Raw genomic sequence first — 56919 nt, forward strand, 5'->3', positions numbered from 1 at the left:
GGCTCATAAGTTCATTGTACTTCATCAAAGCGCATTCCTCCCGGCACTGACCCTACGGGTACAGTGCGGGGCTCCTGCGATTTCTAGCTGATCCCACTCCAAAGGGATCTGCAACAACGGGCTTATTGAGAATTATTCACAAGAGCCATTTTCTGCACTATGCTAGATTTGGGGATAAACACCCAAGGATCCCAGGCCCGTTGTGGCGGGCGCTCTAGGATTCACAGCTCCTTTTAACTTGTGCTGGAGAGTTTTATGTCCGAAACTTCAACCCTGCGCCAGTCTTTCAACAGCGTGCGCGACAATCCTGTCTTGCTTGGCACTGAGATAACCCAGCCGGTTTGCGAGGGGATGAACGCCCTGCTGGCCAGCTTCCAGGGGCTGTACTTGCAGTACCAGAAGCATCACTTCGTGGTAGAAGGCACTGAGTTCTATCCGCTGCACCAACTCTTCAAAGATCACTACGAGCAGGCGAGGGAGCATGTCCACGACCTGGGAGAACGCCTAGAAGGGCTGGGAGGTGTGCCGGTAGCCAGCTTTGCCACCTTGGCCCAGCTTTGCTGCTTTACCCCTGAGCCGGATGGAGCTTTTGGGGCGCGGCAAATGTTAATGAACGACCTGGCGGCAGAGCAGGCCATCATCGATCTGCTGCGGCGACAGGCAGCCCAGGCGGAGAGCCTTGGGGATCGGGCCACTCGCTACCTCTACGAGCAAATCCTGTTGAAAACAGAGGATCGCGCCTTCCATCTCCGTCACTTCCTGGCCAACGATAGCCTGGTGTTCGGCTTGATGAACGGCAGAGCCTAGCCAGAAGGTCCACAGGTGGGCTTGAGCCTGCCTGTTTTCCGACCTCTGGCTTTTTTTTGAAAGGCTATTGAGAATTTGTTTCATCTCTTCACTATTCTTTACTCTGAGGTGCTGATCCCGGCCATGAACCCCGTCTTTCTGGACTCTGAGCGCGGCTATCTCTTGAACATTCCTCTGGGCGAGCGCTGGCGCGTTGGTCGGCGGCTGATGGAATTGGGGATCCCGGCGATTTGTACAGGAGATGGTCGTCTGCGGGTGGAGGTGAGTACTCCATTGGCTGTTCTACAGGTGCGCAGTGTGATCCGTCAGCACACAGCGCGGCGACAGGAGTTATTGGATGGCCTAGAGGTTTGTTGGCAGCTCAACACAGAGGCTGGGGGTCAAGATGAGCAAGTTCCCTAAGCAAGGGATCCCGTTTGAGTCGGAAGGCCGGTTTTTGGGATTTCTTCCCGATAAAGACGGCAAGCTCAAGTACCTGCGTTGGCAAGCCGGAGCGGACGTTTTTTCCGGCAAGATTCCCAAGTCTCTGCGCTCTGCCCTCTACCGCACCCTCAAACCTGGAGACACCGTGCAGATCTGTGGGGAGCGGGAGGTGGATCCGCACAAAGGGCGAGAGAAGTGGGTGCTTTACCGGGTGGTTCCCCTCGGAGAGAGGGCGGGGGGTTTGTCTTCGGCTTCTGGGGCTGAGGCAGCTTCCGAACCGGTTGCTCCAAACATCACAGATATCAAAGGAGATATCAAAGGTACAGACATCAAAGGTAAGGTGCTGGTCTGCCAGAAATCCGACTGTTATCGGCGTGGGGCCGGAGCGGTGATGCAAGCCCTGAACGCCCACTTGGCCGCCTACTCTGGTTCGATTTGCGTGCAGGGGGTGGGCTGCATGAAAGATTGCAAACGGGGCCCCCATGTGGTGTTTATGCCCGACAAAGCCCGTTATAGCGGCGTTTCCCCCCAAGGGATCCCGGCTTTGTTGGAGCGGCATTTTGCCATTGCGTCGCGGGTACAGCAGGTTGAGACAGCGGCTTCTTCCCAATGCCCACGCTGACCCTCCATCGGCGAACGGCTCTGTGGGGCGGGCACGAGTGATTTTCCTTCTGCAGAGGAGCCGCTTTGGGTTGGTTTGAGACAGATTCCTTTCTTTTTCCCGGTGGTGGGCTGCAATTGACTGCCCTTGCCCCCCGGGAGAGGAGAGCCAACACAATCACACAGGTTGCTGCAATCGGAAATGAATGGTGCAAAGGGTGCAGCAGTAGACCTGGGGAGAGCGAGATCCCGATTGCCAGCTGGTGGAAGGGATCCCTCCTGTGTGATGCTACAGACAGAGGCAGGCTAGGGGAGGGAACAAACCTTGCGGGTGGGGATCATCGGCACCGGCTACGCAGCTCGCTCACGGGCCGAGGCCTTGCGCAAAGATGGGCAAGTGCAGATTGTCGCTGTTGCCGGTCGAGCTCCCGACCGGAGCGATGCTTTTGCCGCCGAGTTGGGGGCCGTCGCCTATTCGGACTGGTCTTCTCTGTTGGGCGAGCAGCGGCTGGATCTGGTTTTTGTCAGCACCATCAATCGGGATCATGCCGCCATTGCCCGTGCTGCTCTGGAGGCAGGGATCCACACCGTCGTGGAATATCCCCTCGCCCTCAGCGCTGCCGAAGCGCGTTCCTTGGTGCAATTGGCAGCCGAGCGGCAAGTGCTGCTGCACGTCGAACACATCGAGCTAATTAGCGGCGTTCACCGGTTGCTGAAACAAGAGCTGGAAGGGTTGGGCAAGCTCTTTGCCGTTCGCTACATCACTCTCACCGCCACCCACCCCGCCCCCGATCGCTGGACCTATCGGCCTGAGTTGTTTGGTTTCCCCCTCATGGGGGCTGTTTCTCGCATCCACCGCTTGGTGGACTTGTTGGGCAGGGTAGAACGGGTGAGCTGCCAACTGCGCTACGACGGGCCGGATCTGCCCCAGCGCTACAGCAGTTGCTACTGCACAGCCCAGCTGAGTTTTGCCAGTGGGTTGCTGGCGGTGTTGACCTATGGCAAGGGGGATTCCCTGTGGTGCTCGCAGCGGCTACTGGAGTTCCACGGTCAACGGGGGGGCCTATTGATCAACGGCGAAGAGGCAACGTTGCTGCGGCCCGGCAGCGCCCACCCTCTAGAGACGGGATCCCGCCACGGCCTGTTCGAGCAAGACACCCGCATGGTGCTGGATCACCTGCGCCACGGCAGACCCCTCTATATCCATACTGAAAACATGCTCCACGCCCTGGCGGTGGCCGAGGCAGCCGAGCGATCTGCCCAAACCCAGCAGGTGGTTTGCGTTCAGGATTGGCCCTAAGGGAAGTCCCTGATACATTTACGCTGAACACTGCTGAACATCACTGTTCAACTATGCAGCGATAGCATTCTGTTTGTTTCCATTCGCGTTAGCGGGACGGAGTCCAAACAGAATGGCGGTATCCCGCAAAGCTTTGAGTAGAATACCCAAAGCGCAGTTTCCGTGTCGTCTTACTACCAATTTTCTGCTTTGCTTTGGCTACCATGTTGGCAGACTCGAAAGTAAACAGAAAGATCAACTGGTAGTAATCCGTACTGAACATATTATACATTATTTTCAGTATAGTTGAGCTTATTATTGACTAGAGTCATGCTCTCCCCTTGAGAGAGGGGAGCTACGCAATGGGGAGTTTCACTGGGATGTTATGGTCATTTCAGGTTAAGGTGAGACGCCTGGGCTGCTGATCGCGCCAGCGGGACGGAGTCCTTGAAAAGCCCTATAGCCTGCTGCACTCAGAGTTTTAGGTGTGGGTGCAGTGCCCTAGTTTAATTGAAATGACCATACTGGCAATACAGGGATCCCTGAAAATAGACAGGATGGCGGGGAGGGCTAGTCATGATTGAGGCGGGGGCAAGCGTCTTGAGGCGGATGTTGGGCGTCTACGGCAGCTCTAAGATGGGCGTTCTGCTGCTGTTGGGGTTTTCTTCGGGTTTGCCGCTGCTGCTGATCAACACCACCTTGAATGCTTGGCTGACCCAAGCGGGCTTGACCACCATTGCCATCGGCTTGTTTAACCTGCTCAATTTGCCCTACTCCTTTAAGTTCTTGTGGTCGCCTGTTCTGGATCGATTTCTGTTGCCGGCACCGGGATCCCTGCGGGGCGGTCGGCGGCGGGGGTGGATGGCCCTGACCCAGGTGCTGTTGCTGCTCAGCATAGGGCTACTGGGTTTTCAGGATCCGACCCAAACCTGGCTGGAAGCCTTGGGATGGGAAGAGCTGGCCCAGACTTGGCCGGGCATCACAGTTTTCACCCGCCCGATCTTTCTGGTGGGGTTGCTGGTGGCTTTTTTGAGCGCCTCTCAGGACATCGCGGTGGATGCCTACCGTACCGATATCTTGGCAGAGCGGGAGATGGGGGCAGGGGTAGCGATTTTTGTATTCGGCTACCGCATCGCGCTGCTGGTCAGCAGTGGCGTGAGCTTGATCTTGGCGGACTATTTGCCCTGGTGGCAGGTGTACGGGATCATGGCGCTGCTGATGTTGATCGGGTTGATTACCTCGTTTTTGGCCCCTGAGCCGGAAAACAGCGCCCTCAAGCCTACCTCTTTGCGGTCGGCCATCATCGAGCCGTTTCAATCTTTTTGGCGGCACCGCTTGGCCTGGGCGATCCTGCTGTTTGTGGTCTGCTTCAAGTTGCCGGATAGCTTGGCAGGGCAAATGACCCCCACATTTTTGTTGCAGACGGGGTTTAGCACCAGCGATCTGGGCATTATCCGCAGTTGGATAGGCTTGTTGGCCACCTTGGCTGGGGCTTTTGTGGGGGGGGAGTGGGTCAGCCGCATCGGCACCTACCGCTGCCTGTTCATCTTCGCGGCATTGCAAGGGATCGGCAATTTGGGCCTGGGAGCGATTGGGTTGGTGGGGCAAAACTATCCGCTGCTGCTGGGGGCAACCATTTTCGACAACATGGCCGGGGGCATGGGCACGGCTGCTTTTCTGGCTTTTTTGATGAGCCTCTGCGACCGGCAATTTAGTGCCACTCAGTATGCTTTGCTCACCAGTGTGTTTGCCGTGGGGGGAACCTTGGCCGGGGCTGTGTCAGGCTATTTGGCGGCTGCGGTCAATTGGCCTTTGTTTTATCTGATCACGGCGATGACAGCCGCTCCGGCAATGGTGATCCTGCTGTGGCTCGGCCCCCCTTCATCGCCTGCAACCCCGGCCACAACCGCATCTGAACCGTAACTGCCCCACCGCAAATCCGGTTCTAATAGCCTTGCCTTGAACGCAACAAGGATGGCCGCCTACAGCGCAGCCCCGATTTTGGCCGCCAGATCCACCAGCCGCGCCGCATAGCCGTACTCGTTGTCATACCAGGAGAGCACCTTCACCGTGCGATCCCCTAAGGTCATGGTGGATCCCAAATCCACAATGGAAGAGTGGGGATCCCCGACGATATCCGCCGAGACGATCTCCGGTGGAGCAATGGCCAGGATGCCGCGCAGCGGGCCTTCTGCAGCCTCGATAAAGGCTTGGTTGACGGCTTCTTTGGTGATGGGCTGCTCGGTACGCACCACAAAGTCCACAATCGAGCCGGTCAAGGTGGGCACCCGCAGCGCCAGGCCATCCATCTTCCCTCTCAGGGCGGGCAAAACCTCGGCCACTGCCGTGGCGGCCCCGGTGGTGGAAGGCACGATCGACACTGCTGCTGAGCGGCCCCGCCGATAATCTTTGGGATCCGGGCGATCCACAATTGCCTGAGTGGCGGTATAGGCATGGCAAGTGGTGAGAAAGCCGGTCTCGATGCCGAAGCGATCCAACAAAACCTTGGCCAGCGGCGCCAAGCAGTTGGTGGTGCAGGAAGCATTGGAGATGATGTGATGCCGCTCCGGGTCGTATTGGTCATCGTTGACCCCCATCACCACCGTCAAGTCGGGGCCTTTGGCAGGAGCAGAGATGATCACCTTTTTGGCCCCGGCTTCCAGGTGTTTGGCGGCCCCGTCTCGTTTGGTGAACAAGCCGGTCGATTCCACCACCAGGTCAACCCCCAGATCTTTCCAGGGCAGTTGTGCCGGATCCCGCTCTGCCAAAACCCGGACTTTCAGGTGGCTGCCGATTTGCAGATGCCCGTCCACCGCGCTCACGGTTTGGGGCAGGCGCCCATAGGCCGAGTCGAACTGGAGCAGGTAGGCCAAGTTGTCGGGTTCGGTCAGGTCATTGACTGCCACCACCTCCAGCTCTGGAGCTGGTTGAGACAGCAGCACCCGCAGGAAGGCCCGCCCAATGCGACCAAATCCGTTAATGGCTACCCGTGTGGTCATCGCAATCCTCCGGTATCAGTTTATACGATGGATCAGGGGACGCGGCATGGGAGACGCTGCCCCCCTAGGGATAGGGTAAAAGAAGAACGGGATCCCCATCGCTTTTGCACCCAAGATCTCCAGATTTGCCACTGGGACTCACCCAAGAAGTTGCCGGCAGAAGGGAAAAGTAGGAATGAAGGTATTGCTGACCAACGATGACGGCATCGAGGCTGCCGGGCTGGCCAACCTCAAGTTGGCCCTCAACTCTCTCATCCCGGAAGAACACTGTTGGATTGTGGCCCCCCACCAGCAGATTTCCGGCTGCAGCCACCAGGTGACAACGGGGCGACCTTTTCGGGCCTTGGCCCGCGGCGAGCGCACCTTTGCCGTCGAGGGATCCCCTGCCGACTGTGTGCGGGTGGCCCTATTCAAGCTGGCCCCATCGGTGGATTGGGTGCTTTCCGGTATCAACGAGGGGGGAAATCTTGGATCGGATGTGTATCTGTCGGGAACGGTGGCGGCGGTACGGGAAGCAGCGATGCGCGGGATCCCGGGAATTGCCATTTCCCAATACCGAGCAGGGGGCCAACCCATCGACTGGGAGCAAGCCCAGCGGTGGACGCGGGAAATCTTGGCGGAGCTGATGGAACAACCCCTGCCCAGGGGGGCGTTTTGGAATGTGAACCTGCCCCACTTGCCCGCCGGATCCCCTCTGCCGGAGCGGGTCTATTGTCCCCTCTGCACCCAACCCCTGCCGCTCGATTATGCGGTGGAAGCCGAGGGAAATGGGGCAGAGTCGCTGTGGTTTCGCTATCAGGGCCGCTATGCGGAGCGCGCTCGGGATCCCCAAACCGATACCGACATCTGCTTCTCCGGTCGGGTGGCCATCACCCAAGTGCAACTGGCCAAGGACTCCGTCCCGCTAACGCGACCAGGCGTTTCCGCTGGGGGGGGTAGAAGCCAGGTTGCGGGCAATGGTTCTCAGCCGTTGCAGCCGTAGCGCCGTCAGGATGTCGGTGGGATCCAGCTTCAGAACCTGTTCTATGGCATCTGCCAGGTGTTGAGCGGCCTCCTGTCGGGTGTAGCCGCGAAACTGAGCACGGCGCAGGGCAAATTCATCAGCATCGAAATGGGCGCTCTCCCGGTTCAGGTTTTGCCAGATCTGCCGGACGGAGAGAGCTGTAATGCCACCTGCCAACAGAGCGGAAAAAGGGTGCTGCAAAGAGAGCTCCGCAACGGTGGTGATGCCCCCGAACAAGGCCAGCGATTGGTAAAACCCCGGCTGCAGCCAGTTGCGATTGTCCAGCCAGCCCACCTCCCGCAGAAACAACAGATCCCGCTGCGGCTGAGGGATCCCTTGCCAACGGCGAAAATCGATGGCGATGGTGCCCTGGGGCTGCCAAGGGGCTTTGCGGCGGGAGATGAGCAGGGCTTCACCCCCGAAGTGGGGAACGACGCTGATCAAGGGTCGGAAAGAAGCGGGGAGCAGATCCCGCAACCGTTCGGTTTCTTCTTTTTCAAAGGATTTGAAATCTGGGCGGCTGTTCATGGCCTCACCTGTTAGGGGCATTGAGGCGGGGAGCCCGCCTGAACACGGGCGCTGTTCCGGCCCCAGACACCCCAGCCTGTGCAGAACCGATGCGAGGTTAGTCTATCGCATCTCCAGGCTGGCCGTGGAACTCTGGCCGTGGAACTCTATAGGTGGAACCCTGTAGGTTTCAAAGATCCCAATCCTAGGTTGCGTAGACTGGGAAGGCGAGCCTACCCGTCTTACCTACTCGTCTTAAATCCGAGACCATGACCTTCCCAGCTCAGCCAGAACCCCAAGTGCTCCGTACTGCTGACGGGAATGAGCAGAGTATCAACAGCCCCCTTTACACCTACGCCTTCTTCCCGCAGCCAGCGCCAGAGCTTTTGCCCTTCATCCGGCAAACCGAGGGGATCCATCGGTCGGTGCAGGTGTTCTCCCCGACAGGCAGCCGAATTGCCGCTGCTGTGGAGCCGATGCAGGATCCAGAGTCGCTGCAAGTCTCGGATGAGGTGTTGGTGCGCTCTGCCCTGCGCCACGACCAGGTGATCTGCCGACTGTTCGCCCAGATGCCGGTGCTGCCCCTGCGCTTCGGCACCTGCTTCCTCTCAGCAGAAAAGCTGGGATCCCACCTGCTGTCCCGGCAGACGGAGTACGAACAAGCCCTCGCAGCCATTGGGGGGCGGGCCGAGTACTGTCTCAAAGGAAGGGTTCAACCTCAGCCCCAACCGGAGCCACAGCCCTCCCTAAGCGGGACGGCCTATCTGTTGGCCCGCAAGCAAGCCTATCTCCAGCAACGACAGGCCCAAGAGCAGCAAGAGCAGGAGCAGCAAGCCCTACAGCAGCTTTGGCCTTCCACCTGGCCTGTGCAAAGGGGGGATCCCCAGCCAGGAGAAGCCTTGCGGCTTTACTTTTTGCTCACCCCTGCCGAGTGGGAAGCCGCCCTTCAGCTCACCCAAACCTGGCTGGCTCAGCACCCCCATTGGCAACTGGATTGGAGCGCCCCTTTGCCCCCTTATCACTTTGTCCGTGCCTTGCGGGATTCTCTGGCGGACAAGTGTATAGATCCCAACTAAGGACGCCGTCCCGCTAGCGCGAACAAAGTGCTCTGCATGCGGATCATGGTCGCGTTAGCAGAGCGTGGATCCAAGCGTGATAATGGTGAGGGGATCCCGTCCGCTTCCTGTTTGCATTGGCGAGGCGGAGCCCTCACAGGGCAAAGGACTCCGTCCCGCTAACGGGAACAGCAGGCAAAAGGAAGAGTTGTGGTCTAAAGCGCTATGCGCCGCTACCGCGAACGAGTTGGGCTATTGGGGCTGGGCACGGTTGGCACGGGTGTTGTGCAAATTCTGCAGCAACCCCGGCATCCTCTCTTGCAGTCGGTTGAGATTGCGGCGGTGGGGGTGCGCTCTTTGGACAAGCCACGGCAAGTGCGGATCCCGCCTGAGCGCCTGACCACCAATCTGGAGCAAATCGTGTCGGATCCGGAAATCGACGTGGTCATCGAGCTGATGGGGGGCTTGGAGCCGGCCCGCAGCTTGATCTTAAAAGCCATTGACCACGGCAAACCGGTGATCACGGCCAACAAAGCGGTGATCGCCCGCCACGGAGAGGAGATCTTTCAGGCGGCAGCCCAAGCCAAAGTCTCGGTGCTCCTGGAAGCGGCAGTTGGGGGCGGGATCCCCATTCTGCAGCCCTTGCAACAGTCCCTGCAGGCCAGCCACATCCAGGCGGTCTGGGGCATTGTGAACGGCACCACCAACTTCATCCTCAGCCAGATGACCCAGGCGGCCAGCTCATTTGAGGAAGCCCTGGCCCTGGCCCAGGCCCACGGCTACGCCGAAGCGGATCCCAGCGCCGATGTGGAAGGGTGGGATGCCGCCGACAAGATCGCCATTTTGGCCAGCCTTGCTTTCGGGGTGTCTGTGAAGCGGGAAGCCATCCCCTGCGAAGGGATCCGCGGCATCAGCCCCACCGACATTCGCTATGCCCGCGAGTGGGGCTACACCTTCAAGCTCTTGGCCATCGCCCAAAGGGCCAACTCTGGCGGGGAGGCAGCGAAGATGGCTTTGGATATCCGGGTTCACCCCACCCTTCTGCCCTCTACCCACCCCTTGGCCAACATCAACGGTGTGGACAATGCCGTCCTGGTGCAGGGGGATCCTTTGGGGCAGGTGGTGCTGTCGGGGCCGGGGGCGGGGCGGGGGCCGACTGCCAGTGCCGTTGTCGGCGATCTGCTGACCCTGATTGCCCACCGGCAAACGGGGGCTGATGCCCCCAATCCGCTGTGGGGATTCTCCTGCTTCCCCGCTGCCGCCTCTTTGATCCCTCTCTCGGAATTGGAGTCGGAGTTTTACGTGCGGGTGTTGGCTCAGGATCAGCCGGGGGTAATGGGGGCGATTGGCACCTGCTTCGGTCGCCACCGGGTTAGCCTGGAGAGCATTACCCAAAAGGAATGTCACCAAGAGCAGGCGGAGATCGTCATCCTCACCCACACCGTCCGGGAGGCCGACTGCCGACAGGCGCTGGCCGAGATCCAACAACTGCCCCAGGTAGCCGGGATCCCCAGCCTATTTCGGGTGCTGCGCTAGCTGCTATAGATCCAAAATGCTCCGCACCGCTGACGCGAACGCGCTGGTGGGACGGGGAGCGGCTCAGAGCATAATTGTTTGACTCTTGAGGATTGAAAACCCCGTTGGAACCCAAAAGATGAACTCTTCTGTTGAGCACTTTAGCGGGACGCAGCCCTCGCAGGCCGAGGTGGTGGTGGTCGGGGCGGGCATCAGCGGCCTAACGTTGGCCTTGCGATTACAACAGGGCTTATCCCCCAAGGATGAATCCACCCAGCCGCTGCTCCTGGCCGAGGCCAGCTCCCGCGTGGGGGGCTGTATCTCCACCCAATCCAAAGACAGCTATCGCTGGGAAGAGGGCCCCAACAGCTTTACCCCCGTCCCCGCCCTGCTTAACCTCATTGCCGAGGTGGGCTTGGCGGAGCACCTGGTGCTGGCCGATGCCCAGTTGCCCCGCTACATCTACTGGGAAAAAGAGCTGCTGCCGGTGCCCCTGAGCCCTTCTGCAGCCATTGGCTCGCGGCTGTTGAGCGTGGGCGGCAAGTTGCGGGCCTTGCGTGGGTTGTTGGGGTTTGTTGCGCCGCCGCCAGGCGGAGAGGAAACGGTGCGGCAATTCTTCCGGCGGCAACTGGGATCCGAGGTGGTGGAACGGCTGGTCGAACCTTTCACCTCAGGGGTGTATGCCGGGGATCCGGATCAGCTCAGCGCCTTGGCAGCCTTCCCCCGCATTGCCGGCTTGGAAGAACGCTACGGCAGCCTCTTTGCCGGTGCTGTGCAGGCTTTGCGCAGCCGTTATCGCTACGCGACGCTCCCGCGAACCCGTCACCAGGACAGCGCCAACTCCCCTATCCAACCTCCTCCCAAGCGGGGCCAACTGGGTAACCTGCGGCAGGGGTTGCAGCAGCTACCTGAGGCGATTGCCCAGAAACTGGGCAGTGCGCTGCGGCTGGGCTGGCGGGCTGTGCATCTCAAGCGGGATGAGACGGGCTACCGGGTGGGCTTCGTCATACACGACAGCGGTGCAGAGCACACGGCCCCAGAAGAAATCCACTGGGTGGCGGCTCAACAGGTGGTGCTCACCCTCCCTGCCTACGCTGCTGCCACCCTCCTGCAGGATCTCAACCCCCAGGCCAGCCGGCTGCTGAGGGAAATCCCCTACCCGCCTGTGGCGGTGGTGGCTTTGGCCTATCCAGAAGAAGCCCTCCCCCAACCGCTGCGAGGGTTTGGCCATCTGATCCCTCGCTCTCAGGGCCTGCGCACCCTGGGCACCATCTGGGCCTCCTCCCTCTTCCCAGAGCGGGCTCCTCAGGGCTATCACTGCCTGGTCAGCTTCATTGGGGGGGCCACCGACGCGGCTTTTGCCCGCCAGAAAGGGATCCCGCCCATTACGGCGCTCTCCCCTGACGAGCGGGCCCAAATTGTGCATGCAGAACTCAGCCAGATCCTGCTCACCCGCCCTGTCGAACCCATCCGACTGGGAGAGCGCCTGTGGCCCCAGGCTATCCCGCAATATACGCTTGGCCACCGGCAGCGGATTGCCCAATTGCAGGCCAGCCTGGCCGACCAAACCCCAGGGGTGTGGGTGTGTGCCAACTACCTGGATGGCGTGGCCTTGGGAGATTGTGTGCGGCGGGCCGAGGCCCTAGCCCAGCAGATCCTGTCCGTCCGGCGTTAGCGGTGCGGTTCCCGTTCACGTGTAGCAGCATAGAGTGCTGTAGACATAGCAGCATGAGCCATCCCTACACCAGCCTCCTGCTCATCCCCACCGGCATTGGTGCCCGCATCGGTGGTTTTGCCGGGGATGCCCTGCCTGTTGCCCGCACCCTGGCAGCAGCCGCAGAGCGGGTCATTACCCATCCCAACGTGTTAAACGGAGCCAGTTTGTTTTGGCCGATGGGGAACGTGTTGTACGTGGAAGGGTACGGCCTGGATCAGTTCTGTGCGGGGGTGTGGAATTTGCGGCCAGTGCGCCAAAACTGTGTTGGGGTGGTGCTGGATGCCGGGATCCCCCCCGATCTGCAACAACGCCACCTGCAGGTGATGCAGGCTGCTCAGGCCACCTTGGGGCTCAACATTGGCCCCTGGCGCTTGACCCGCCAACCCTTGGGCGTTTCCGTCGGCTTCTCCCCCTCAGGAGCCAGCCAGGGATCCCTGGCCCAGCCTGATGCTCTCTTGGAGACTGCCCAGGAGCTGGTTCGCCTGGGGGCAGAGGCCATTGCCGTGGTGGCCCGCTTTCCGGATGACTTGGACTTCAGCCAGTACGAGCAGGGAAGGGGGGTGGATCCCCTGGCCGGCGTCGAAGCCCTGATCAGCCACCTGGTGGTGCGGGAGTTGCGGATCCCTTGTGCCCATGCCCCCGCTTTCTACCCTGAGACTTTCCCCAAGCCGGTTCACCCCCGCGCTGCTGCTGAAGAGGTGGGGTTTACCTTCTTGCCTTCGGTTTTGGTGGGCCTCAGCTACGCTCCCCAATTTGTCAAGAGCGGGGATCCCGTCCAACCGGGCGACCTGACAGCAGAGCAGGTGGACAGCGTCATTGCCCCGGCCACTGCCTTTGGGGGGCCTGGCTTGCTGCACCTGGCCAGCCGTTATGGCTCCGCAATGCTGTCGCAACCCCACCACAATGCTCCGCCGCTGACGCGAACGGACGGAGTTCTTACTCGTCCTCCGCTTTTCATTGCCGTCGAGGAAAACACCACCGTGATGCAGGTGCATCCCCGCCAGTTGGGGATCCCTCATGTGTCGGTAACCTCCTATCTAGAGGCGATTGGAGTGGTGGTGGCCCATCGAGCAGGAGTGGCCTGGTCGTCGCTACGGCTCTCCCCCTCCCCCCCGGAAAAGCTGGGATCCCACACTTGCGCCGTTCGCGGTCGCGGTGCGGAGCACTTGAGCGGGACGGAGTCCCAGTAGGCTACCGGTCGCGTTAGCGGGACGGAGTCCATGAGCAGAGGGGAGATGGCAGGGGATCCGCCGGGTTTAGGCCGGCAAACCACTCCGACAGGGCGGCCGGCAAGCAGAGGCCGGGGTTTCCCTCGATGTGCAGCCGCTCCAGTCGGGGCAGTTCTGCCAAAAAGGTCGGCAGTTCTCCCGTGAATTGGTTACGTGCCAGGCGCAGATCCCGTAACTGATTCAGCTGAGCCAGCTCGGGGGGCAGGGATCCGCTGAGGCGATTGTCCGACAGGTAGAGGTTTTCCAGGTGGCGCAGTTGCCCCAGTTGGGGGGGAATAGGCCCAGAGAGCTGATTGCGATCCAAAAACAGGCCCTTGAGGGAGCTCATCTGGCCCAGTTGGCCGGGAAGGGTGCCGCTGAGGCGGTTGTTTTGCAGGATGAGGTTTTCCAGGTGGCGCAGTTGCCCCAGCTGGGGGGGAATAGGCCCAGAGAGCTGGTTGTGATCCAAAAACAGGCCGCGCAGGTTGCGCAACTGCCCCAGCTCGGATGGGATGGAGCCGGAGAATTCGTTGTAGTCGAGAAACAGGTTTTCCAACTGGCTGAGTTGCCCCAGCTCGGGCGGCAGGGGGCCGGAAAGTTGGTTGTGGCTGAGGGACAAGGCTCGCAACCGGCGAAATTGGCCTATTTCGGGCGGCAAGGAGCCGCTCAACCCCTGGCGATCCAACACCAGTTGGACAAGACACTGATCCGGATCAAAAAGGGCCACCTCCTCTACCTTCACCTCCGGACGGCCCAGAGCTGCCAAGATCTGCCGCAGCAAGAGGGGATCCCGACAAAGGGGAGCAGACCAGGCCCCCATCCCCCAGCTCAGCCAAACCCAGATCGCCAACAGGCCCACCGCCCACCTCTCGTGCCGAGCCATTCCCCTCTGCTGCTTCATCCCTGCTCTCCAAAGGATCTTTGCCAAGGTAGCATCCTACTCCGTCCCGCCTCCGCCGGGGTTGTTGCCATGGGCAGGGGAACCGCGACGTAGAAGAGTTCTGGCCCGGAACCGGCTAAGGACTCCGTCCCGCTAGCGCGAACAGCTACACTGAAAAGCCGATGACCTCCTCTTCGGCAAACCTCCATGGCCAGGATCAACGACCACTTCCTCAAGCTCAAGACCGGCTATCTCTTTCCCGAGATCGCCCGGCGGGTGCAGGCTTTTGCCACCGCCCATCCCGAAGCTCAAATTATCAAAATGGGCATTGGCGATGTCACCGAGCCGCTGCCGGAAGCCTGTCGAACGGCCATGATCCGGGCGGTGGAGGAAATGGGGGAACGGGCCACCTTTCGCGGCTATGGGCCAGAGCAGGGCTACGAGTGGCTGCGCCAGGCCATTGCCCGGCACGACTTCCAGGCCCGCAACTGCGATATCGACGCTTCCGAGATCTTCGTCTCCGATGGCTCCAAGTGCGATTGCGGCAACATCCTGGATATCCTCGGCCACGACAACACCATCGCCATCACGGATCCTGTCTATCCGGTTTATGTGGACACCAACGTGATGGCGGGCCATACGGGGCCGGCCAACGAACGCGGCGAATACGAGGGCCTGGTCTATCTGCCCATCACTGCCGAAAATCACTTCACCGCCAGCCTGCCCAGCCAAAAGGTGGATGTGATCTACCTCTGCTTCCCCAATAACCCCACAGGCGCAGTGGCCACACGGGAGCATCTGCAAAACTGGGTGGACTATGCCCGTGCCCACGGCTCCCTGATCCTGTTCGATGCCGCCTACGAAGCCTATATCACCGAGCCCGGGATCCCCCACTCCATTTACGAGATTCCAGGGGCGCGGGAATGTGCCATCGAGTTCCGCTCCTTTTCCAAAACCGCTGGGTTTACCGGCACCCGCTGTGCCTTTACGGTGGTGCCCAAGTCTTTGCGGGGGCAAGCTGCCGATGGATCCTGGGTGGATCTGTGGAGCTTGTGGTATCGCCGTCAATCCACCAAGTTCAACGGGGTGTCCTACATTGTGCAGCGGGGGGCGGAGGCGGTCTATTCCGAAGCGGGGCAAGCGCAGGTGCAAGGTCTGGTGCAGTTTTACCTGGAAAATGCCCGCATCATTCGCCAGCAGTTGGCCGAAGTGGGGATCCAAGTCTATGGCGGCGTGAATGCCCCCTACGTCTGGGTGAAAACACCCGATGGGCTGAGCAGTTGGGAGTTTTTTGACAAGCTGCTGCACACCTGCCATGTGGTGGGTACCCCTGGCTCTGGCTTCGGCAGCGCCGGAGAGGGCTATCTGCGCCTGTCCGCTTTCAACAGCCGCGCCAACGTGGAAGAGGCAATGCGCCGCATTGGCAGCGTGTTTGCGGGGGCTGGAGCCGTTGGTTAATTGAGTCTTGACCCAGAGGGCGAGGATTCTTTCAAGCGCTCCCCGCCGCCAGAGGCGAACAGCTTGGGCCCGACAGGAAAGATGACGAACCAGTCGGCGATACCGCCGCGAACCCTTTTGCCTGCAACGCAGCAACTGGGCCAGCTTCCCCTTCGGCTTTCCGGGTACTGCCGCTTCGACTGCAGCTCCTGACCGTTAGCGATGAAGATATCCATACCCTCATGGGCAGTGGCCAGGTGAACTTTGCCCAAATCCACCCCATTTCCACCAGAACGGGTGTGTTCTGGGGCCAAGGTATCACCCTTTCCCATTGGGCAAATAGAGTTTGCAGCAGCCCAGCAAAAAGCTGCCCTGATCGCGTCAGCAGGTCGTATCTTGGTCGGCCAGTTCTGGCGAAAGCCTTTCACAAAGCAGGCCGTAGGTCTTTTGCCTGGATCCCTAGACCAGCAGCGGGGCTTTGCGCCAAGCCTTGGGCTGCTGGAACCGGTGCAGATCTCGGATCAGCCGCACCCAGCCGTCAGACATGGACTCCACCAAAACTTTGCCTTTCTCCGGCGTGGCGGCGGTGGCATCGCCCAAAACTCCGCTCTGGGTGAGATCGCGAGTTGCCCAAGCGAAAGGGATCCGCCCTTCCATGCTGAGCAGGCTGTTTTCCGGCAGATCGTGGGGATATTCGCAGACCAATCGGTCGGTTCGCACCGTGTCCGGCAAAAGGTGCATCAGCATACTGGTCTCCCCATCGCCGGCGTGAATGCCCAATTCCCGTTCTTTCTCGGTAAACAGCTCTCGTCCTTCGTGGGGAACGCGCCAGACCGACACCGGAAACAGCATGAAATCTTCATACTTCTGGTGCAGATCGCGGGCAACAATCTCCAGGACCTGTGGCTGGCCACCGTGGGAATTGAGGAACACCAGCTTGCGAAACCCAGCTCGGTAGATGCTCTCTGCCACTTCTGTCAGCACCGCCATCAGGGTTTGAGCCGAGAGGGTAATGGTGCCGGGGAAATGCCAATGCTCGTTGGCTTTGCCGTAACATTGGGTGGGCAAAACATAGGCCGGGATCTCAGGCTCCAGCTTCTCCATGGCGCGCCCAATGATCGCCGTGCCGATGCAGGCATCCACCACCAGGGGCAGGTGGGGCCCATGTTGCTCGATTGAGGCAACCGGCTGAATGATCACCACGTTCTCTTTGTCGGGCATGGCCTGGATCTCCGTCCAGGTCAGGTAGGGGAAAAAGCGGTGGGGCGGGACAAAAGTGTGCATCATGGCGGGATCCGTTCAAGTTTGATCAGAAAGCTACCTAGCACCATGCCACAAAATCGGGTTCACGAAATGCCCGCAAAGACGGGATCCCCGGCCAACCCGCCTGCCAAAGAAAAGTAAGGAGGCCATCGATTAGGATCAGTACAGTCCATATCGTCTTCAGTTAACGATTGCATGACCCTGTTGCCTCGTTTGCCCGCCCGATGTGGCTCTGTGGAGAATATCCCTTTCAGAAGCCGCCCTTTGCCTGCCCCGGTGGAGGTGGGCAGCACTCCACCCTCACCCCGTCCCATCCTCGCCCTGCCAGGGCCGCAAGCCACCCTCTATGTGGAGCTGATTCAGGCTTCTCTCCACAATCTTGCGGCGGGATCCCCAGCATTGCTCTGGGTGCGACCTCTCTTGCTCAGGCAGGGATCCCAAGTCTTGAACCTGCGGGCCACCTCGGATTTGCTCTGGCCTGCTGCCGGCTTTGTCCCGGCCTATGCGGAGGAGGTGTTGCCCCTTTTGGAGCAGGCAAGGGATCCCGCTCCCCACGAGCTCCCTGCCCGACAGCAGTTGCAGGCATTTCTGCGGCAAGTCTGGCGAGGCTAGGCTGCCCCGGAATGGCCAAGGGAGGCGGCCAACCTTTGCAAAGCCGATGCCAACATCGCTAGAGCCGCGTCAATTTCTGCCGGGGTGACGATCAAGGGGGGCACAAAGCGCACCACCTGGGATCCTGCCGGCACCAACAACAGCCCGCAGTCCATGGCTGCCTTGACCACTTCAGCCGCCGGGATGCGCACCACCAAGCCCTGAATCAGGCCCCAGCCCCGCACTTGCTCAACGAGCTGCGGAAACTGCTCCGCCAAGCGGGACAGCCCCTGACGCAGATACACCCCTGTCTGCTGGGCATTCCAAACCAAACTCTCCGACATTAGCGTGCGGCAAACCGCCAGGCCCACCGCACAAGCCAAGGGGTTGCCCCCAAAGGTGCTGGCGTGATCCCCCGGCTGAAACACGGCGCAAAAGTCTTTCGCCAACAAGGCCCCGATGGGGATCCCACCGGCCAGGCCCTTGGCCAAGGTGAACACATCCGGCTCCACCCCCAGGTTACAGTGGCCCCACAGCATGCCAGTACGGCCCATGCCCACCTGCACCTCATCCAAAATCAGCAGAATGCCCCGCTCGCTGCAGATCCGGCGCAACCATTGAAAATAGGCGGGATCCCCCGGCACAACCCCCCCTTCCCCCTGCAACGGCTCCAACAGCACGGCACACACCCGCTCGCCCCAGCGCTCCAACACCGCTGCTGTGCCCTCGATGTCGTTGTAGGGAACGTAATCAAAGCCGGGCACCAGAGGGGCAAAGTCTTTTTGGTATTTGGGCTGGCCGGTGGCGGTAATGGTGGCCAGGGTGCGGCCATGGAAGCTGGCATGGGCGGTGAGGATCATCGGATCTTGGATCCCGCGCACCGTGTGGGCATACTTGCGAGCCAGCTTGATGGCTCCCTCATTGGCTTCCGCCCCTGAGTTGCAGAAAAACACCTTGTCGGCACAGGAGTGCTGGGTCAGCCATTGGGCCAGTTGCGCCTGCGGCTGGTTGTAGTAAAGGTTGGAAACATGATGCAACTGTTGCGCCTGCTCGGTGAGCGCCTGAATCCACACCGGGTGGGCATGCCCCAGAGTACAGGTAGCAATGCCGGCCACAAAATCCAGGTACTCCCGCCCCTGCTCATCCCAAACTCGACACCCCTGCCCGCGCACCAGGGTTAAAGGATAGCGCCCGTAGGTGGCCATCACATGCTCGGCAAACAGCTCGGCAGTTGTCGGGGATCCCGAGGGGGCACTGGCAAGAGGCGAAGTTAGAGGAGACATGGCCGGTAAAAGATTGCTGTCGTGTTGGCGGCGCGGAGCGCTTTGGGGCTGGCGCAAGCCGTGTTTCGAGTGTACCACCCTGCTTTTGGAGATGATATTCTGGCAGGGCCCAAGATTCAGGGATCCCTACGAACCGATGTCGCGGCGGGGGGTAACGGTCTGGTTTACAGGGTTGAGCGGGGCGGGCAAAACCACCCTAAGCTGCGGCGTGGCCCAGCAGTTGCGCGCTTGGGGGCTGCCGGTGGAGGTGCTCGACGGAGATGTGGTGCGGCAACATCTCACCAAAGAGCTCGGCTTCAGCAAAGTGGATCGGGAGGAGAACATTCGCCGCATCGGCTTTGTGGCGGAGATGCTGACTCGGCACGGGGTGATTGTGCTGGTGTCGGCTATTTCCCCTTATCGGGCGGTGCGGCAGGAGGTACGGCAGTATATTGGCAGCTTTATCGAAGTCTTTGTGGATGCCCCCCTGGAGGTGTGCGAACGCCGGGATGTGAAGGGCCTCTATCGAAAGGCGCGGGCAGGCTTAATCCAGCACTTTACCGGTATTGACGATCCCTACGAGCCGCCGGAACAGCCGGAGGTGGTGTGCAAAACTGCCGAGCAAAGCATCTCCGAATGTATTGACCTGGTGATACAAAGCCTAAAAAGCAGAGGTTATGTCTAACAGGCCCACTGCTCTTACGTTGCCCGTAGAGGGTGGGCTTCCCCCTGGAGTAGCTGCAAAGAACCTAGAATTAAGAAAGGCTTACAAGCAACTCCTATGGCTTCGACATCGGCATCGGCCACTCCCATTTCGGCGCAGTGGATCTGGCGGGGGCAGTCAGTTCATTACGTCAAACAGGGTGAGCAGGGGCAGCCTCTGCTTCTGGTGCACGGCTTTGGAGCCTCCACCGACCACTGGCGCAAGAACATTCCCGAATTGGCTCAACACTACCAGGTGTACGCTATCGATTTGCTGGGTTTCGGTCGCTCCGCCAAGCCCAACTGGGACTACCGCGCCGAAATCTGGCGGGATCAGCTGCGGGACTTTTGCCAACAGGTAATCCGTCGGCCTGTGGTGGGGATCGGCAACTCCCTAGGCGGCTACGTGGTGCTCAGTTTTGCGGCGGAGTGGCCGGAGTGGGTGCGGGGCGTGGTGCTCTTGAATGGGGCAGGTGGGTTTTCCACGCTCAAAGGATCCCCGACCGGATGGCGGCAATGGATAGGCGGATTGGTGGGCTGGGGCCTGCGCCAGCGCCTGGTGTCTTACCTGCTGTTTCAGTATTTGCGGCAGCCGCACGTGATCCGAGCCAAGCTGAAGCAGGTTTACTACGACCCGGCAGCCGTGACCGATCAGCTGGTCGAGGCCATCCATCGCCCCACCCAGGATCCGGGGGCTGCCGATGTGTTTGTGGCCTTGATGCGAGGTGGGCAGAAGGGACGGTATGTAGATGAGCTGCTGTGCAGCTTGGTGCGACCGCTGTTGTTGATCTGGGGAGAACGGGATCCCTGGATGCGGGCTCGGGAACGCTCTAAGCTGTACCGGGCCCACTACCCTCAAGCAGTGGAATACTTCCTGGAGGCTGGCCACTGCCCCCACGATGAGCGCCCCGAAGAGGTCAATGCCCTGATTCACCGGTGGATCGAGACCGGGATCCCAGCCACCACTTCTCCCCCCATTTCCAAAGCTGCCCCTGTATCGGAAGTCCATCCCTAGGCGGCCCGTCTAGCTTGGGCTGTCCAACAATTCCTCCTGGGGATCCCCTTCTAGGCCGATGGTGTACTTAGACCATTCTCGATGGGAACCACTGCCGACGGCTTTGGAGATTTCAAAGTAAAGAGTGCTGTGGGGACGGCGGGGTTGGCGCAGCAGGGGCATACCGGCTTCGCGGGGGGTGCGGTTCCCTTTTTTCACGTTGCAACGCACACAGGCACTGACCACATTTTCCCAAGTATCCCCGCCGCCACGAGACCGAGGGATCACGTGATCCAGGGTGAGATCTTCGCCGAAGCAGCCGCAGTACTGACAACGATGCCCATCCCGGTAGAGAACGTTGCGGCGCGTAAGCGGGATCTCCTTGTGGGGAACGTGGACATAGTGGCGCAGACGAATGACAGTGGGCAAGGGAATGTTGCCGTACACCACTCGGCCATTGTGCTCGATTTGCTCGGCCTTGCCCTTAAGCAATAGAACGACCGCTCTGCGCCAACTGGTGATGTTGAGCGGCTCGTAGGAGGCATTCAAAACCAAAACCTTGCCCATAGTGCCGCGCACCGCTGACGGGATCCCCAACCCAAGCCGGAAGGCGCCAGCCCCCTGAAGTTATGCAAAATGTTAACACAGCTTTAGATTCAAGCAGTAGGAGTTCTGTGCTCCAGGAGATATTCCCGGCTGCTGCAAAACGCTACTCTGGAGAAGATCTGTTGGCAAGGGCGTGTTCAATCCTAGGGCATTACGTGGGGTTTCCCGAATAGGCTGAACTTTATTGAGGTGATGAAGCTGGAACTGAAATCTTCAACTCAACAGCAGGATCTGCCCCAAAAGAGAAATCCAGGCGAGGGATCCCGCTGGCTGATGGGTTTGGCCATTGCGCTGCTTTGTCTGGGATCCCCCAACCGCTGGTGGCACTGGTTTCCGGGAGCGCTGCTGGGCTTAGCCCTGCTGTTTGGCCTGTGCGAGCAACGGCAAGGGTGGGCGCGGTGGCGTTTGGCCTATGGCCTCTGGTTTTGGGTTTGCCTGTATGCCTTCTGGGTGGATCCCTTCTCGGTTAAGGTGTTGAGCGCCTGGGAGATCCTGGGGGGCGTGGTGGTGGCTCCCCTGATCCCCCTCTTTTTCACCACTGCTACGCTCCTGAGTTTGGAGCTGAGCCGCCCCCTGCCGGCTTGGGCACGTCCGCTGGGCTTGGCCACGGTCTGGACAGGCTTGGATGGGCTGTTGGGCTTGCTCTGGTGGCCCATCCCTTTCCACTGGGGATCCCTGTTGTTCGACTGGCCCCTCGGGATCCAAGTAGCCGATGTTACGGGGATCTGGGGGGTTACCTTTTTTGCCGTGTTCGTCAATGGGGTTCTTTGGCAGATGGCCAGGCAGATTTCTAGCCGGTGGCAGGCGGCTGGGGGATCCCTGAGAAACGTTTTGGGTGAGATGCTCAGGAACAGGGATTTCTGGGGTACGCTCGCCTGCGGCCTGGGGTTGACGGGGCTGGTCTTGGCCTATGGAAGCGCACGCCTGGCCTACTTCGATGCCTTGGCCGTCGAAAACAGGGATCCTGACTTTCGGGTGGCGGCGGTGCAGCAGGTGGCTTGGCTGGAAGCCGATCGCAGTTGGAACTACCGCCTGGAGCGCTACCGGGAGCTGCATCAGCTTTCTGCCCAGGGGGTGGCTGCTGGGGCACAGTTGGTGGTTTGGCCGGAGGGGGCGCTGCGGGCACGGCTGCTGAATACTGGCCTGGAACCCTACGTGATCGAGCCAATGCAAGCGATTCTGCCGCCGGAAGGCGCTTTGATTACGGGGGCAACAGAGCCGGATCCCCGCACAGCCCATTTGCCGGAGCCAGAGCAGCGATTTTTTAACACGGCCCTGTTGTTTGACGCCCGGGGCAACTTGCTGGATGGGTTTGGCAAGCAGTGGATCTTTCCCTATTTCGAGTCGGGGCGCTACGTGCCTTCACCCGATGGCTATCGGCCTCTGGACGGAGGGGAGCTTTTCGGGCCTTTGGGGGTGATGATCTGCTTGGAGAGCGTCTTGCCTGCGCCCAGCCGAACTTTAACCCGTCGCGGCGCCGAGTCTTTGATCGTGATTTCGGATGATAGCTGGTTTGGTAATAGCCACTGGCCGATGTTGCATGGCCAGCTCTCGGTTTTCCGGGCTGTGGAAAATCGGCGGGGCGTGGTGTTTGTCAATAACACAGGCGGCAATCTGGTGGTGGATCCCTCAGGTCGGCTCCAGCAGGTTGGCCCCATCTTTCAGCGGGGGGTGATTACGGGAGAAGTGAAGCGGCGTTCTGAGACAACTTTCTACAATCGCGCGGGGGATTGGCTGGCGTGGCTGACGTTGGGGCTATCTTTGGGGCTATGGCGCTGGGGATCCCGAGCAAGGCAAGGATGAGTTAGAATCGATAGGCCCACCGGTGGGTCTGCGGATTCTCCTATCCAGTCCTCACTTCAAAGCCCTGCTGATGTAGCTCAGTTGGTAGAGCAGCTCACTCGTAATGAGCAGGTCGTCGGTTCGAGTCCGATCATCAGCTTTCTGGAGTTGAACACCTCAGAGTCCCTTTGGGAGAAGAGTTGGGGGTGGTCGCGGAAGCGGCGCGGAGCGTTTGGGCAGCAGCGATCATTCTTTCGAATTGCAGTGAAACCTTGGAACGGCTACAGTTGTGGAGGGCACCAGAAAAGATTTCGGGTAGAGACCCCCAAAGAATGGAGAATATCTCTCATTACCCCTGTGCAGTACTTCCAATGCTCAGGATCTGCACACATGCGGTCGGGATTTAACTCCATCTCATAATGGATAACATTGGGGATCCCGGCAAACTCATCAGAAGACTGAGGAGAAACAATCAGCAGCAGAAAAGGCTTGCCCCTGCGCTTAGCCGCCAGCTTATCCATTAAGTCAACAACGGCCTCTCGCCGGCAACCCCCTGTGCGCACAAACAAGACTTTATCGGCTTTTTCCAAAACATACATAAAACGCTTGGCGCGAGCAGCGTAGCGAGTTCGCATTCGCTCATGGATGGGGTGCATATTCTGAAGTGGATCCTCCCCCTCTTCCACCTCATGGCCAAAGGAGAGGCCCGTCCACTTGCTGTGGTAAATTCGCCGATCTTCAGGACTGTAGTGCAAATATTGCGGATCCCACATGCCCTGAAACTCGTTGTGGATCATATCGGCCACATCAGCCAAATTGCTGGTGCGTGTCAAATCAAAAGGAAAGGCAGGCCCGTCATATTCCAACTTGTAGAGCAGCATTCGCACCGCGCAGCGATCCCCTAACGGTACAATGGCAAAGCGATGAATATCCGATAATTTGCAGGTGTATTCCAGCAGCATGACCGATCCAGGAGCAGCCTTTACCCGACTTTCGAGGCCACCTTCCCCGATCATCAGGGTTCGGAAGAGAGCTTCGCGGTGGCTCGGATCTTCATAAACACCCGCTGGCATGGCTTTGAGAGCGGCCCGCACTTCCTTCCACATGGGGTGGATGTTGTACTCGTGACTGCTCTGGTTGATCACGCACAGGCGAGGCATGGGATCAGAAGAGCCTTCTGAGGATCCACTGAGCTTGAGAAGGATCAACGATCCATCCTCGAAGATCGTTTCTACTGATTCCGAGGAAAAGAACTGGGCTACTGGGGAGAAGACAAGATCGGCATCCGCAGGAATGGAGAGGGTGGTTTGCACCGAACCATCTTCTTGTACGGAAAGGGAATATAAGGTAGCATCCCCTAGCCTTTCATCGCTTTTGCCAATATACAGACCCGGCTGTAGACCTGCTTTTTGGAAAGCGGCTTGCAAAGGTTGCCAAGTGGGCGTGATGGTATAAGGGTAGGGAGTTATATTCACGATGCGAAATTGGTTTTTGCCTGTTTCTGCAGTCACCCAAAAACCATGCTCATCTGCAAAAACGACCCGTTCTCCAACGGGTTGAGCAAGCTTTCTACGAGCTGAACTAACTTGGCCGGGATCCAAAAGAGAGAGATCGATGGCCTCAAACATGACCTGATGACCCTTGGAATTGGGGTGAGCTGGGTCAAAAGCAAGGTCTGGTTTCCAGCGGCCCTGTCCATCTTCCAAATGAGGCAGCCAATTGAACACAGGGCATCCCCAGCTGAGCATTCTTTGCTGAGTTTCTTGCAAAAGAAGATGCTGTTCTGGGCCGTAGTTTGCATGGGGATAAACCCCTCCCAGAACTGGCAAGGCTCCAATGTCTTGAATTCGCTGAATTAGCCGCTGCAGGCCGTTTTCAAACCGTCTCTGCAGGGCGCGGCGATGCTGGGGCAAGGCCGATGCCAAGCCTTCATTTCCCAAAGACAAAGCAACAATAACGACATCGGGATGTTCAGGGATCACCGCCTGCTCAAACCGCAACAGAGTTCGGCTGACATTGGCCCCCAATTGGGAGAGATTTCGCACTTGATGGCCATAGCGCTCTTGTAGAGCTTTCTGCAACAGCCAAGCCCAACCTCGCAACAGCCAGGCGCTGCACCCCAGGGCAACGGAGCTGCCCAAAATGACGACTTTTAGCCCTTGCGGATTTTCCGGTTCGACCTCAGGAATGGGATCGGCAAAATAGCCGTAAGGATAGGCAGGGATCTGGCCAAACTCCCCATCCTCGACAATCAAAACTGCCGGTAAAGGTTCTGGCTCAAGTGGCACCCAGCGATTGACAGCGGTGGATTCCCAAATCACTTCGCCACCGGCTTGCACGCGCAGATACCGGTACTCTACTCGAGGGATTTCTTTTGAACACCCGCTATAGGGCAACAACGGGCCGGGCGTGCCGTCTGCTGGGCTCAACGGCAACTCTACCCACCACAGCGGATAATGAGCGGGATCCGTCTGCAGCCAAATGCAATGGCAGGGATCCCAGGAGCCCAATTTTGCGCTGGATCCCACCAAGGCAATTCTCTCGCCCGGCTGGGTGATGGCACGAACCTGGAAGCGATACATAACGTTTTCCTGGCACAGGATTCAATGGGAAATTGTGGGGCTGTGCGGGCGGACTGCACTCACTCATCACCCAATCAACAGCTCAGCAGCCGGCTGAGAAGGGCAAGAGCCTGGGAGCTGATCCCATCTCTGCTGTTTTATCCGGGAAAAAGAGAAGTTCTTAAATCTGGAAAGGAAAGATCTCTAGTACCCAAAAATCCAGTTCAACTGGGCCAATACGGTTCTTAATACAGTTCTGAATAAAGACTCAGTCAATCTTGGCTTAAAGCTAGCATATTGACCGAGGGCTGTCTGTTTTCCAGAGCACTTTTAGACTCTCTCTGGGGTACAGATTTCCAACTGCCGCTGGGGCAAAATAACTTCAAAGCTGGATCCCTGGCCCAGCTTACTCTCCACCTGCACCTGACCTTGATGCTGCTGGGCAATGCTTTTGACGATCGCCAGCCCCAAACCTGACCCCGAGAGGCGACCGGGATCCCCGCTGCGAGCCGGATCTGCTCGATAAAAGCGATCGAACACATGGGGCAGAGCCTGAGGCGGGATCCCTGGCCCGGTATCTTGTACCCGTACCACCAGCTCTGGGGATCCGGAGCGCAGCCGTTGTTCCAGCCTCACCTGCACCTCTCCTTGCGGGGGAGTGTGGAGAAGGGCGTTTTCAATCAGGTTGGTGAACAGGCGGGCCAATTGATCTTCATCTCCCCAAAAACCGAAGGGATCCACTTGGGCGGGAGAAGGTTCCTTCCCGCTCTCAGGGGCAGCAATCTCCAGCTTCAAGCGGATCTGCTTTTGGTTGGCCAAGCCCTGCAGCTCCTCCACCACCTGCAGCAGCAGAGCATCCAGCGCACAGCAACGGGGTTGGAAAGGCACCATACCGCTGTCGTGGCGGGCCAGAAACAGCAGGTCATCCACCAGGCGACCCAGCCGCAAACACAGCCGCTCCACCATCTGCCAGCGCTGCCGGGTGTCGGCATCCAATTGGGAATCCGCCAAAGCCACCTGTACCGCGGTTTGAATGCTGGCCAAGGGGCTGCGCAGCTCGTGAGAGGCGTCGGCGGTAAATTGCTTGAGCTGCTGATAAGACTGCCGGATGGGTTGCATGGCCAAACCGGAGAGCATCCAGCCAATGGCTCCCACACTCGTCAAGCCGGCCACCACCCACAGGGAAAGATCCCGGATCAACTGTCGCGTTGGCTTGCTCACCTCAAACCAAGGATGGCTGACCCGCAGATAGCCCAGCAGCTTCCCATGGGCCACGATCGGCTCGGTGAACTGACGCAGCCAATACCCAGGAGCGATGCGGGCAGTGTGCAGGGATCCCTCGGTCAATAGGGGGGCAGGGATCCCGCCGGGTACCGTGGACCAGATGAGCGTTCCTTGAGGGCCGAACCACTCCAAGTCGATGTGATCGTCCTCTAGGGTGCTGGGATCATCCCGAAAGCTGGCCTCTAAGCTGCGGCGGGCCTGCTGCGGATCCAAGAGGCTCTCATCCACCACCAAAGACCGCTCGACAATCTCCACCACATGGCCAAGGGTATCGTCCACCCGCTCGATCAGGGTTGACTGCACGTACCAATAGAAGCTGCCGGCAAACAACAGCAGCAACACTGCCGTAACCGTTGTATACCAGAAGGCCAACCACTGTCGCGTCGCTTGGAACATGGGAGCTGCACCGCGGGGGGAGAACGGAGTGGGGCTAGCTGTGAACACGGGGTTCGGGGTGAAGGGAAGACAAGATCTCGGCCTCCACCTGGAGTAGAGTATCGAGCCGATCCTGCACCTGATCGGCGGGAAACTGCTCCAACGCCAAATCCAAGTAAAGCTGCCAATGGCGCTCCTCCGCAGCCGCCAGCCAGAGATAAAACTGCCGCAGCTCTGGGTCGGGCGCGTGGATCCCCAACAGGCCCAAGCGTTCGTGGCTGCGGGCCTCGATAATGGCTGCCACCAGCAAGGTGTCGAGCAGATGCTCTGGCTCAGAGCGGCGCAGGTGTTGGTTTAGGCGACCCGCATAGGGCGCAGCCGACAAGGGCTTGATGGGGATCCCCAGCCGTTGCAGGTGGCGATGCACCCGCTCAAAATGCTGCAGCTCCTCCCGCGCCAGCGGCGAGAGGGTTTCCACCAAACGCCCATTAGCCGGGTAGCGAAACAGCAAGCTGAGGGCGTTGCCCGCTGCTTTTTTCTCACAATTGGCGTGGTCTAGCAAGACCAGATCGATGTGCCGGGTAGCCTGTTCGATCCAGTCCTCAGAGGTACGAGAAGCAAGTTCTAGAGCAAGCACAGGGTCGGTAGGAAAGGGTTAAGAGAAGTTCTAGGGACGAACAATCTCCACAGTAACCCGCCCCGTCAGCTCCGGGATCGGGGGATGACACTTGGTCAATCGGATCTTAGCTTTGCTGGCCCCTGTCTCCCGCAGCACCATTTCGGCAATCGCCTCCGCCAAGCTCTCGATCAGCACAAACTGATTGCTTTTCACCAGTTCCGCAATCCCGGCCACTGCAGAACGGTAGTCGAGGCTATCACACAGTTGGCCGCTGAGAGCAGCCGGGCGCAGATCCGCCCACAACTCGAAATCCACCTCAAACCATTGCCCCAAAGCCCGTTCCGCCTCATCAAGGCCGGTATAACCGTAGTAGCGCAGGCCGGAGACGATCAGCCGATCTCGCAACTGCTCGGGGGGTCGCCGAGGGATCCGATCGGGATCTGGATAGGGCTGCTGACTGTTGCTGCTGACACTGGTGGGGATCTGTAGCTCCATCACATCCTCCAAGCTCGACCTGGAGACCCCATCCCACAGGGCCTGACGAAACAACGAAACCTTGGCTCGACCTTGGGAGCCGGTTGCCCCCTGTTCCCATTTCCTTTTTGATTCCCTAAGGAATTGGCTCCGGGATCCCCATCCCTCAATGGCTGAGGGCCAACGCTCTCCCCTCTACGGTCGCTGCCATCTCCCACAACAGATCTTCCGTCTCTTCCCAGCCGATGCAGCCATCGGTGATGGAAACCCCGTACTGGAGCGGCGCCCCTTCCTGCCAGGTTTGCTTGCCCGGGTAGAGGTTGCTCTCCAGCATCAGCCCCATCAGAGCCCGCTGCCCCGCCTGGTACTGCTGTAGCACCGCTCGACAGACGGATCCCTGGTTGCGGTAATTTTTGTGGGAGTTGTCATGGGAGCAGTCCACCATCACCGAGCGAGGGATCCCTTGATCCTTCATCAGCAGTGCCGCCCGCGCCACATCTTCCGGGCCGTAGTTGGTCTTGCCCCCTCCCCCCCGCAACACAATGTGTCGATCCGGGTTGCCGGTGGTTTTCACCAGAGCCGTCATGCCATCTTGGCCGATGCCCAGGAAACTGTGGGGATGGCTGGCGGAGAGAATGGCATTGAGCGCAATTTCCAGCCGCCCGTCGGTGCCGTTTTTGAAGCCCACAGGCATGGAGAGACCGCTGGCCATTTCCCGGTGAGTTTGGCTTTCGATGGTTCTGGCGCCAATGGCCGCCCAGCTCACCAGATCTGCCGTGTACTGAGGGGTCACCGGATCCAGCATCTCGGTAGCACAGGCCAGGCCCAGCTCGTTGATCTGCAGGAGAATGGAACGGGCCAGTTGCAAGCCGGTGGCAATGTCGCACGAACCATCCAGGTGGGGATCGTTGATCAGGCCCTTCCAGCCCACCGTGGTGCGGGGTTTCTCAAAATACGTGCGCATAACGATCACCAGGTGCTCCCGAGTTTGGTCGGCCACCCGCTTGAGGCGATGGGCATACTCCAGAGCCGCTGCGGGATCGTGGATGGAACAGGGGCCGACGATCACCACCAAGCGATGGAGATCCCGTCCGTGGATGATGTCGCGGATGGCTTGCCGAGTGGAGAGCACCACTTGCGCTGCCGTTTCCGTAAGGGGCAGCTTGGCCTTGACAGCAGCAGGGGCAATCAAGGGAGTCACCTCTTGGATGTTGCAATTGTCGGTTTGGGGGGGCATGGAACTGTCCTTAGTGTGCAAGTGGGTAGATGGGGTCGTCGAGCCATCAAAAAAGCCCTGGCGCTGGGCTCAGGGCTTCAGGACTGACTCGGGTAAACCTAGGTCTTTAGTTTACGCGCCACCCTTCCGCCCTGGTCGTTGCCAGGGAAAGGTAAAGTAGCCAAAAAAGGAAGCGCGCCAGACCATGCGGAGAGCAAACTTAAAACCTGTACGAGATAACTATACCCGAAAAAACCTCGTTTGACACCTCAGGGATCCGGTTTCCTGGCGGAGAGACCAGCGGGAAGTCTTAAGCCGACCGAGCCGCCGGCTTGGCAATCCAGTAGCCGCAGGGGTGTTCTCCCTGCACCTGCCAGGTGATGCGCTCTACTCGGCAATCGGGCAAGGCGGCAGCAAACATCTCCAGCTCGTGGCCGCAGACGCTGGGAAAGGTGTGGGCAATCTGGGCAATGGCGCAATTGTGCTCGACCAACACATACTGCTCGACGTAAGGCTCGGATCCCTCTGCTGCCATCGGCACAGTCAGGTCGGCAGGATAGGGGTAGTACTCCGCCATGTAACCCTCTGCCTGGCGCAACTGCACCAAACGCTCCAGCCGCTCCCGCAGGGATCCGGATCCCAGCTGGGCCTGATACTCCCGGGCTTTGCGCTGCCACTGGTGGTGGAGAAGGGATCCCATCTGTTCGGATCCCAGAGTTTCGGCCAGGGTGTTGAGCAGACCAAGGGCAAACTCGTCGTAGCTGGCGGGGAACTGCTCTTCTCCCAAGGGGCTGAGCTGATAGAGATGCTGGGGTCGCCCTAGACCATTGGGTTGAGCGACATGTTGGATCAACCCCTCTGCCTCCAGATCCTTGAGGTGGCGGCGGATGGCCTGGGGAGAAATGCGCAGGTGCTCTGCCAGCGTTTGGGCGTTGGCCTGCCCCGCCTTGCGCAGGTAGACCAAGATGGCCTGCTTACTCGAAGCGGGTTGAGCGACCTGCCCGGTGATCTTGCGCGTGCTGTCCACCCTCGCCCTCCTGGTTAGACTGGGTTAATCGGCTGCCGCTGCCAGCACAGCTCTCTGCTATTTTGACAACGGGATCATTGCTAAAGTAACCTGAGGATCAGTTAAACAACAACTCTGTTGTTTTATTTGGCCATCTGTCTTAGTCGCGTTTCTACCCTGTCACTACCCGAGAGCCATCCATGTCTACGAGCGTCCGCGCCCTGGTCAACCAGCCCTACAAGTACGGCTTTGTAACCGACATCCCCTCTGAGTCGATTGGCAAAGGCTTGAACGAAGAGGTGATTCGGCAGATCTGGGCCAAGAAAGGGGAGCCGGACTTTATGCTAGAGTTCCGGCTGCGGGCCTACCGCCAGTGGCTGAAGATGAGCGAGCCCACCTGGCCCAACGTCAGCTACCCGCCCATTGACTACCAAAACATTGTCTACTACTCGGCCCCCAAGGTGCAGCCCAAGAAAAAGAGCCTGGACGAAGTGGATCCGGTGCTGTTGGAGACCTTCGAGAAATTGGGGATCCCCTTGTCTGAACAGAAGCGGCTGGCCAATGTGGCGGTGGATGCCATCTTCGACAGCGTTTCGGTAGCCACCACCTTCCGGGAAAAGCTGGCCAAGGAAGGCGTGATCTTCTGCTCCATGTCGGAGGCACTGCGGGAGTATCCGGAGCTGGTGCGCAAGTACTTGGGCAGTGTGGTTCCCATTGCTGATAACTACTACGCGGCGCTGAACTCGGCAGTGTTCAGTGATGGATCCTTTGTCTATGTGCCCAAAGGGGTGCGCTGTCCCATGGAGCTTTCCACCTATTTCCGCATCAACAACGGCGAATCGGGCCAGTTTGAGCGCACCCTGATCATTGCCGACGAGGGATCCTACGTCAGCTACTTGGAAGGGTGTACTGCCCCCATGTTCGACACCAACCAACTGCATGCGGCGGTGGTGGAGTTAATTGCCCTAGACAATGCCGAAATTAAATACTCCACGGTGCAGAACTGGTATGCCGGCGATGAAAACGGCAAAGGGGGCATTTACAACTTTGTAACCAAGCGCGGCCTGTGTCAGGGGGCAAACTCCAAGATCTCCTGGACGCAAGTGGAGACCGGCTCCGCCATCACCTGGAAGTACCCCAGCTGTGTGCTGGTGGGGGAAAACTCGGTGGGCGAGTTTTACTCGGTTGCCCTCACCAACCACTACCAGCAGGCCGATACCGGCACCAAGATGATTCACGTGGGCCGCAACACCCGCAGCAAAATTATCTCCAAAGGGATCTCGGCTGGGCACTCCAAAAACAGCTACCGCGGCCTGGTCAAAATCGGGCCGAAAGCGGAAGGTGCCCGCAACTTTTCCCAGTGCGATTCCATGTTGATCGGGGATCAGTGCAGCGCCAACACCTTCCCCTATATTGAGGTGCAAAACAACACCGCCAAAGTGGAGCACGAAGCTTCCACCTCCAAGATTGGAGAGGAGCAATTGTTCTACTTCCAGTCCCGCGGCATCTCTGCGGAAGATGCTGTGTCCATGATCATCAGCGGCTTCTGCCGAGAGGTGTTCAACCAATTGCCGATGGAGTTTGCCGTAGAAGCCGATCGGTTGCTGAGCCTGAAGTTAGAGGGATCCGTCGGCTAGGGGATTGCTCCCAATGCGAAGCTGAGCAAGTGGGCGAGGCCGCTGACACGCTGTGGGAGCAGGCGCTGCCATTTTCAGGAGAAGGGTAAGGGGTTAGGTAACTCCCGAGGCAGAGGGCTGTGATCCCCTGAAGCCAGAGGCGGCCCAAGGGCTTGGCGACGTTGCAAACAGCGCATGGATGCAGGGGGGGAGAGGGGATAATCAAGGAGTTTTGAACCGTAAGGCTAGGCAGGAGAAGTTCCCCATGAGGGCATTTCTGGAGGAGTTCAAAAAGTTCATCAGCCGGGGCAATGCCTTAGATTTGGCTGTTGGCGTTGTTATTGGAGGTGCTTTTGGGAAGATTGTGACTTCTTTTGTAGCAGATCTGTTTACTCCAGTTTTAGGCTTGATGATTGGTGGAGTGAGCTTCCAGAACTTGGTCTGGAAAATCGGTGGAAGTCCTGAAGACCCAGTTACGATTAACTACGGTAGCTTTCTGCAAGCTGTGTTTGATTTTGTGATTATCGCTTTTGCCATCTTCTTACTGGTGAAGGCGATCAACACCCTACAGCGAAAGGAGGAAGAATCTCCTCCCACATTGCCCCCACCAGAAGTGGTTTTGCTGACAGAGATCCGGGATATCCTCAATCGCCACTCCCAATAGAGCTATAGGGGATCCTTAGGCCCAAAATCCAAACCTGGTTTAGGGATCCCTTAACTTTTCAGCTCCTGCCCTTCGGTGTCAACCCTAGAGTCTAGCCATGATCCGTGAAAACAGCCCTGTCATCTTATCCGTTCGAGATCTCAGCGCCGAGATCGACGGCACCCCCATTCTCAAGGGGTTGAGCCTGGAAATTCGCGCCGGAGAGATCCACGCCATCATGGGCCCCAATGGCTCTGGAAAAAGCACTTTTTCCAAGATCTTAGCCGGCCACCCTGACTACAGGGTGACGGGGGGCGAGATCCTCTACCTGGGAAAAAATCTCTTGGAGATGGAGCCAGAAGAGAGGGCTTGGGCAGGGATCTTTTTGGCATTTCAATACCCCATCGAAATCCCAGGGGTGAGCAACTTGGATTTCCTGCGCGCCGCCTACAACGCTCGCCAGAAATATCGGGATCAGCCGGAACTGGATGCTCTGGATTTTGACGACCTGGTACGGGAAAAGTTGGATATTGTCAAAATGGATCCCGTTTTTTTGGAGCGCTCTGTGAACGAGGGCTTTTCCGGCGGTGAGAAAAAGCGCAACGAGATCCTGCAAATGGCGGTGTTGGAGCCCACGCTGGCCATTTTGGACGAGACGGATTCCGGCCTGGATATCGACGCGCTGCGCATTGTCGCCCAGGGCATCAACCGACTGGCCGGCTCTGAGAATGCCATGCTCTTGATCACCCACTACCAACGCTTGCTGGACTATGTTACCCCCGACTACGTGCACGTGATGGAGGGGGGTCGTATCGTCATCAGTGGGGACAAGACCTTGGCGCTGGAGCTGGAAGAACGGGGCTACGACTGGATCAAAACTCAGTCGGGTCAAGAACCGGCAGCTGCGACATCTCGGCAGGAGAAAGAGGGATGAGCGCCACCTTGCCCAAACCTTTTGCCCCAGAGAGCCGCCTATTCCTGGAGCACATCCTCGGCCAAATCCCGGAAAGGCAGGATCCCTACACCACCCTTAGGCAGCAGGCCCGCGCCCAACTGGCCGAACTGGGGATCCCGACCCCACGGGAAGAGGATTGGAAATACAGCGATCTCTCGCCACTGCTGGCCCACAAGTTTCGCCTGGCTGCCGCGGCGGATCCGGCTCTGGATGCAGCAACCCTAGAACCTTGGCTTTGGCCGGAAGCCAGCTATAGCCGCGCCGTGTTCGTCAACGGCTACTTTGCCCCCCAGCTTTCTGATTTGAGCGGCCTGCCCACCGCTTTGCAGGTGATCCCTTTAGCCCAAGCCCCAGGGGAGTTGCTGCAAACCCTGGCCAAGACGGATGTGTTTACGGCCCTCAACACCGCTCATCTGGGAGATGGGATCCAGATTGGCCTACAGCCCGGCCAGGAAGTTCCGTCACCGCTGCACCTGCTGTTCATAACGGTGGCTCCTGAGGGAGAGGCCGTTTTGGCCCAGCCCCGCTGCCTGCTGTCTTTGCAAGCCCACAGCTCCCTCACGCTGATCGAAGATCATGTATCCCTGGGATCCGGGATCCCCTTTGGCAACGCGGTTACGGAGATCGCCCTGGCAGAGGGATCTCGTTTGCACCATGTGATTTTGCAAAGGCAGGGATCCCCAGCCTTCCACATCAACAAGACCGCCGTGCGCCAAAGCCGCAACAGCCACTACCGCCTCCAGGCCATTCAGTGGGGATCCCAGTTTTCTCGCCACAACCTGGAGATCACCCAAGCCGGAGCCCAGGCCCACACCCAACTGCAGGGGCTAACGCTGCTGAAGGGATCCCAGCACAGCGACACCCACTCCCGCCTGGTGCATCAGGCCCCCCACGGCAGCAGCCGCCAATTGCACAAGTGCATTGTGGACGAGACGGCCCATGCGGTCTTCAGCGGACGGATTCTGGTGAGCCGAGAGGCCCAACTGACGGACGCCGCCCAGACCAACCGCAACCTGCTCCTAGGCCCCAAAGCGCGGGTCAACACCCAGCCACAACTGGAGATCTTTGCCGACAACGTCAAGTGTGCCCATGGGGCCACCGTCAGCCAACTGGAGGCAGAAGAGATCTTCTATCTGCAAAGCCGGGGTATTCCCCAAGCTGAGGCCAGGCAACTCCTCACCTGCGCTTTTGCGGCAGAAGTTCTGGAAGGGATCCCGTTGGCTCAACTTCCCGCCCTGGTGGCCCGCCAGTTGGCTGGGATCCCGTGAATCCAATCAATTCCAATAACAATAATAAGTTGTTGCTCCCCCATTACCCTCAAGAGTGACCAGACTTGGGCGTGATGGATAGGCAGCAGTAAACTACCCGGCTCCGACCGCTAAGCGGTACGGAGCGGGCTTTCAGTAGCCCTGAGCCTGTTCTGCTCTACCAGAGAACAAAACAAGCCCGGACCTCTAGGCTGGTTTACGGCAGCCCCCAAAAGCGCAATCACATTCGCACCATTCAAATCCGCATCCCCTTCCCATCCACAGTGCCCACACTTGAACGACTTGCCACTGCGGTAGGATTGCGCAGGGTCGGGATGAATGTGCAAACACCGGTGACAGGTCTGCGACGTGTAGGCAGGCGGTACCAGAATCAAAGCAACCCCTGCACGCAGAGCCTTGTATTCCAGAAACTGCCTCAGCTGGTAGAACGCCCAACTGTTGGCCCTGCGCCGTTCAGCTTTGCTGCGTGGCTGTTGATTGACCCTTTCCCGGATCCCTGTCAAGTCTTCCAGAGCAATAGCGCTGTTTGTGGTCTTTGCCCTAGAGACAATAGCTTTGGAGATGCGATGATTGACCCACGCTTGAAAGCGTCTCTCCTTGCCAGACAGCCGTTGCAGCAGTTCTCTGCATCTGCGCCGCGAACTGCGTGTGCCCTTACTGGCTTTGCGTTGGAGTGCCGCCCTCAGTCGGGAGTAGTGGTCGCGGACTCTGTTCAGCTGCTGTCCATTCCAGTTGTCCCCGTCTGACGTATGGGCGATATCCGTCCTTCCCAAGTCCACCCCGATCACCTTGTCGGTATCTTGTTGCTTGGGTGGCTTTCCCTCTACGCAAATCTGGATGTAGTAGGAGCCATCCTTCCGCTGGACTAGGGTGGCCGATTTGGGGTTAGAGCCAGCCAGCATTCCCCTCTGGTAGTTACCAATGGCTAGCTCAAAGCGTTCTCTCCCTTCCACCGTGGTCAGCGACACCGTCCAGTCTTTCTCGCGGAATGAAAAGATACGTGCGTCGTAGGTAACGAACCTACGCTTGAACTCTTTAACCGGACGGTTGCGCTGTCTCGCCACTTTGCGAGCGCCTGCCACCCGTCTGCACACCTGTTGAGCCAAGTTACTGGACAAGCCGAACCGGGCTCGAATCTCGTAGTAGCAAAGGGATTGCAGTTTGACCGCGTTGACGATCTTCTCCGGCGTGTTCTGGTTGACCCAGTTCAAGGCTTGGCCAAAAGCCTCCATCGTCGCGTCCAATTTGGCGGCTTGCGACTGGGACGCCTTGAGCTTACAGGAGACGGTCAGGACTTGGCTCATAAGTTAATTGTACTTCATCAAAGCGCATTCCTCCCGACACTGACCCTACGGGTACAGTGCGGGGCTCCTGCGATTTCTAGCTGAACCTGGCCCTCTAAGCTCCCATTCCCGAGTACTGTTGCAAGCCTTTGCGCCACAACCAGCGGTTAGCCAGCCAAAGCAGGCCCGTCCAGGCCAGGCCCATGCCAAAGCCGCCCAGAATATCCACCGGGATCCCTGCCCAGAGGCTGGCGGGAAAATGCACTAGGTAGGGGAAGGGTGTCCAGGCCAAGACCTGGCGCACGGGTGGTGGGAACACCTCCAGAGGAGCGATCACCCCCGAGAAAAACAAGTACACCAAAAAATGGAATTGCTCCAAGGCCGTCACCCGTTCCACCCAAAAGGCCAGCAGCGCCAGGGTGTACTGCATGAGAAAGCGCAGGGCAAAAGCCAGGAGAATGGCCAGGGATCCCAGCCCCGCCTGGGCCCAAGAGGGGATCCAAAAGGCACGGGGGTAGAGGACGAAGAAAAGGGCGATTAAAACCAGGGTAAAGGGGAGACGGGCCAAGCGCTCCATCAGGTGGCTGGCCACATGGTGCCAAGCGGGATCCAGAGGCTGCAACAGGCGAGGAGATAATTTGCCTTCGACCACCTCTCGCTCAAAGTCCCAGATGACCCAGACGATGGTGAACTGGCGCACCAGGAACACCGCCAGAAAGTAGCGGATGAACTCCAGAGCAGACAGCGAGAAGTCTCCTGAGCGGGCTGCCTCGCTCCACACCCCCATCATGATCAGGGGCAGGGATCCGGCCAACACCCACAGGATCAGCTCGGCCCGGTACTCCAGCATGTAGGCGTAGTAGGCGGAGAAGAGGGCACCCAACTTGCGAAAGAAGGCGTTCATGGAGATTCCGGTTGCGCAAGCGCTGCGGAGCAATACGAGACTGGCGGACGCAAAGTGGGCAACAAGCTGGCCAGGCTGACCACCGCTCCCACCACAACAATTGAAGGCGGTGCCACGGGCGAGGGCTGCCCAGCCAGAGTCTGCAGGCGGAGCAGATGAATCTCTTGCTCAGGGGTGGTGCCCCAGCGGATCAGGGCAACCGGGGTATCGGGAGCTTTCCCTCCGGCCAACAATTCAGCGGCAATGTGGCTGAGGTTGTGCATGCCCATGTAGATCACCAGGGTTTCCACCGCCCCGGCCAAAGCCCGCCAATTGACCTGAGGGCGGTATTTCCCTGCCGCCTCATGTCCGGTTACAAAAGCAACCGAAGAGCTGAGGTCGCGATGGGTGAGAGGGATCCCGGCATAGGCGCTGGCGGCAATGCCCGCCGTAATTCCCGGCACCACCTCCACTGGGATCCCGGCCTGCACCAGAGCCAACATCTCCTCTCCCCCCCGCCCAAAGATGAAGGGATCCCCCCCTTTGAGCCGCACCACCACGGCTGCCGTCCGAGCTTTCTCCATCAGCAAGGCTGTGATCTGCTCCTGGGGCAAGGTGTGAGCGCCGCAGTGTTTGCCAGCATAGATCCGTTCTGCCGTCGGCGGGATCAGCTCCAGGATGGAGGATCCCACCAGAGCATCGTAGATGACCACATCCGCGTGGGCGAGTAGCGCCTTTCCCTTCACCGTCAGCAGCCCTGGATCCCCAGGCCCTGCCCCCACCAAATACACTTTGCCCATCTCAAGTCCTGGTCGCGTCATTGCTGTTGGAAATATCCATTTTGAGGGAACGGGAAAGATTCGGCTATTCCAGCGCCGGGCTAAAAGCCTGGAGTGTCTCCACAATGGCCTGCATCAGTTGAGGATCCCGCCAGAGGGGCGGCTCCACCTGGATTTGGAGCAGAGGCCATTCCCGCTGTAATCGCTGAGCCTGTTCTTGTAGGGCGCGCAGCAGACCGCCTGGAAAGAGAAAAAACGGCAGCACCCGTAGACGGCACTGGCTAAGGCGCAAGCAATGGATCACGACCGCTTCTAAGGTGGGGGACTGGGCAGCAAAAGCCACATGCAAGGGGATCTCGGGCAAGCGCCGTTGCACAGTTTGGATCCCTGCTTGGAGCTGGGCGGCAAACCCCGGCAGACGGCTGCCATGGCCAAGCACAATCCAGGCATCTGCCCGTTCGCCGGATTGCCTGAGCGTTGCAGAGCAAGAGGGCTGTGGAGCCAGAATGCGAGCCACCAACAGATCCAGGAGGGCCGGGTGCTGGCCAATGGGGGGTGTTAACCGGATGGGCAGGCGCGGCCAGCGAGCTTGAACCTGCTTCACCGCAGCCGGTAAATCCTCTTCCACATGGGATCCCTCGCCCATAAACAGCGACAGCAGCACCACTTGATCGGGAGATCGGCCTGCGCCCAGCCAAGCTGCCAGCCGTCCTTGAATCTGTTCGGTCAGGGTGAGAGGCTGACCTTCCAACTGGGCCAGCTCCACCGGCTGGGGAGCCAGCTGCTGCTGCACCCGGGCCAACAAATCTGCCAAAGCCTGCTGATAATCGGGATCCCGGCTGCCGTGACAGACCAAAAACACCAGGGGATTGGAGGACATGGCAGAGGTCAGGGATCCGAGCGGAAGGGTTCCATTTTGCTACTTTAGGGGATCCCGCCAACTTCTCGTGTAGGATCTGCGCGTATGATTTGAAGAGTACACACCCTCTTTCCCAGCTTCGTCAGCCCTTTCCCAGGTTTTCATGTCATTTGAGAATCGTTCCACCGCCCCTGAACTCTTAATCCATGTCTTGCGGGAGGGGTTGACCGAATCTATCCATCATTGCCAAGCTGTCGTGGCCGATAGCCGCGGGCGTTCTCTGGCCATGGCCGGCAACAGCACCACCCCCGTCTTTGCCCGTTCTGCCCTCAAGCCTTTCCAAGCGCTGGCCATGCTCTCCACCGGCATCCGCGAGCGCTACCGCCTCACTGAGAAAGATATTGCCATCATGTGCGGATCCCATCAGGGCACCACGGCTCATGCGCGGCAGGTGTTCAGTATACTGTGGCGGGCCGATCTGTCTCCCGATTTGCTGGTCTGCCCCACCCCACCCGGCAAGCCCAGCCCCCTGTGCCACAACTGCTCCGGCAAACATGCTGGCATGCTCGTGGCCAGCCGCGCCCAAAACTGGACCTTGTCAGACTACGCCCAGCGGCAGCATCCGGTGCAAGCCCTAGTGCGGGCCAAGTTGGCGGATTTGCTGCAAATGCCCTCGGAAGAGTTTTTGTTTGCGCGGGATGACTGTGGGGTGCCCACCTACCAACTGCAACTGAATCACCTGGCCTCCCTATTCGCCCAACTGACTGCTGGCGAGCGGCCCGACTTGGAATCGGTAGCACGGGCCATGACCCATCACCCGGAGATGGTGGCTGGACAGGGGTGTTTCGACACGGAGTTGATGCGGGCTACTCAAGGGGATCTGGTGAGCAAATCGGGTGCTGAAGGGATCCAGTGCATTGGCCGGGTGGGGGAAGGCATGGGCCTGGCCATCAAGGTCCAGGATGGAGCCGCCCGGGCCAAGTATGCCCTGGCTTTGCACCTGCTGCAGCGCATGGGCTGGATCCAGCCTGCCGCCGCCGAGATGCTAGGGGAGCGCTTCCTTCGCGTCGGCCCCTACACCCGCCTCGAGGTAGAAGGGGAGCTGCGCATGCCTTGAAGACTCAGCGCTGGAAGGGGTTTTGGTAAGGATTGGGGTTGGAGCTCTGGCCTTTGTTGCGGTACTTGGGGTTGATGGTTAGAGTGCCGGATCCCAGGCCCCGCTGCGCCAAGAACTCCAGGTTGCGGCGGCGCATGGTGGTGTCGTAGTCGTTCTTGACGCGATCTTCGAGGATGGCCACCTGCTGCAGCGCGCTCAGCAAGATAGCAGCAGCTTGCTCGGAGGTGTAGCCATTCTGGGAGGCATAGCGCACGGCAAACTCGTCGGCTGCTACCTGGGCCTTCTGGCCCTTCTCCGCTTTGCGCAACAGAAACACCGCTGACGCGGCCAAGCCTGCTGCTAAGCCAACGCCGAGGTTATCTCCCATCTGCAGCTCTACCAAAATGCCCATGCTGCCGGCCCCGATCAAGGCGGGATACAGCAACAACGCCGACCAGTTATCCCCCAAAGCCAGCTCTGTGGCCATCACCGCTTCTCGCAAGAAGTAGATCTTCTGCTGGTCAGGGCTCAGCTTCTGCCAACGGCTGAGGTCAATGGCAAAGCGAGAGTACTTTTGCCAGGGGAAGCGCCACAACGGCTGCACAACCCGAGACTGGTCAGGGGTGCCGATCTCGATCTGCACTTCAGGGCGGATCTCCACTGGGAGAAACTGGATCAGGCGGTCAAAGTCGGAAATGGTATACATGCTGGCACAGTGCGGCTAAGGGAGCGCCTGGAGAGGATTACCCATAGTAAAAGATTCTAGCCTTCCTTGCAGGCCAGCTCCAAGCAAGCTTTTTGCAATAGGGCTGGCGGCAGAGGGACAAGCCTGAGCCTAGATGGAAAGGGGGTATGCCGCGTAACATACTCCCGACCCTGTAGCTAGCTTCCCGCAGGGTTGCTACGCATACAGCGCGGGGCTTCTCGGCGGTTTAGCTAAACCTGAGGTGAGCAATCTATTTGGCGGATTGCCCAAGGGACTGAATTTATCATCCCAGTCAAACCCTTGAGGACCAAGACAGCCGTTATCTTAGTTTGAAGAGGGATCCCTGCTGGGGTGTTTGAGATTGGTCAAATCGTTGAGGCGGCGCAGGATCCCCCATCCCTGTAGGGCCTCCAGCAGGGCTTCCCGCACAACCGCTACCGTCTCTTGGTCGAGGGCCAACCGCAGATAATCCACCGCCAGCCGGGTTTGCTCGGGATCCAGGTGGGACATTAAGCTCTGCAAGCGGCGAACGCCCGCCAGCCGTCGGAAGGGATCGGGAGAAGCAATGTCGCTGAGGTCGCGCTCCAATTGAGACCGTTGCCGCTCTTGTCGGCCCCTGAGCCACTCCCCAAACAGCAGCGACAACAAGGCTAGAGTGGCCAATCCCTGTAGAATGGCACCGGTGGCCAGCCAGCGTTGGGTGGATTCTGCCCAGATGGAGATGAGGGTGTAGGTGCCCAAGGTGGCGGCTGCTCCCGAACCAATTGCCAGCAAAAGCCAGCGATCCGCCTGCCGAAACCAAGCTTGCCACTCCTGCCAGCGGCGGTTGAACTCAGGGCTGCGCACCCCCTGTAGCCCCAACATCACCAAGGTGCCCACCCCCAGAGAGAGCGCCAGCCGCCCATTCCAGAAGGCCAGCCCTGCCAATGCCAAGCCCGACAGGGCCAGAACCCGCCATTGCGGCCCCGATAGGATCCACAGAGCAACTTGGGATCCCGTCTCCACTGCCCCACGCCCCACCCGCTGCAGATACTCTGACCAGGATCCCTGGCCGGAAGAAGGGCGACCCGATTGATGTTTCACCGATGGCAACTCCCAAAACTCGGCCCTATCTGGCCCTTTGCAAGGCGGCAAGATAGGTCAACGTTCTCTAAATTATGCTCTTATGCTTTGCCGGTGGAGTCGAGATAGGCTTTCCACCCTTGGGCTTGCAACTGATCGTTTTTCTCCTGCACCGCCTGTTTTAGGCTTTCCCGATAGGCGATCACCCGCCGGAGCAGATCGGGATCCCCACTGGCTAGGATCTGCACCGCCAGCAGACCCGCATTGTAGCCGTTGCCAATGGCCACCGTGGCCACCGGGATCCCTTTGGGCATTTGCACAATCGAGTATAAGGAGTCGATCCCCTGCAGGGATGGGCTGAGCACCGGCACCCCGATCACCGGCAGAGGGGTGAGGGACGCCACCATCCCCGGCAAATGGGCTGCTCCCCCTGCCCCGGCAATAATGACGCGAATCCCTTGGGTATGGGCGCGGCGGGCAAACTCTACCATCGCCTCGGGAGTGCGATGGGCGCTGAGGATCTGCAATTGGTAAGGGATCCCAAACTCCTCACACACCTGGGCGGCAGGTGCAAGGGTGGGCAAATCGGAATCGCTGCCCATTACGATGGCAACGAGGGGGGAAGGTTCCATATCGCTAAGCGACGCTAACGCGAAAGGCTGCTGGCCCGGCGTAGCCGATCCATCATCGCATAGCCCAACCCCGTCGAGATGGGCGGGGGTTCTGCCAATAGGAGTGTGGCATCTCCCTCATCCAGGCGGCGCAGGCTGGCAAAGAGGGCGCGGGCGGCTGCCTTGGGATCCGAACCCAAACACTCCAAACTGAACGTGATCCCCGGCCAATGGCGGGAGAGGGTGTTCAGCAGAGCCTGCGGATCCGTGGCAAAGCTGAGGATGCCCAGGTGGGAATGACCGGTTGTCAGGTGCTGCACCTGTTGCCAATCGCCGGGCTGAAGCTGGGCAAAAGGGGTGGGCAAAAGCCGGAGGGGCTTACTGGGGGCATAGTGGCTGCTCAGTCGTCCCGGCGCTTCTGGCGGGCCCGTTGTGCCATCCTTGGGGGCCTGTTCTGGGGGCAACCGGATGGGCAACCCCAGGTGGGCCTCCAGGGCTTCCAGTGGGATCCCTCCTGGGCGCAGCAGCGTTGGGATCCCTTCGGGGCTGAGCTTTAGCACGGTGGACTCCAGGCCCACAGCACACTCTCCCCCATCCAAGATGTAAGGGATCCGCCCTCCCAACTCTGCATAGACGGCCTGGGCTGAGGTGGGGCTGATGCGGCCAAAGCGATTGGCACTGGGGGCAGCCAGAGGGGTTTGCACCGCCTGCAACAAAGCTTGAGCCACCGGGTGAGCAGGCACCCGCAGGGCAACAGTAGGCAACCCGCTGCTCACCAGATCCGGCACGGTGGGACACTTGGGCAGCACCAAGGTTAGGGGCCCCGGCCAGAAGGTGTCGATCAGGGATCCCAGCAGAGCACGGGCGGTGGGAGTAAAAGCCGACACATCCACCAGCCACCCCTGCAGCTGCTCTAGGGTCACCCCAGCCGGCAGATGCAGGATCAGGGGATCGAAGCGGGGGCGCTCCTTGGCGGCAAAAATGTTTGCCACTGCCTGCTCATCCAAGCCATTGCCCGCCAGGCCGTAAACCGTCTCCGTGGGGATGGCCACCAACTGGCCCTGCAGCAAGGCCGCAGCCGCTACGGCAATGTGCTCAGGAGTGGGCGAAAGAATTTCCGTCTGCATCCATAACTCGGATTTGGGGTGGGGCTAGGGATCCCGTTCTGCAATCCATTTTCGCGCCTGGTAGAGAGCGATGTTGATTTGATCCCCAAACAGCAGCGCCAAGGAAGTGAGCCAAACCCAGAGCAGCAGCACAATAACTGCCCCCACCGCCCCGTAGACTTGGTTGAACTGCCCAAAGTGCTCCACGTAAATCCGCAGCCCCCACGACACCCCAACCCACAGTAGGCTGGCCACGATGGCCCCCGGCCAAATCGGGATTTGGGGTCGGCGCAAGCTGGGGCCAAATCGATACAGCACCCAGCAGGAGAAGACGACCAGCCCCAGCGAAATCGGCCAGGTGAGGATCCCCCACAAGTTCAGCCCCAGCTCTCGCAGGGGATCCAACTGAGTCGGCCCGCCAACTTCCTGCGCTAAGAATCCCGCTTTCCTGTACAAGAAGCGCAAAAAGCTGGCAGTAAACTACCCGACCCTACACCGCCTTAGCAGTGTAGCGCGGGCTTTCAGTAGCCCTGCAGTTGGCAAGCCAACCACGAACCTCTAGGCTGGTTTACAGCAGCCCCCAAAAGCGCAATCACATTCGCACCATTCAAATCCGCATCCCCTTCCCATCCACAGTGTCCACACTTAAACTGCTTCCCACTGCGATAGGATTGCGCAGGGTCGGGATGAATGTGCAAACACCGGTGGCAGGTCTGCGACGTGTAGGCAGGCGGCACCAGAATCAAGGTAACCCCTGCACGCAGAGCCTTGTATTCCAGAAACTGCCTCAGCTGGTAGAACGCCCAACTGTTGGCCCTGCGCCGTTCAGCTTTGCTGCGTGGCTGTTGATTGACCCTTTCCCGGATCCCTGTCAAGTCTTCCAGAGCAATAGCGCTGTTTGTGACCTTTGCCCTAGAGACAATAGCTTTGGAGATGCGATGATTGACCCACGCTTGAAAGCGTCTCTCCTTGCCAGACAGCCGTTGCAGCAGTTCTCTGCATCTGCGCCGCGAACTGCGTGTGCCCTTACTGGCTTTGCGTTGGAGTACCGCCCTCAACCGGGAGTAGTGGTCTCGGACTCTGTTCAACTGCTGTCCATTCCAGTTCTTCCCCTCTGAGGTATGAGCGATATCTATCCTTCCCAAATCCACCCCGATCACCTTGTCGGTATCTTGTTGCTTGGGTGGTTTTTTCTCTACGCAAATCTGGATGTAGTAGGAGCCGTCTCTGCGCTTGACCAGAGTGGCCGATTTGGGATTGGAGCCCGCCAACTGTTCTCTCTGGTAACGGCCAATCGCCAGCTCAAAGCGCTCTCGACCCTCCACTGTGGTCAGCGACACCGTCCAGTCTTTCTCGCGGAACGAAAAGATACGAGCGTCATAGGTCGCGAAGCCCCCCTTGTTCGCGTTAGCGTCGCGTAGCGACAACGCTTTGACGGGGCGGTTTTTCTGTCGGGCAACCTTGCGGGCACCGGCCAGCCGTCTGCAGACCTGCTGGTCGCGTAAGCGGGACGTAGTCCTTGCCAAGTTACTGGACAAGCCGAACCGGGCACGGATTTCGCGGTAGCACAGAGATTGAAGTTTAACGGCGTTGGTGACTTTCTCGGGCGTGTTTTGGTTGACCCAGTTCAACGCCTGCACAAAGGCATCCAAGGTCGCGTCCAACTTTGCGGCCTGCGACTGGGACACCTTGAGCTTACAGGAGACGGTCAGGACTTGGGTCATGGTTCTATCGTAACTTCCGCATTCCTCCCGACACTGACCCTACGGGTACAGTGCGGGGCTCCTGCGATTTCTAGCTGACGGCGCGAACGGGATCCCCAGCGCCCACAGCCGCTCAACCAGTCGCTCCAGCAGCCTCATGGTTCAGCACTTCAGCCCACTGCGGTAGGTACTGGGAAAAATCTTGCTTTTTGACAAACCGAAAAGGCCCGGATAGGGATCCCCAGATCACTTGATCGGTCTCCGGATCCCGACCTTGATCCAAGCTGTGAAAGTAGTCGGCTCCGATCTCAAACTCGCTGTACAAATAGGTGGTTCTGCCTTTGCGTTCAACAATACAGCCTTTGCCGGGCAGGCTGCGGCCCCGATAGCAGGATCCCGTCCATTCCACCTGGGTGACACAGCCGGGCAAGAGTTCCAACTCCGCTGCTGTCAGACCGGCCAATTTCCCCTTCGCGTAAGCGTTGCATAGCAACAACTCTCGACCGGCGCACCTGTAGGAGTCAGGAGCCGTCAAAGCATAGTTTTGAATCCGGATCCCATCTGGAGTGTCGAAGAGGTGGATCACCCGCTGTCGGTAAGGCTGCTCAGGATAAATGTCGTACAGTTGCTCCACGTAAAACCCCACCCCCTGGAACACCGACCAAGGCAAGGGGCATTGGTACACATGAATGTTGGCAAACCAGACGGGCTCTGCGAGCGCCTGCTGCAGGTTGTTGAAGTGCCCTGCCATCCAGGTGGCCAGTTGGGCCAGTTGGGCGGAAACAGACATAGGTTCAGATAGATTCAATAGAGATTGAGAAGATTCTGTTTGAGCACTCCTGATCCTGCAGACTTTGTCCAACTGTCAGGGACTCCGTCGCGATGGCGCACTCCATAACACACTCTACAAAACTACACCAGGGAATAGCTTGGTAGCCCTGTACTTGAGTGCGGGGTGGAAAAGCCCTTGGGCAACTTGATTTAATTTATTTAAGGGAATTTAAGGGATTTAAGAGAGCATTGTTGCTTACCGTCACCCGCCCTGTCTCTGGCGGAGTTGTTGCCATGGGCAGGGGAACCGCAACCCTGTGGCGACGAGGCCGTTCGCGCCACTCGGACGGAGTTCTTGAAGGGGATTGGGTTGCAGGGACAGGCTAGAGTAGAGGAGCCGGACTCCTGTGCCTGATACATTTACGCTGAACACTGCTGAACATCACTGTTCAACTATGCAGCGATAGCATTCTGTTTGTTTCCATTCGCGTTAGCGGGACGGAGTCCAAACAGAATGGCGGTATCCCGCAAAGCTTTGAGTAGAATACCCAAAGCGCAGTTTCCGTGTCGTCTTACTACCAATTTTCTGCTTTGCTTTGGCTACCATGTTGGCAGACTCGAAAGTAAACAGAAAGATCAACTGGTAGTAATCCGTACTGAACATATTATACATTATTTTCAGTATAGTTGAGCTTATTATTGACTAGAGTCATGCTCTTGAGATCTCGTCTAAGATGGTATTGATGTCGGCCCTACCCATTCCCCTGCTGGGGCAGTCCTTGTCTGCTCTGAAAGACTGGGCGGTTGCCCAAGGACAGCCGGCCTATCGCGGGCAACAACTGCATGCTTGGATCTACCAAAAAGGGATCCGCTCCCTGGAACAGGTGACGGTGTTTCCTAGGGCTTGGCGAGAGGCGGTGCAAAGCTACCCAGTGGGACGCTCGCGCATTGTACAGCGGACAGAGGCCCGCGATGGTACTGTGAAGTTTCTGCTGGGGTTGGCGGATGGGCAGTTGATCGAAACGGTAGGGATCCCAACGGCCAAGCGTCTGACGGTCTGCGTCTCTTCTCAGGTGGGCTGCCCGATGGCCTGCGATTTCTGTGCCACCGGCAAGATGGGCTACCGGCGCAACCTAGAGCTGCACGAGATTCTGGATCAGGTGTTGACGGTGCAGGAAGATTTTGGCCGTCGCGTCAGCCATGTGGTCTTTATGGGCATGGGGGAACCCCTGCTCAACCGCGATACGGTGGTACAAGCCATCCGCAGCCTGAATCAAGATATCGGCATCGGCCAACGGCATATCACCCTCTCGACGGTGGGGGTACCCCGGCAAATTGCCTGGCTGGCGCAGCAGGATCTGCAAGTTACCCTGGCCGTCAGCTTGCATGCCCCCAATCAAGACCTGCGGCAACGGTTGATCCCTTCGGCAGCCCACTACCCTCTGGACACTCTGATCCAGGATTGCCGCGACTACATGCTGCGCACCGGGCGGCGAGTCAGTTTTGAATATACCCTGCTATCGGGGGTCAACGACCTGCCCATTCATGCCCGCCAACTGGCGCAATTGCTGCAGCAGGCCAGCCGGTCAGGGGTACAACTGCACGTGAACCTGATCCCTTACAACCCTATCTCTGGAGCCGACTATCAACGCCCCCACCCGGCACGAGTCAAAGCGTTCGTCCGCCAGCTTGAGCAACACCAGGTGCGGGCCACCGTGCGCCAAACCCGTGGCTTGGATGGCAATGCCGCATGTGGTCAACTGCGGGGATCCTTCCTGCGTTCTTTGCCAGGGGATTTGTAATCGCCGCGCAACGCTTGCGCGAGTACATCAGCTCAGTCCGCAGGCGCATTTTAGCCAGGCGGCATCCTGTTCTGGCAAGGTGGCGTGGTGCATGGCGTAAACCTGCCGGTGATACTCGTCCAGCCAGGCTCGCTGCACCTCGTTCAACAGTTCCCAATCGATTAAGCGCCCATCAAAAGGGATCCAAGTTAGGGAGCGAAAGCCCATCCAGCCCTCGGGCTCGGGAATGGCAATCACCTCGTAGAGGTTCTCCAGGCGGATCCCACCCCATCCCGGCTGGTAGTAGCCCGGCTCGATGCTGTTGATCATGCCCACTTTGAGAGGGGTGCTGGCGCGGCGGTGGATCCCGTTGGGCCCCTCGTGGACATTCAAAAAGGCGCCGACACCGTGGCCGGTGCCATGGCCATAGTCCAGCCCGGCCTGCCAAAGGGTAGAGCGGGCGATCCCATCCAACGAGACTCCATAGGTGTCGGGGGGGAAGATCTGGCGGGCGCATTGAATGTGGGCCTTGAGCACCTCGGTATAGCGCCGCTTGCACAAGGGATCCGCGGGTTGCGGGCCAATCCAAACGGTGCGGGTATCGTCGGTGGTGCCCCCCAAGTAGTGGGATCCGGAGTCCAACAAAAACAGTTCGCCCGGCTGCAGCAGCTTTTGGGGATCTGGAGTGCTGTAGTGGATGATGGAGCTGTTGGCGCCGGCGCCGGCAATGGTGTTAAAGCTCAGACCCACCCACTCCCCTTCCTCCCGGTAGTGGGCCTCCATGATCGCGGCCACGTCGGCTTCGCTGATGGGGATCCCCTGTTGGATTTGCCGGTCGATCCAGGCCAGGGTACGGATCTTGGCCCGGCTGGCTTTGCGGTTGGCCAGGCGCATCTGTTCCAGCTCGGTGGGGTTTTTCACGGCCTTGAGGGCTTCTACTGGGTGCTCCAGCTCGCGGCAGCTCGCATCCTGCAGCAGCTCTTGAGTGCCCTGGGTGGTCTGCTTGGGATCCAAGCCCACCGGCGCATAGCTCTTGGCCCATTGGGGCAGTTGTTGGCTGTAGGTCTCGTAGGGCCAGAGTTCCACCCCGGCTTCTGCCAGAAATTGCCGAGATGGGGGACTGAGCCGCTCCAGATCTGTGAATAGAGCCGCTCTATCTAGGCTGACCAAAGCATAGGCCCAAAACACTGGGTTGTAGGGGATGTCGGATCCCCGCAGGTTAAACAGCCAGGCCACCTGATCCAATTTGGTCAGGGGCAGCAGCCCCACCCGTTTGCGGCGCATCTCCTGCCGGACTTGGGCCAGCTTTTCTGCAGGGGTGGCCCCGCTTAGGTGGGTGGGTACCGAGTCAATGGGCCGGTCAAAGGGAGCGGTAAGTCCCTGGGCCAACTTATCTACCAAGTTTTCCACGACCGGGATCAAAAGCACCCCTCCCGCTTGGGCATGGGCCTGCAACTGGCGATAGGTGGCCACCGCCACCGTAAAGGGATCCACCCCCAGGCGAAAGCCGGATCCCAGCTCTTCCACAATCTCCATCAGGCTGGGCTGATTCGGCAGACCTCCTTTGATCACTGTGAATAGGTTGGGATCCACCTCCCGCTCCGCCTGTTCGTGATAGCGGGGATCTACCCACAGCCAAGCCCTATCCCGACTGATCAGGGCATCCCCCACCGAGCCGGTAAAGCCTGTGATCCACTGGCGCCGCTTGCGATGTTCCGGCAAATACTCGTTGAGATGCTCATCGGCAGAGGGAACCCAAAAGCCATCCAGATCTTGCTCTTGCAGAAGCTGGCGCAACTGCTGCAAACGGGCAGCAACATCCAGGCGGGGCAGGGTTTGGAGCATGGCAGAGGGGTAAAGCTAAACGGCCAGGCTATCGCCATTCTAAACAAGGTTGGGCCGCCCCCACTTCCCGCCTTCAGTGGTCGGCCATTTCAGATAGCAGCCAGATAGCAGCCAATACCTCCCTCTTCCTATGGGTGAGGGAAGAAATCCGCCAGCTCTAGCGCTCCTCAGGAAAACCCGCTTCCCGCCAAGCCCGCATGCCCCCATCCATCGAGATCACCCGACGATAGCCCATTTTCTGTAGGTTATCGGCTGCCAACGCCGAACGAAACCCGCCGCCGCAGTACAGGACGATCTCCGCTTCTTTGTCGGGGATCACCCTCTCGATGTCCCGCTCAATGATCCCTTTGCTCAAGTGGATGGCTCCGGCAGCGTGGCCGGCTTGCCACTCCGACTCTTCCCGCACATCCACAAAATAGAAGGGATCCCCTTGCAGTTGTTTTTGCCTGACCTGCTCGACTGTCAGTTCTTGGATGCGGCTTTTGGCCTCGTTGACCAGGGCCAAGAAAGCTGGAGAGTGCTGGGGAGCCATGGAGAACAGGCGCTATGAGCCAAAGCTTATTCCAATCGATCTTATCTGGTCTGGACTTTGGGATCCCAACTGCCCTAAGGCTAGACTGGGATCCAGATTTGCCGGCTGGAGGCCCATGGCTTGAAATCCCGATCTAACTTTCCGCAACTGCTTTGGCCCCTTGCTCTGGCCGTGAGCTGGAGCATCCCCCTTGGATTGACAGCCGGTCACGTCAGCCGGACGGAGTCCTCGGCTTGGGCCCAAGCTGCCCCGATGCCCCTAGAAAGTGGGATCCAGCGGCAAGTTTCCAGCCCACCGCCAGCCGCCCTGGTGGAGTGGCTAAGCCAGCAGGTGGCCGCCGCCAACCGGCGGGATTTGCCAGGGGTGATGGCCGGCTACAGCCCCGACTTCCGCCACCGAGATGGGCTGGACCGGGAAGAGGTGGAAGGTGCCATCCGCAAGCTGTGGAGCTCTCATCCCAAGCTCACCTATTCGGCCCAGATCCTCTCCTGGCGGCAGGTGGGCCCTGAGATTGTTGCGGATATTCTCAGCCAAGTAGAGGGATCCCAATCCTCGGTGCGGGGGGACTTTCAGGTAGAAGCCTCTGCCCTGGTGCGCAATCGCTATCGCCCGGATCCAGCCAATCCCGGACAACTGCTGTTGATTGACCAAGAAGTGCTGCGGGAGGCCAGCACCCTCACCTCTGGATCTGCCCCTCCCACCGTCACCTTGAACCTGCCGGAGGTGGTCAAACCGGGATCCACCTATTCGCTGCAGGCGATTGTGGCAGAGCCTCTCACCCACTCTTTGCTGTTGGGCGCCGTTGCCGAACAACCCGTTGCCGGGGCGGGCTACCCAGAGGTGACCTCGTTTGCTCTCGAACCTCTACAGGCCGGAGGGATCTTCCTACAGGCAGATGCTCCGCAAGAACCCGGTGCTGAGTGGATTTCTGTGATGTTGGTTAACCAAACCGGCATCACGCTGGAGAGTCGGCGTCTTATCGTCAGCGATCGCTTGGCTCTGGAGGGATCCCTGGCCATCCCCACCGTCCCTTAGGAAATCTTCAGGATGATGAGGAATGGCTCTGGGGTAATCTGGACAGGCAGTTGAGCTTGTTAAGATGGGAAACTATGCGCCCCTCAGCTTGTTTGCTTTCTGGTGCTGGCCCTATCTTTGAGCGGTTGCGATAGCGGCGACTCCCTTGGTGCTCCGGTGGTGGATCGCCCCACTCCTGCCAGCAATTGACCGAACAATCCCGAGGGGTCTCGAAAGGTTGGGTCGAGGTGTCTTGAAAGGACCCAACCTCAAGAAACATTGACATCTTTAGACGCCCGTCCATTCCAAGCCCCGCTACAGCTATCTGCAAAACTATCCGCTCTCTCCCACCCCCAAGGCAACAACAGGCGGTCAGGGAAAGAGCGGTCTAGCGGGCCTTCAACTGGAACCTGACTGCCGGGAGGAACTCCAAGCGAGCCAGAACGTGAAGACTCTTCAGCAGACTGAAGGATCTAAGTTCAGACCGTTAGAGAACAGCCCCGGCGCACAGCCGGCTGAACCCAACTTGACGACCCTTACAACTACTACTATCTGGCATCCGCAGGAACCTCCCTTACTAAACGACACCCTGAGACTAGCACAAATCTTTTCTTGTTTTCTCGATCAGGGAGTTCATGCGGTGGTTTGTTGGAGCCGTTTGAGAGCTCCAGGCGCTCTGGGTGACTGTGGGCTTCGGATCCCCTGTCCCACAAGAGGGGTGAGGGATGGACTGCTGAGGATAAGGCAACAGCGTAGGATAGAAGGACGCCCTCTAGTTGGCTCGAGTTGCCGTGGACTACAAAAGTACCCTCAACCTGCCCCAAACTCAGTTTCCCATGCGGGCAGAGGCCGCCAAGAGAGAACCCGCCATTCAAGCCTTTTGGCAGGAAGAGCAAATCTACCAGCGCCTTGCCGACCACAATCCTGGGGATCCCTTTGTCCTGCACGATGGACCGCCCTACGCCAATGGCGATATCCACATGGGCACCACCCTCAACAAGATCCTCAAGGATATCGTCAACAAGTACCACATCCTGCAGGGGCGCAAGGTGCGCTACGTGCCCGGCTGGGATTGCCACGGCCTGCCCATCGAACTGAAAGTGTTGCAAAGCCTCACCCCGCAGGAGCGGGAAAACCTCACCCCTCTGCAGCTGCGACAAAAAGCCAAGGAGTACGCCCTGCACTACGTTGATGTGCAGCGGGCCAGTTTTCAGCGCCTGGGGGTATGGGGATCCTGGGATCGGCCCTACCTGACGCTGTCGCCGGAGTACGAAGCCGCACAGATTGAGGTGTTTGGACAAATGGCCCTCAAGGGCTACATCTACCGCGGCCTCAAACCCGTCCACTGGAGCCCCAGCTCCCAGACGGCTCTGGCGGAAGCGGAGCTGGAGTACCCTGACAACCACATCTCCCCCAGCATCTACGTGGCCTTTCCGCTACAGAGCCTGAGTCCGGCGGCGCAGCCGGTTTTGGAGCCTTTCATGCCGGGCCTGCGGGCAGCCATCTGGACCACCACCCCTTGGACGATCCCGGCCAACCTGGCTCTCTGCTTTAACCCCAAGCTCACCTATGCAGTGGTGGAGTCTCCCCGCTTCGGCCTGCTGTTGATCGCCGCCGATCTGCGGGAGCGGCTGGAGAAGGTTCTGGAGACGCCTCTGGAGATCAAGGCCACCCTGCCGGGATCCGCCCTGGAATACAGTCAAGGACGGCACCCCCTCTTTGACCGCGCCAGCCTCTGCGTGCTGGGGGACTACGTCACCACCGAGTCCGGCACCGGCATTGTGCACACAGCTCCGGGGCATGGGGAAGATGACTTCAAAACCGGCCAAAAGTATGGTCTGCCCATTCTCAGCCCTGTGGACGATCAGGGGAGATTTACCGCCGAGGCTGGATCCCAGTTCGTCGGGTTGGATGTGCTCTCCAAGAAGCCGGAGACCAGCGGCAATGCTGCTGTCATCCAGGCTCTGCAGGCTGCGGGGGCTTTGCTCAAGGAAGAGCCCTACAACCACAAATATCCCTACGACTGGCGCACGAAAGAGCCAACGATTTTCCGGGCCACCGAGCAGTGGTTTGCGTCTGTAGCTGGCTTCCGGGAGCTGGCCCTGCAGGCCATTAAAACCGTGAAATGGATCCCGGCCATCGGGGAGAACCGCATCACTGCTATGGTGTCGGAGCGTTCGGATTGGTGTATTTCCCGCCAGCGGGCTTGGGGCGTGCCCATCCCCGTCTTTTACGACGAAGAAACCGGCGAGGTTCTGCTCACCGCCGAGACCCTCGACCACATCAAGGCCATTTTTGCCCAAGAGGGATCCGACGCCTGGTGGAAGCGCCCGGTGGAGGAGTTGCTGCCGGAGAAGTACCGCCACAATGGCCGCACCTACCGCAAAGGGATGGACACCATGGACGTGTGGTTTGACTCCGGCTCCTCCTGGGCGGCAGTGGCCAAGGCCCAAGGGCTGGGCTACCCGGTGGATCTGTATTTGGAAGGCTCCGACCAACACCGAGGCTGGTTCCAATCCAGTTTGCTTACCTCCGTGGCCGTCAACGGCCATGCCCCCTACAAGGCGGTGCTCACCCATGGGTTTGTGCTGGACGAGAAGGGCCAGAAAATGAGCAAGTCCCTGGGGAATGTCATCGATCCGCTGGTGTTAATCAACGGCGGCAAAGATCCCCAGACGGATCCCGCCTACGGGGCGGATGTGCTGCGCCTGTGGGTCTCCAGTGTGGACTACTCCGGGGATGTGCCGCTGGGTAAGACCATTCTTGGGCAAATGGCGGATGTATATCGCAAAATCCGCAACACAGCTCGCTTTTTGCTGAGCAACCTCTACGATTTCAATCCGGCTCAGGATGCCGTTCCTTTTGAAGCCTTGACGGAGTTGGATCGCTACATTCTGCACCGCCTGCACGAGGTGGGATCCGAGATCGGCGAATCTTTTGCCAGCTATCAGTTCTACCGATTTTTCCAGGCGATTCAGAACTTTTGTGTGGTGGATCTCTCCAACTTTTACCTGGATATTGGCAAGGATCGCCTCTACATCAGCCATGCCCAAAGTCTACGGCGGCGACAATGTCAAACGGTGCTCTCCCTGTTGCTGGAGAACTTGGCCAAGGCCATCGCCCCCGTTCTCTCCCACCTGGCCGAAGAGATTTGGAGCCATCTGCCCTATCCCAAGCCCACCCGTTCGGTGTTTGAGGGGGGGTGGATGAAGCTGCCGGAGCACTGGCGGGATCCCCAGTTGGCGGCCATTTGGGAGCAGCTGCGAGAGGTGCGCCAAGAGGTGAACAAGGCTCTGGAGCAAGCCCGTACCGGTCGCGTTAGCGGGACGGAGTCCTTTAAGCCCATCGGCGCTTCCACCGAGGCCAAGGTAATCCTGAAGGTAGCGGATCCCAGCCTATACGCTCTTTTGCAGGAGCGGGCTGCCGAGTTGCGCTACTTGTTCATCACCTCACAGGTGGAACTGGAGAAAACCTCAGGTCAAGGCTTGGAGGTCTCTGTTTTTCCGGCTGACGGCCAAAAGTGCGTGCGCTGCTGGAACTATTCCACCCGTGTGGGGGAATTTGCCGAACATCCAGAGCTGTGTGAGCGTTGTGTAGCCGCTCTGGCCGGGGAGTTTTGAATTAGTTTTGAATTAAGGACTCGTCCTGCTGGCGGGAAGGGATCCCCCTCTTTGAATTGGCTCTTTCTCCGGACAGGTCTTGTCGGCCTTCTTCGGGATCAAGGGGCAGAGCTGCGGGAGGGGATCCCCTCGACATGGGTGTGCAACACCTTGCCGCACAGGGTTTTCTCCAGCCAGGGAGTCGCTGGCGATCGGGAGTGGAGGGTGGCCGCAGAAACCGTCCAGGGGTGGGTGGGATCAAACAGCACCCAGTCGCTGTGGGGGGTGAGGGTGGGCGGATCTAGGTTTAGGCAGCGGGCCGGGTACAGGCTGAGGGCAGACCACAGTTGCAGCGCCGTCAGGGATCCCGTTTCTACCAAATGGTGCCACAGCAGCGGCAGAGCCAGCTCCAGGCCCATCGCCCCCGGCGGAGCATCGGCAAAGGGCAGGGTTTTCTCTTCATGGGTGTAGGGGTGGTGATCCGTAGCGATCCCCAGGCTGCCGGAACGGATCCCGGCGATCAGAGCCTCCCGGTCGCCGGCGCTGGGAAGAGGGGGCAGGAGACGAAGGTGGGGATCGTAGCGATGCTCAAGGACGGCCTCTTCGGACAAGATCAGGTGCATCCAAGTGGTGCTGGCGGTAACCGGCAGTCCTTCGGCTTGGGCCTGTTGGATCAGCTCCAGGCTGCGGGCTTGGCTCAGGCGCATAATATGCACAGGCGGAGGGGAAGGAACGCTCCTGATCACCTCCAAGAGACGGGCCAGAGCGGCAGTTTCGGCACTGGCAGGGATCCCTTTCAGCCCTAGGCGCAGCGCCCAGATCCCTTCGTAAAGGCTGCCTTGCCCGGCCAAGGTGGGATCCCAGGCCCAGAGCAGCAGGGGTTTCTTCCCCAGCCGCAAATACTCCAGAGCCCGCCGCAGCAGAGCCAGGGAGCGCAGCGGCTGAACTTCTGCAAAACCAACTGCTCCCGCTTGCGCCAGTTCTCCCCAGGGGGTTGGAGTTTCTCCTTGGCCACCCACGCTCAGGGCAGCCCAGGGCAGCCAGCGGGGATCCCCCAATTGGCGGGGGTAGCGGTTCAAGTGCTCCGGGCGATCCAGCACCGGAAAAAAGCCGCTTCCGGGAAGGGGGGTGGGCAGAAGCCCCACCTGGGTAAAGCCTCCCGCCAAAGCCGCTGCAGCCAAAGAGGTCAGAGTTTCCCGACTGTGGGCCAGAAAGTGCTCCGCACCGCTTACGCGACCGCTGCCAACCATCTCGCCGCTGTGGGCATACAGATCCAGCAAACCCGGCCCCACTACCCAACCTGAGCCATCGATGGTGGGGATGTCGGCAGGGATCCCTGCCGGCTCGGTGGCCCGCAGACGACCCTCCTGCAACCACACATCGGTTACTTCATCCCGCTGACGCCAAGGATCCAATAGGCGCACTCCCTGGAGATGCACATTTTGTCCTGTTAGTCGTCCTGTTAGCTCGCGGAGAGGGGATGAGCCCATCTTTACAAAGCTCCAGCGGTGGTGCAGTCCAAGATCTGGCCCGACAGATGGGTGGTGAGGTTCAACACCTTCAAAACCGGGGCACCCTCCTTGCCTTCTGGATAGTCGATCACCGTAATGGCGCCATTCCCCTGCTTGAAGATCCAAAAGGCTTGGGGGGAAAGGTCGAACAACTGACAGATGATCGCCTTGTTGATGGCATCGTGGGCAACAACAACCGCCGTGCCCTGAGGAAACTGGGCTGCGGTGATGGCCAAAAGCTCCTGCCAAGCGGAGCGAGTGCGCTCCCACACCTGGTGAAGGTTTTCCCCATTGGGCATCTGCACACTGGCGGGATCCCGTTGCCAGCGCTCCAGCTCGCCGGGGTATTCGGCTTCGACTTCGCTTTGCAGCTTGCCCTCCCAGTCGCCGTGGCAGATCTCTTGCAAGTCGGGCATTGGGCGCAAAATGAGGTTGCTGTGGTTGCTGCAGATGGCATCGGCTGTGGCCCAAGGGCGCTTCAGGGGGCTGGAGAAGGCCAGTTGCAGAGGTTGAGTGGCCAAAAATTCTGCCACCTTGGCTGCCTGTTCCTCCCCGGTGGCATTGAGGGGGATATCCCGCTGCCCTTGAAAACGGCGCTCTCGGTTCCATTGGGTTTCCCCATGCCGCACCAGCAAGATGCGCATCCCCTGCTTGCGCTTGGGCAGGGCTTGGCCGAGGTGAGCGGTGATGTTCAGAGATTCCAGTTGTGGCGGCCCCTGCAGGCCCTCGGGAAAATTGAGAACGCTGATGGCGCAGTTATCCTGCCCAAGGCGGTGATAGTGGTGTGGCCCCAGGCCGATGGCAGTGCTGACCAGGGCGCGATTGATGCCGCTGTGGCCCACGATGAGGATATTGAGGGGCTGCCTTGGGGAGGGATCCGCTCCATGGTTCCAGAGGCCTGCAGCCGATTGCAGATGCAGGGCCAGCATTTCCCAAAACCCCTGCGCCTGCTGCCAGAGCTCCCGCACCGGAAAGCGGCCCTCCAGCTCCAGGGTGTCGGGATGGTGCCGCCACAGATGGTAATCCTCGGGGTATTTCTCCTGCACCTCGGCAAAGGTCAGCCCTTCCCAGGCCGTCAGGTCGATCTCCCGCAGTTGATCGGTAACGTGCAGAGGGATCCCTTCTCGGTCT

General features: G+C 59.3%; 51 protein-coding genes and 1 tRNA gene (1 of these 52 only partly in view). 24 read left to right on the plus strand and 28 right to left on the minus strand.

Translation table 11 applies throughout. From position 1 onward, the window contains the following. Positions 1–255: 255 nt before the first annotated feature. From dpsA to ACVW0C_RS06840, 5 genes are all read left to right on the plus strand, one after another. Complete coding sequence (gene dpsA / locus ACVW0C_RS06820) at positions 256–807, plus strand: DNA starvation/stress protection protein DpsA (protein WP_457384718.1); 552 nt, start codon at positions 256–258, stop codon at positions 805–807. 123 nt (positions 808–930) lie between these two features. Beyond that, on the plus strand, positions 931–1209 hold the full coding sequence (locus ACVW0C_RS06825; protein ID WP_457384719.1) for an Asr1405/Asl0597 family protein: 279 nt from the start codon (positions 931–933) through the stop codon (positions 1207–1209). Next, positions 1193–1852 (plus strand): (2Fe-2S) ferredoxin domain-containing protein, encoded by a 660-nt coding sequence (locus ACVW0C_RS06830; RefSeq protein WP_457384720.1) that lies wholly within the window; start codon positions 1193–1195, stop codon positions 1850–1852. Before ACVW0C_RS06825 ends, ACVW0C_RS06830 begins: the two co-directional genes overlap by 17 nt. A 303-nt stretch (positions 1853–2155) precedes the next feature. Beyond that, positions 2156–3130 (plus strand): Gfo/Idh/MocA family protein, encoded by a 975-nt coding sequence (locus tag ACVW0C_RS06835; RefSeq protein WP_457384721.1) that lies wholly within the window; start codon positions 2156–2158, stop codon positions 3128–3130. Positions 3131–3745: 615 nt separating this feature from the next. Next, on the plus strand, positions 3746–5032 hold the full coding sequence (locus tag ACVW0C_RS06840; protein WP_457384722.1) for an AmpG family muropeptide MFS transporter: 1287 nt from the start codon (positions 3746–3748) through the stop codon (positions 5030–5032). A 59-nt stretch (positions 5033–5091) separates the two neighbouring features. On the opposite strand, the gene gap is transcribed toward ACVW0C_RS06840, so the two are convergent. Continuing rightward, positions 5092–6108, minus strand: coding sequence for a type I glyceraldehyde-3-phosphate dehydrogenase (gene gap / locus ACVW0C_RS06845; protein WP_457384723.1), 1017 nt, complete (start codon positions 6106–6108; stop codon positions 5092–5094). A gap of 175 nt (positions 6109–6283) precedes the next feature. Between gap and surE the strand changes: the two genes are divergently transcribed. Further along, complete coding sequence (gene surE, locus ACVW0C_RS06850) at positions 6284–7090, plus strand: 5'/3'-nucleotidase SurE (protein WP_457384724.1); 807 nt, start codon at positions 6284–6286, stop codon at positions 7088–7090. Here surE and ACVW0C_RS06855 read toward each other — a convergent pair. After that, on the minus strand, positions 7013–7639 hold the full coding sequence (locus ACVW0C_RS06855; protein WP_414374913.1) for a DUF3318 domain-containing protein: 627 nt from the start codon (positions 7637–7639) through the stop codon (positions 7013–7015). The genes surE and ACVW0C_RS06855 overlap by 78 nt on opposite strands. 248 nt (positions 7640–7887) lie before the next feature. On the opposite strand from ACVW0C_RS06855, the gene ACVW0C_RS06860 reads away from it, so the two are divergent. The 4 genes from ACVW0C_RS06860 to ACVW0C_RS06875 all read left to right on the plus strand — a co-directional run bounded on the left by ACVW0C_RS06860 (position 7888) and on the right by ACVW0C_RS06875 (position 13095). After that, positions 7888–8694, plus strand: a complete 807-nt coding sequence (locus tag ACVW0C_RS06860; RefSeq protein WP_414349677.1) for a GvpL/GvpF family gas vesicle protein — start codon at positions 7888–7890, stop codon at positions 8692–8694. A 204-nt stretch (positions 8695–8898) separates the two neighbouring features. Next, a complete protein-coding gene (locus ACVW0C_RS06865; protein WP_457384725.1) occupies positions 8899–10209 on the plus strand; it encodes a homoserine dehydrogenase in 1311 nt (436 codons plus the stop codon). A gap of 118 nt (positions 10210–10327) precedes the next feature. Next, a complete protein-coding gene (gene hemG, locus ACVW0C_RS06870) occupies positions 10328–11863 on the plus strand; it encodes a protoporphyrinogen oxidase (RefSeq protein WP_457384726.1) in 1536 nt (511 codons plus the stop codon). Positions 11864–11916: 53 nt separating this feature from the next. Continuing rightward, on the plus strand, positions 11917–13095 hold the full coding sequence (locus tag ACVW0C_RS06875) for a DUF3326 domain-containing protein (protein ID WP_457384727.1): 1179 nt from the start codon (positions 11917–11919) through the stop codon (positions 13093–13095). Between the two features lie 13 nt (positions 13096–13108). Here ACVW0C_RS06875 and ACVW0C_RS06880 read toward each other — a convergent pair whose 3' ends face one another. After that, a complete protein-coding gene (locus ACVW0C_RS06880) occupies positions 13109–13996 on the minus strand; it encodes a leucine-rich repeat domain-containing protein (protein WP_457384728.1) in 888 nt (295 codons plus the stop codon). A 204-nt stretch (positions 13997–14200) separates the two neighbouring features. Between ACVW0C_RS06880 and ACVW0C_RS06885 the strand changes: the two genes are divergently transcribed. After that, positions 14201–15451, plus strand: a complete 1251-nt coding sequence (locus ACVW0C_RS06885) for an LL-diaminopimelate aminotransferase (protein WP_011433036.1) — start codon at positions 14201–14203, stop codon at positions 15449–15451. Here ACVW0C_RS06885 and ACVW0C_RS06890 read toward each other — a convergent pair. Together ACVW0C_RS06890 and ACVW0C_RS06895 are read right to left on the minus strand one after the other, a co-directional pair. Then, a complete protein-coding gene (locus ACVW0C_RS06890) occupies positions 15448–15744 on the minus strand; it encodes a hypothetical protein (RefSeq protein WP_148202718.1) in 297 nt (98 codons plus the stop codon). The genes ACVW0C_RS06885 and ACVW0C_RS06890 overlap by 4 nt on opposite strands. Positions 15745–15889: 145 nt before the next feature. Next, the gene (locus ACVW0C_RS06895; protein WP_011433035.1) at positions 15890–16714 is read right to left on the minus strand and encodes a creatininase family protein; all 825 of its coding nucleotides are present in this window, start codon (positions 16712–16714) and stop codon (positions 15890–15892) included. Positions 16715–16957: 243 nt separating this feature from the next. Here ACVW0C_RS06895 and ACVW0C_RS06900 point away from each other — a divergent pair, with 243 nt between their 5' ends. Next, positions 16958–17305 (plus strand): hypothetical protein, encoded by a 348-nt coding sequence (locus ACVW0C_RS06900; RefSeq protein WP_457384729.1) that lies wholly within the window; start codon positions 16958–16960, stop codon positions 17303–17305. Here ACVW0C_RS06900 and ACVW0C_RS06905 read toward each other — a convergent pair. Next, complete coding sequence (locus ACVW0C_RS06905) at positions 17302–18567, minus strand: aspartate aminotransferase family protein (RefSeq protein ID WP_414418010.1); 1266 nt, start codon at positions 18565–18567, stop codon at positions 17302–17304. The genes ACVW0C_RS06900 and ACVW0C_RS06905 overlap by 4 nt on opposite strands. Positions 18568–18703: 136 nt before the next feature. Between ACVW0C_RS06905 and cysC the strand changes: the two genes are divergently transcribed. Next, positions 18704–19231 carry an adenylyl-sulfate kinase gene (cysC, locus tag ACVW0C_RS06910; RefSeq protein ID WP_457384730.1) on the plus strand — a complete coding sequence of 176 codons (528 nt, stop codon included), beginning with the start codon at positions 18704–18706 and terminating at the stop codon, positions 19229–19231. 96 nt (positions 19232–19327) lie between these two features. Next, entirely contained in the window at positions 19328–20263 is a 936-nt protein-coding gene (locus tag ACVW0C_RS06915) for an alpha/beta fold hydrolase (protein WP_011433031.1), read from the plus strand. Between the two features lie 9 nt (positions 20264–20272). On the opposite strand, the gene ACVW0C_RS06920 is transcribed toward ACVW0C_RS06915, so the two are convergent. Continuing rightward, positions 20273–20809: an HNH endonuclease gene (locus ACVW0C_RS06920; protein ID WP_011433030.1), complete on the minus strand. Its 537-nt coding sequence runs from the start codon at positions 20807–20809 to the stop codon at positions 20273–20275. Between the two features lie 231 nt (positions 20810–21040). On the opposite strand from ACVW0C_RS06920, the gene lnt reads away from it, so the two are divergent. Both lnt and ACVW0C_RS06930 read left to right on the plus strand, forming a co-directional pair. After that, the gene (gene lnt / locus ACVW0C_RS06925) at positions 21041–22651 is read left to right on the plus strand and encodes an apolipoprotein N-acyltransferase (RefSeq protein WP_457384731.1); all 1611 of its coding nucleotides are present in this window, start codon (positions 21041–21043) and stop codon (positions 22649–22651) included. A gap of 66 nt (positions 22652–22717) precedes the next feature. Further along, positions 22718–22790 (plus strand) — tRNA-Thr (locus ACVW0C_RS06930). A gap of 121 nt (positions 22791–22911) precedes the next feature. On the opposite strand, the gene ACVW0C_RS06935 is transcribed toward ACVW0C_RS06930, so the two are convergent. From ACVW0C_RS06935 to sufR, 6 genes are all read right to left on the minus strand, one after another. Continuing rightward, entirely contained in the window at positions 22912–25212 is a 2301-nt protein-coding gene (locus tag ACVW0C_RS06935) for a DUF1796 family putative cysteine peptidase (RefSeq protein ID WP_457384732.1), read from the minus strand. 309 nt (positions 25213–25521) lie between these two features. Continuing rightward, the gene (locus ACVW0C_RS06940) at positions 25522–26871 is read right to left on the minus strand and encodes a sensor histidine kinase (RefSeq protein ID WP_011433026.1); all 1350 of its coding nucleotides are present in this window, start codon (positions 26869–26871) and stop codon (positions 25522–25524) included. 34 nt (positions 26872–26905) lie between these two features. Next, positions 26906–27487: a tRNA-(ms[2]io[6]A)-hydroxylase gene (gene miaE, locus ACVW0C_RS06945; protein WP_011433025.1), complete on the minus strand. Its 582-nt coding sequence runs from the start codon at positions 27485–27487 to the stop codon at positions 26906–26908. Between the two features lie 30 nt (positions 27488–27517). Then, positions 27518–27964: a dihydroneopterin aldolase gene (gene folB, locus ACVW0C_RS06950; protein WP_457384733.1), complete on the minus strand. Its 447-nt coding sequence runs from the start codon at positions 27962–27964 to the stop codon at positions 27518–27520. Positions 27965–28109: 145 nt separating this feature from the next. Further along, positions 28110–29180: a 3-deoxy-7-phosphoheptulonate synthase gene (locus tag ACVW0C_RS06955; RefSeq protein WP_414332215.1), complete on the minus strand. Its 1071-nt coding sequence runs from the start codon at positions 29178–29180 to the stop codon at positions 28110–28112. A 289-nt stretch (positions 29181–29469) separates the two neighbouring features. After that, the gene (gene sufR, locus ACVW0C_RS06960) at positions 29470–30186 is read right to left on the minus strand and encodes an iron-sulfur cluster biosynthesis transcriptional regulator SufR (RefSeq protein WP_457384734.1); all 717 of its coding nucleotides are present in this window, start codon (positions 30184–30186) and stop codon (positions 29470–29472) included. A gap of 179 nt (positions 30187–30365) precedes the next feature. On the opposite strand from sufR, the gene sufB reads away from it, so the two are divergent. The 4 genes from sufB to sufD all read left to right on the plus strand — a co-directional run bounded on the left by sufB (position 30366) and on the right by sufD (position 34647). Continuing rightward, the gene (sufB, locus tag ACVW0C_RS06965) at positions 30366–31802 is read left to right on the plus strand and encodes a Fe-S cluster assembly protein SufB (RefSeq protein WP_414332217.1); all 1437 of its coding nucleotides are present in this window, start codon (positions 30366–30368) and stop codon (positions 31800–31802) included. A 244-nt stretch (positions 31803–32046) separates the two neighbouring features. After that, positions 32047–32445, plus strand: a complete 399-nt coding sequence (mscL, locus tag ACVW0C_RS06970; protein ID WP_011431004.1) for a large-conductance mechanosensitive channel protein MscL — start codon at positions 32047–32049, stop codon at positions 32443–32445. Between the two features lie 97 nt (positions 32446–32542). Continuing rightward, on the plus strand, positions 32543–33358 hold the full coding sequence (sufC, locus tag ACVW0C_RS06975) for a Fe-S cluster assembly ATPase SufC (protein ID WP_414424717.1): 816 nt from the start codon (positions 32543–32545) through the stop codon (positions 33356–33358). Continuing rightward, a complete protein-coding gene (gene sufD / locus ACVW0C_RS06980) occupies positions 33355–34647 on the plus strand; it encodes a Fe-S cluster assembly protein SufD (protein WP_414424718.1) in 1293 nt (430 codons plus the stop codon). Before sufC ends, sufD begins: the two co-directional genes overlap by 4 nt. Before the next feature lie 110 nt (positions 34648–34757). On the opposite strand, the gene ACVW0C_RS06985 is transcribed toward sufD, so the two are convergent. The 4 genes from ACVW0C_RS06985 to ACVW0C_RS07000 all read right to left on the minus strand — a co-directional run bounded on the left by ACVW0C_RS06985 (position 34758) and on the right by ACVW0C_RS07000 (position 38472). After that, positions 34758–35951: an RNA-guided endonuclease InsQ/TnpB family protein gene (locus tag ACVW0C_RS06985; protein WP_457384735.1), complete on the minus strand. Its 1194-nt coding sequence runs from the start codon at positions 35949–35951 to the stop codon at positions 34758–34760. Between the two features lie 94 nt (positions 35952–36045). Next, positions 36046–36834, minus strand: a complete 789-nt coding sequence (locus tag ACVW0C_RS06990; protein WP_414400686.1) for an ABC transporter permease — start codon at positions 36832–36834, stop codon at positions 36046–36048. Then, positions 36831–37613 carry a uroporphyrinogen-III C-methyltransferase gene (gene cobA / locus ACVW0C_RS06995; RefSeq protein ID WP_011432673.1) on the minus strand — a complete coding sequence of 261 codons (783 nt, stop codon included), beginning with the start codon at positions 37611–37613 and terminating at the stop codon, positions 36831–36833. Before cobA ends, ACVW0C_RS06990 begins: the two co-directional genes overlap by 4 nt. Before the next feature lie 64 nt (positions 37614–37677). Then, positions 37678–38472 carry a sirohydrochlorin chelatase gene (locus tag ACVW0C_RS07000; RefSeq protein WP_457384736.1) on the minus strand — a complete coding sequence of 265 codons (795 nt, stop codon included), beginning with the start codon at positions 38470–38472 and terminating at the stop codon, positions 37678–37680. Positions 38473–38614: 142 nt separating this feature from the next. Here ACVW0C_RS07000 and ACVW0C_RS07005 point away from each other — a divergent pair, with 142 nt between their 5' ends. After that, entirely contained in the window at positions 38615–39568 is a 954-nt protein-coding gene (locus ACVW0C_RS07005; RefSeq protein WP_414424459.1) for an asparaginase, read from the plus strand. 4 nt (positions 39569–39572) lie between these two features. On the opposite strand, the gene ACVW0C_RS07010 is transcribed toward ACVW0C_RS07005, so the two are convergent. The 7 genes from ACVW0C_RS07010 to ACVW0C_RS07040 form a co-directional block, all read right to left on the minus strand. Then, positions 39573–40253: a DUF3318 domain-containing protein gene (locus tag ACVW0C_RS07010; RefSeq protein ID WP_414390730.1), complete on the minus strand. Its 681-nt coding sequence runs from the start codon at positions 40251–40253 to the stop codon at positions 39573–39575. Positions 40254–40577: 324 nt separating this feature from the next. Next, entirely contained in the window at positions 40578–41336 is a 759-nt protein-coding gene (locus ACVW0C_RS07015) for a hypothetical protein (RefSeq protein ID WP_457384737.1), read from the minus strand. Between the two features lie 80 nt (positions 41337–41416). Then, entirely contained in the window at positions 41417–41947 is a 531-nt protein-coding gene (gene purE, locus ACVW0C_RS07020; protein ID WP_457384738.1) for a 5-(carboxyamino)imidazole ribonucleotide mutase, read from the minus strand. 14 nt (positions 41948–41961) lie between these two features. Next, positions 41962–43053, minus strand: coding sequence for an L-threonylcarbamoyladenylate synthase (locus ACVW0C_RS07025; protein WP_414416909.1), 1092 nt, complete (start codon positions 43051–43053; stop codon positions 41962–41964). 24 nt (positions 43054–43077) lie between these two features. After that, positions 43078–43437: a YihY/virulence factor BrkB family protein gene (locus ACVW0C_RS07030; protein WP_414418851.1), complete on the minus strand. Its 360-nt coding sequence runs from the start codon at positions 43435–43437 to the stop codon at positions 43078–43080. 116 nt (positions 43438–43553) lie between these two features. After that, entirely contained in the window at positions 43554–44756 is a 1203-nt protein-coding gene (locus tag ACVW0C_RS07035; protein ID WP_457384739.1) for an RNA-guided endonuclease InsQ/TnpB family protein, read from the minus strand. Between the two features lie 112 nt (positions 44757–44868). Beyond that, on the minus strand, positions 44869–45525 hold the full coding sequence (locus tag ACVW0C_RS07040; protein ID WP_457384740.1) for a CpcT/CpeT family chromophore lyase: 657 nt from the start codon (positions 45523–45525) through the stop codon (positions 44869–44871). Between the two features lie 724 nt (positions 45526–46249). Between ACVW0C_RS07040 and rlmN the strand changes: the two genes are divergently transcribed. Next, positions 46250–47308 carry a 23S rRNA (adenine(2503)-C(2))-methyltransferase RlmN gene (gene rlmN, locus ACVW0C_RS07045; protein ID WP_457384741.1) on the plus strand — a complete coding sequence of 353 codons (1059 nt, stop codon included), beginning with the start codon at positions 46250–46252 and terminating at the stop codon, positions 47306–47308. A 27-nt stretch (positions 47309–47335) separates the two neighbouring features. Here the strand turns inward: rlmN and ACVW0C_RS07050 are convergent, their stop codons facing one another. Both ACVW0C_RS07050 and ACVW0C_RS07055 read right to left on the minus strand, forming a co-directional pair. Further along, positions 47336–49132 (minus strand): aminopeptidase P family protein, encoded by a 1797-nt coding sequence (locus tag ACVW0C_RS07050; RefSeq protein WP_457384742.1) that lies wholly within the window; start codon positions 49130–49132, stop codon positions 47336–47338. Between the two features lie 157 nt (positions 49133–49289). Beyond that, positions 49290–49664: a rhodanese-like domain-containing protein gene (locus ACVW0C_RS07055; protein ID WP_011432658.1), complete on the minus strand. Its 375-nt coding sequence runs from the start codon at positions 49662–49664 to the stop codon at positions 49290–49292. Between the two features lie 120 nt (positions 49665–49784). Between ACVW0C_RS07055 and ACVW0C_RS07060 the strand changes: the two genes are divergently transcribed. Both ACVW0C_RS07060 and ileS read left to right on the plus strand, forming a co-directional pair. Next, the gene (locus tag ACVW0C_RS07060; protein WP_414390385.1) at positions 49785–50699 is read left to right on the plus strand and encodes a Cif family virulence factor; all 915 of its coding nucleotides are present in this window, start codon (positions 49785–49787) and stop codon (positions 50697–50699) included. 755 nt (positions 50700–51454) lie between these two features. After that, positions 51455–54298, plus strand: a complete 2844-nt coding sequence (ileS, locus tag ACVW0C_RS07065; protein WP_457384743.1) for an isoleucine--tRNA ligase — start codon at positions 51455–51457, stop codon at positions 54296–54298. A 98-nt stretch (positions 54299–54396) separates the two neighbouring features. Here ileS and ACVW0C_RS07070 read toward each other — a convergent pair whose 3' ends face one another. Beyond that, positions 54397–55767, minus strand: coding sequence for a dihydroorotase (locus ACVW0C_RS07070; RefSeq protein WP_457384744.1), 1371 nt, complete (start codon positions 55765–55767; stop codon positions 54397–54399). A gap of 2 nt (positions 55768–55769) precedes the next feature. Then, positions 55770–56919, minus strand: the 3' portion of a protein-coding gene (locus ACVW0C_RS07075) for a histidine phosphatase family protein (RefSeq protein ID WP_457384745.1). The gene runs 251 nt beyond the window's last position; only the last 1150 of its 1401 coding nucleotides appear in the window; its start codon lies off the right edge, out of view — the gene reads right to left on this strand; the stop codon is at positions 55770–55772.

Source organism: Thermostichus sp. OS-CIW-26, from assembly GCF_054058395.1.

Bases quoted from the DNA above. Each gene is read 5' to 3' on its own strand.
- dpsA (WP_457384718.1), top strand. From the start codon at position 256: ATGTCCGAAACTTCAACCCTGCGCCAGTCTTTCAACAGCGTGCGCGAC.
- ACVW0C_RS06825 (WP_457384719.1), top strand. From the start codon at position 931: ATGAACCCCGTCTTTCTGGACTCTGAGCGCGGCTATCTCTTGAACATT.
- ACVW0C_RS06830 (WP_457384720.1), top strand. From the start codon at position 1,193: ATGAGCAAGTTCCCTAAGCAAGGGATCCCGTTTGAGTCGGAAGGCCGG.
- ACVW0C_RS06840 (WP_457384722.1), top strand. From the start codon at position 3,746: ATGGGCGTTCTGCTGCTGTTGGGGTTTTCTTCGGGTTTGCCGCTGCTG.
- gap (WP_457384723.1), bottom strand. From the start codon at position 6,108: ATGACCACACGGGTAGCCATTAACGGATTTGGTCGCATTGGGCGGGCC.
- surE (WP_457384724.1), top strand. From the start codon at position 6,284: ATGAAGGTATTGCTGACCAACGATGACGGCATCGAGGCTGCCGGGCTG.
- ACVW0C_RS06855 (WP_414374913.1), bottom strand. From the start codon at position 7,639: ATGAACAGCCGCCCAGATTTCAAATCCTTTGAAAAAGAAGAAACCGAA.
- ACVW0C_RS06860 (WP_414349677.1), top strand. From the start codon at position 7,888: ATGACCTTCCCAGCTCAGCCAGAACCCCAAGTGCTCCGTACTGCTGAC.
- ACVW0C_RS06865 (WP_457384725.1), top strand. From the start codon at position 8,899: ATGCGCCGCTACCGCGAACGAGTTGGGCTATTGGGGCTGGGCACGGTT.
- hemG (WP_457384726.1), top strand. From the start codon at position 10,328: ATGAACTCTTCTGTTGAGCACTTTAGCGGGACGCAGCCCTCGCAGGCC.
- ACVW0C_RS06875 (WP_457384727.1), top strand. From the start codon at position 11,917: ATGAGCCATCCCTACACCAGCCTCCTGCTCATCCCCACCGGCATTGGT.
- ACVW0C_RS06880 (WP_457384728.1), bottom strand. From the start codon at position 13,996: ATGGCTCGGCACGAGAGGTGGGCGGTGGGCCTGTTGGCGATCTGGGTT.
- ACVW0C_RS06885 (WP_011433036.1), top strand. From the start codon at position 14,201: ATGGCCAGGATCAACGACCACTTCCTCAAGCTCAAGACCGGCTATCTC.
- ACVW0C_RS06895 (WP_011433035.1), bottom strand. From the start codon at position 16,714: ATGCACACTTTTGTCCCGCCCCACCGCTTTTTCCCCTACCTGACCTGG.
- ACVW0C_RS06905 (WP_414418010.1), bottom strand. From the start codon at position 18,567: ATGTCTCCTCTAACTTCGCCTCTTGCCAGTGCCCCCTCGGGATCCCCG.
- cysC (WP_457384730.1), top strand. From the start codon at position 18,704: ATGTCGCGGCGGGGGGTAACGGTCTGGTTTACAGGGTTGAGCGGGGCG.
- ACVW0C_RS06915 (WP_011433031.1), top strand. From the start codon at position 19,328: ATGGCTTCGACATCGGCATCGGCCACTCCCATTTCGGCGCAGTGGATC.
- ACVW0C_RS06920 (WP_011433030.1), bottom strand. From the start codon at position 20,809: ATGGGCAAGGTTTTGGTTTTGAATGCCTCCTACGAGCCGCTCAACATC.
- lnt (WP_457384731.1), top strand. From the start codon at position 21,041: ATGAAGCTGGAACTGAAATCTTCAACTCAACAGCAGGATCTGCCCCAA.
- ACVW0C_RS06935 (WP_457384732.1), bottom strand. From the start codon at position 25,212: ATGTATCGCTTCCAGGTTCGTGCCATCACCCAGCCGGGCGAGAGAATT.
- ACVW0C_RS06940 (WP_011433026.1), bottom strand. From the start codon at position 26,871: ATGTTCCAAGCGACGCGACAGTGGTTGGCCTTCTGGTATACAACGGTT.
- folB (WP_457384733.1), bottom strand. From the start codon at position 27,964: ATGGAGCTACAGATCCCCACCAGTGTCAGCAGCAACAGTCAGCAGCCC.
- ACVW0C_RS06955 (WP_414332215.1), bottom strand. From the start codon at position 29,180: ATGCCCCCCCAAACCGACAATTGCAACATCCAAGAGGTGACTCCCTTG.
- sufB (WP_414332217.1), top strand. From the start codon at position 30,366: ATGTCTACGAGCGTCCGCGCCCTGGTCAACCAGCCCTACAAGTACGGC.
- mscL (WP_011431004.1), top strand. From the start codon at position 32,047: ATGAGGGCATTTCTGGAGGAGTTCAAAAAGTTCATCAGCCGGGGCAAT.
- sufC (WP_414424717.1), top strand. From the start codon at position 32,543: ATGATCCGTGAAAACAGCCCTGTCATCTTATCCGTTCGAGATCTCAGC.
- sufD (WP_414424718.1), top strand. From the start codon at position 33,355: ATGAGCGCCACCTTGCCCAAACCTTTTGCCCCAGAGAGCCGCCTATTC.
- ACVW0C_RS06985 (WP_457384735.1), bottom strand. From the start codon at position 35,951: ATGAGCCAAGTCCTGACCGTCTCCTGTAAGCTCAAGGCGTCCCAGTCG.
- ACVW0C_RS06990 (WP_414400686.1), bottom strand. From the start codon at position 36,834: ATGAACGCCTTCTTTCGCAAGTTGGGTGCCCTCTTCTCCGCCTACTAC.
- cobA (WP_011432673.1), bottom strand. From the start codon at position 37,613: ATGGGCAAAGTGTATTTGGTGGGGGCAGGGCCTGGGGATCCAGGGCTG.
- ACVW0C_RS07000 (WP_457384736.1), bottom strand. From the start codon at position 38,472: ATGTCCTCCAATCCCCTGGTGTTTTTGGTCTGTCACGGCAGCCGGGAT.
- ACVW0C_RS07005 (WP_414424459.1), top strand. From the start codon at position 38,615: ATGTCATTTGAGAATCGTTCCACCGCCCCTGAACTCTTAATCCATGTC.
- ACVW0C_RS07010 (WP_414390730.1), bottom strand. From the start codon at position 40,253: ATGTATACCATTTCCGACTTTGACCGCCTGATCCAGTTTCTCCCAGTG.
- purE (WP_457384738.1), bottom strand. From the start codon at position 41,947: ATGGAACCTTCCCCCCTCGTTGCCATCGTAATGGGCAGCGATTCCGAT.
- ACVW0C_RS07025 (WP_414416909.1), bottom strand. From the start codon at position 43,053: ATGCAGACGGAAATTCTTTCGCCCACTCCTGAGCACATTGCCGTAGCG.
- ACVW0C_RS07035 (WP_457384739.1), bottom strand. From the start codon at position 44,756: ATGACCCAAGTCCTGACCGTCTCCTGTAAGCTCAAGGTGTCCCAGTCG.
- ACVW0C_RS07040 (WP_457384740.1), bottom strand. From the start codon at position 45,525: ATGTCTGTTTCCGCCCAACTGGCCCAACTGGCCACCTGGATGGCAGGG.
- rlmN (WP_457384741.1), top strand. From the start codon at position 46,250: ATGTCGGCCCTACCCATTCCCCTGCTGGGGCAGTCCTTGTCTGCTCTG.
- ACVW0C_RS07050 (WP_457384742.1), bottom strand. From the start codon at position 49,132: ATGCTCCAAACCCTGCCCCGCCTGGATGTTGCTGCCCGTTTGCAGCAG.
- ACVW0C_RS07055 (WP_011432658.1), bottom strand. From the start codon at position 49,664: ATGGCTCCCCAGCACTCTCCAGCTTTCTTGGCCCTGGTCAACGAGGCC.
- ACVW0C_RS07070 (WP_457384744.1), bottom strand. From the start codon at position 55,767: ATGGGCTCATCCCCTCTCCGCGAGCTAACAGGACGACTAACAGGACAA.